We start from the raw sequence: 56,632 nt of genomic DNA, 5'->3' as shown, positions 1-56,632 counted from the left end.
ACAGCGACGCCTCGCCCGTCCGCCAGCCCATGACCAGGAAGCAGTTCCTGGCCAAGCTCGGACGGCCCGTGCAGCGCATGACCAAGGCCTAGCGCGCGAGACGCCAAGCAAGAACACCTCCGAAACCTCCGGGCGGGAACGGTTCCCGCCCGGACCTCGGAGCTCCCGCGGCCCCGGTTCCCGGACTCGTTCCGGCCGGGGCCGTTTTGTCTTTTTCCGCCGAGGCGTGCTATGCTCGGTTCGAACCTCGAAACACAGGAGACAAGCCCATGACCCTGCGCATTTCCTCGACCCTGCTGCTCGCGCTGCTGATCGCGCTGCCCCTGGGCGTCCCGGCGCACGCCCAGAATACCTCCGGGGACGCGCTCTTCCCTGACCTGCTCCTCTCCGGCAGACTCGCCCCCGGACAATTGGACTACCTCGGCGTCTCCTCCACGCCCCTGCGCCTCTCGGACATCAAGGCCGAGTTTCTCTTCGTGGAGATCTTCAGCATGTATTGCCCCTACTGCCAGCGCGACGCCCCCGGCGTGAACAAGCTCTACGAGCGCGCCCGCAAGAGCGGGCTGGCCGACCGCTTGCGCTTCGTGGGCGTGGGCACGGGCAACACGCAGTACGAGGTGGGCTTCTACGCGGAAAAGTTCGCCACGCCCTTCCCGCTGCTGCCCGACGAGGACTACGCCCTGCACGAGGCCCTGGGCAACGTGGGCACGCCCTACTTCCTGCTGCTGCGCAATGCGGGCAGGGACCGGCTGGAAGTCGTCTCCGCCCACGAAGGCTCCCCGGAGAGCCTGGAGAAGATGTTCGACGAAATGCTGCAAAAGGGAGGATTGGAATGAAGATGAAAAGGACGCTGCTCGGCGCGCTGGCCCTGGCCGCGCTGCTCTCCTGCCCTCTGGCCCCGGCTCCGGCCCTGGCGGACCACGGGCTGAAGGACAGCATCTACGATCCGGGCAGGCTCCCCCCGCGCGACAGCGTGCTCAAGGTGCGCGTGGGCGAAACGGCTCCGGATTTCTCCCTGCCCGTGGCCGGAGAGGGAGGAAAAGCGACGCGCATCCGCCTCTCGGACTACCGGGGCAGAAAAAACGTCCTGCTCAGCTTCGTGCCCGCAGCCTGGACCCCGGTCTGCTCGGACCAGTGGCCCGGCTTCAATCTGGCGCTGGAACTCTTCGGACGCTACGACACCCAGCTCCTGGGCATCAGCGTGGACAACCTGCCCAGCCAGCACGCCTGGATCGAGGCGATGGAAGGATTGAACTTTCCCGTGCTCTCGGACTTCTGGCCCCACGGGGCCGTGGCCGACAGCTACGGGCTGCTGCGCTCGGACGGCATGGCCGAGCGCGCCCTGGTGCTCATCGACAAGCAGGGCGTGATCCGCTTCATCGAAGTCCACGACATCAACACCCGGCCCGACCTGGGCACGATCGTGCGGGAGCTGGAGAAGCTGCCCAAGGACTGATCCCCCTGAAAGAGGCTCAGGACGTTTCGGACGGCGCCTGCTCTTCCGGTTCCAGCTCGGCCAGATTGGCGATGCCGACCATCTGAAAGACCGTGCGGAAATTTCTTGAAAGCCCCTGGATCCTGGCGGAAAGTCCCTTCCTGGCGCATTCCTGAAGGCACTCGGACAGGGCGGAAATGCCCGCGCCGTTGATGGAAACGCTCTTCTCGAAGCGGACGGAGATCCGCTGCGCGCCCAGGCCGCAGGCCACGGCAAAGGCCTCGCGCAGGCGCGGCACGGTCAGGTTGGAGACGTTGCCCCGGACCCGGATCACGACCTCCTCGCCCTCCTGGTCCACGCCGACCTGCTCCTCCTCGCGGCGGGAGATGGCCAGCCGCTCCTGGGCGCGCTCCAGCGCCTTTTCCAGCACCTCGCGGCGCACGGGCTTGTTGATGAAGTCCGTGGCGTCGAAGTGCAGCGCCTGAAGCGCCAGCTCGATGTCGCCGTGCCCGGTGATGACCACCACTTCCGCGTAGGGGCTGATGCGCTTGATGTTCTTGAGCACCTCGATGCCGTCCATGATCGGCATCTTGATGTCCGTGAGCACGATGTCGGGCCGCACGGACTCGAAAACATCCAGCCCCTCCTGCCCGTTCTCGGCGGTGTGGACCTCGTAGCCGTAGGCGGAGAGCAGCAGCCGAAAGATGCGCAGCGTGGGTTTTTCGTCGTCGATGACCAGAATTCGCTTGTTCATGCGCTCCCCCCTGGGGCGGCGACGGGAAATTCCAGGCGGAAGACCGTGCCCTGGCCCGGTCCGCTCTGAATGCGGATTTCCCCGCCATAGTCTTTTACGATTCCGTAGCTGATGGCCAGGCCGAGCCCCATGCCCTGGCCGGTTTCCTTGGTGGTGAAGAAGGGTTCGAAAATCTTGGCCCGGACGTTCTCCGGGATGCCGCCGCCCGTGTCGCCGACCTCGGCCCAGGCCCGGCCCTCGGTCATGCCGGTGCGGATGCTGATGCGCCTGGGGTTTTCCCCGTTTTCCGGCTCGTAGGCGTCGATGGCGTCGCGCGCGTTGGTGAAGAGGTTGAAAAAGACCTGCTGGAGCCGGTTGCTGTGGCCGAGGAACGGGGACAGCCCGTCCGTCAGCTCCAGATCGAAACGGATGTTCTCCAGCTCGAACTGCCGCCGGATCATGGAAAGCACGGCCCGCACCGGAGCGTTCAGATCGACTTTTTCCGTAATCAGGTCGGACTTGCGGCCGAAGGCGCGCAGGGTGTTGATGATCTCCGAGGCGCGGTCCACCTGGGTGCTGATCTCCGCGAGCACCTCGCGCCGCTGCCCGTCCCCGATCGCCAGCCCTTCGCCCTCCAGGGCCAGATATTCGCTGCCCATCTTGATGGCGTTCAGGGGCTGGTTCAGCTCGTGGGCCACGCCCGCGCTCATCTCGCCCAGGGTCTTCATCTTGGCGGCCTGGATCAGCTGGGCGTCCTTCTCGATCATTTCGGTGATGTCCGCGGCCGCCACGATGATGGCCGACCTGCCGCGATAGGAAATGGGGCAGGCGTGCATGTTCACGAAAAAGGGCTCGTTGTCGCGGCGGTAGTGGATCAGCTTGGGATAGTAGACGCAGCCCGTTTCGCACTCGTCGCGGAAGCGTTGCAGGCATTCGGCGTTGTGTTCCGGGCCGAGGAGCACGAAGGACCGGCCCACCAGATCGCCGCGCTCGTAGCCGTAAAGCTCCTCGGCGCGCGGGTTGGCGTCGCGGATTTCCCCGCTGGCCAGCTCGACCACGAAAATGGGATCCGGCCCGCTGTCGAACAGGGAGCGGTATTTCTCCTCGGACTCGCGCAGGCGGTGGCGGTAGAGCCGGATGCTCCAGACCATGTTCCGGAAGGAATTGCCGAGCTGCACCAGCTCGTCGCCCTCGACCTCGTGGTAGAAGGCGCAGTGGGCGCAGCGGCGCAGCGTGCCGTCGTCGCCCAGGGTGGACTGGTCCAGGTGCCAGCAGGGCAGGTCCGTGTTCTTGAAGGCCGGGCAGGAGCGGTTGTCCCAGTCCGATTCGCCGTCCACGGCCAGGGGCACGTCGAAATTCCCCTGGCTGATCTCGTCCGCCAGCCGGGTCAGCCGGGTCACGGGCTGGGCGATGTGCCGGGTCAGATAGCCGCTGAGAAAGAGCGTGATCACGATGACGCCGGAGATGAAGCCCAGGAAGGTCAGGCGCAGCTTGGCCACGAGGCTGTCGATGTGGTCCTTGTTCAGGCCCACGTGCACGGCCCCGATGCGGTAGAGGCCCTCGTTGATGGGCACGGCGATGTCGTAGATGGAGCGGTCCCCGTCCTCCATGAGCTTGGTGCTCTCCTCGGCTCCGGGGGGCAGGGGGTTGCCGCGCAGGGTTTCGGGCAGGGGCCGGGTCAGCGTGTGCGCCAGCACCTCGCCCTGCTGGTCCTCGATGAAGATGTAGGAGATCAGGTCGCGGCGCTCGTGCAGCCTGACCTCGTCGAAGATGAGGCTGAGCAGCGGCGGGATGTTGTTGTCCAGGATATGGCTGGCCCCGCGCTCGGCCACGGAATGGGCGATGGCGCTGCCGCGCATCTCCAGCTCGCCCGTCAGGGAGGAGACGAGAATCCAGCGGGCCACGAAGGCGATGGTCACGCTGATGAAGAGCACGGCCACGAGCATGGAAAAGAGCAGCTTGTTGCGAAGGCTGAGCCGGGCGAAGGCCGTTCCGATGCGCTTTTGCACGTCCATGCCTTTTCCCCTAGCGCCGCAGGAAGGACCAGTCGGTGAACAGTTCGAAGCGGCCGTTCACCAGCCGGGTGAAATAGACCTGATCCATGCCCTGGTGGTCCTGCGGCCCGAAGGTGAAGTCCAGCCCCGGAGCGAGCCGGAAGTCCCGGATGGACTCGATGGCGTCGATGAAGCCCTCGCGGGTCAGGTTCGGCCCGGCCCGGAGCAGCCCCTCCACCAGGATGCGCGCGTTGAGGTAGCCCTCCAGTCCGGCGAAGCTCGGCGGCTCGCCGGGAAACCAGCGCCGCAGAGCCTCCACGTATTCCGAATCCACGCGCGCCTCGCTGTTCGGAGCGATGTTTCCGCTCACCGGGGGCACCACCTGGGACATGATCACCCGGCGGGGGGAGTCCGGCCCGAGCCGCCGGGCCAGTTCCTCGGCGCCGACGAAGGAAACGTTGTAGAAGACCGGGTCGAAGCCCTCCTCGCCGGCGCGCAGGATGAACCGCGCGCAGGCGCCGTAGGTGCCGACCATGACCACGGCCTGGGCTCCGGAATCGCGCACGCGCTCCAGCCCCTCTTCCACGTCCTGGGTGCCGCGGATGTAGGAACCGCGGGCAACGGGCTCCAGGCCGAAGTTCTTCAGGGCCAGCTCGGCGCCCACCAGGCCGTCGAAACCGTAGGCGTCGTACTGGTAGAAGACCGCGATGCGCGTCATTCCGAGTTCGTGAACCAGATGGCGCACGGCGGCCTCGGTTTCCTCGTAGTAGGAGGCGCGGATGTTGATGACGTAGCGGTTGAAGGGTTCCCGCAGGGCGTTTGCCCCGGTGAACATGCCCAGCAGCGGGATGCCCGCTTCGCGGATCATGGGCAGAACCTTGACCGTGGTGGGCGTGCCCACGTAGCAGAACAGGGCGAAAACGTCGCCGTCCACGATGAACTTCTGGGTGTTGGCGAGGCAGCGCGGCGGGTCGTAGGCGTCGTCCTTGGCGATGACGCGGATGCGCCTTCCGTAGACGCCGCCCTGCTCGTTGACGCCGCGCAGGTAGGCCTGCGCCCCGCGCAGGGTCTGGGTGCCGAGGTATCCGGCGTGCCCCGTGAGCGCCAGGGAGGAGCCGAGCACGATCTCGGAGTCGGACACGCCCGGCGGCCGGGCCGCCGGGTTCTGGGGCGCGCCGCCCTCCCCGCAGCCGAAAAGCAGCGCGAAGCCCAGCGCGGAAACGGAAAGCAGCGCAAGGCAGACGGCGAATCGGCGGATTCGGCGAAGAAACGGCAAACAGGCCCCCTCGGAACGCGGTGAACGGACAAGTCCGGTCCACGCTACTTCGCCCGTGGGGAAAACTCAAGCCGCACGGGCGTCCAAAGTCCCTTTGCGGGCCGCATTTCCTGCCTAATCGCTGTCCAGTTTCGAAATCAGCGAATCCAGGGTGTCGGAAAGGGCCTCATATTCGGCCAGCACCGAATCCAGGTTCGAGTACCGGCGGTTCAGACTCGTTTCCAGGGTGCTCAGGCGCACCTCCTCGTTGTCGATCTGGTCTTCGAGGGAATCGATGTTCTCGTCGCAGTAGTTCATCAGGATGGTCAGCGTGCCGGAATCGGAGTCGGTCCACTTTTCCAGCGCCTCCATGAGCTCCACGACCTTGCCCTGCTTGATGCTCAGAGAGGAGTCGTGCGCGCCTTCCGCCTGGTCCAGCACGCTCACCAGCAGGCCCTGGGCGTCCGTGCCGGACGCGCCTTCGATGTTCCAGCCGTCGATGAGCGCGTCCTCGCCGTCGATGGTGGCGGAAACCAGCACCCCGCCCTCGACCACATAGGAGATGTCGTGGTCCCCGGTTTCCGTGATCCCTTCGATCATGGAAACATAGGAGACCTGCCCGTCCTCGCAGACCGCCTCGTCCGTGGAGGCGAACAGCTCGGCCACGGACCTGGGATCCGCGTCCAGGGCCTCGGCCAGTTCGTCCTCGTCCAGCAGCAGTTGGCCGAAGGTCTCCGAATCCTCGTCCGCGTCCGTGCTTATGCCTATCTGGGAGAGCACGGAATAGGTGTCGCCGTCCGTGGAGCCGGACGCCGAGCCGGAAAGGATGCTCTTCAGCTCCGCGTAGATAATGTCCAGGGCGTAGCTCTTGACGGCCGGAGCCTCTTCTTCCTCGCCGGCGTCGTTTTCCACGTAGGTGGTCACGCGGCCCGTCACGGTCTGAATGTCCAGGATGATCTGGTTGACCGACTCCACGAAGGTTTCGACCTTCTCGGTCATGGCGTCCGTGTCGTACCCCACGGTGAGCCGCGCCGCGCCGTCCGTGACGTCGGTCAGCGTCAGGTCGAGCCCCGTGATCAGATCCTCGATCTCGTTGCCGGAACGGGTGATCCATTCGTCCGCGTCCGAGGGGTAGCCGTCCACCTTGAGCCAGGCGTCGCAAGCGGCCTGGGTGTTTTCGAAGCCGTCCGCCGAGAAGCTCAGGCTGCCGGTGTCCACGATGGAAATGACGTTGTCCGCGCCCGTGTCCACGCCGCTGAAGGTCAGCAGGTACGCGCTGCCGTTGTTGAGCAGGCTGGCCTCGATCTTGCCGTCGAAGGCCGCGCTGACCAAGTCCGCCAGTTCCTCGGCCGTGGTGCCCGAAAGCACGTCCACCCCGACCTCCACCCCGGCGTAGGAGAGCGTCAGCGTGGTGTCCTCGGCGGCGACGACATCATCCGAATTCTCGAAGGCGGTGGCCGTGTTGATCCAGATGTCGTTCTCCGCGAGCTGGCCCACCTCCAGGGTGTGCGTTCCCGAAGAGGGCACGGCGCCCGTATCGGCCACGGCGGCAACCGCATCGTCCGTGCTGGCCACGCTGAATTCCAGGAACTCCGCCACGGTGTCGAAGTCGGCGAGGATCTCCTCCAGCGCGTCGAACTCGTCCGACAGCTGGTCGAGCATGTCCACGATGTATTCCTGCTCCTCCAGCTGGGTCTGGTACTCCTCGAGAAGATAGCTCTCCGCGTCGATGGTGGCGTCGATGATCTCCGAAAAGTCCGTGCCGTTGCCCAGGCCGTCGAAGGAGATGTCCCCGGAAACGGATTCGTAGGTGGTGACTTCGCTGGATGTCGTGGAAATATACGTCATCTCGCTCCCCTAGATGTAATCGAGCAAGCTCAGGCCGATGAGGTCCGAGGTCGTGGAAAGCACGGACTTGTAGACGTACTGGGCCTGGGACAATTCCACGAGCAGCGTGGTCTCGTCCGCGTCCTCCTTGCCGCTCTTGGTTTCCGTGACCAGCTCCGAAAGGATGGTCATGCTCTCCTCGGTGTAGTTCACGCGGGTTTCGCGCGCGCCCACCCCCGCCAGACCGTCCTCCAGATTAACCTGGCAATCCTTCAGGCTCGCCAGGCACTCGGCCACGCCGTCGTGGTTTCCCGTTTCCAGGTAGGCCACGAGATCGCCGAGGGTTTCGAAGAGATTGGGCTCTTCGTAGGCTTCCCCGGACGAATCGAGGCCGCCGAAAATGTCGCTGCCCACGGTGGTGATGGCCACGTCCGTGCCCTCGCTGATGTTCAGCTCGGTGTTGCGGCCCGCCCCGACGTAGGTCATGGCCGGGCGGACCATGAAGCCCGCGCCTTCGCCCTCGCCGTCCGCGGCCGTTGCCTGGCTCCCCGGGTCAAAGGACACGGTCGCGCCGCCGAGATCGAGCGCGGTGTCCCCGGCGGCCAGGGTGGCCGAGGTCCAGGTTTCCCCGCCGTCCGTGGAGTAGCGGTAGTCCAGCTCGTCCGTGCCGATCTCGCCGGACTCGTCGAACTGGACCCAGATGGTCTCGTCGGTCCCGCCCGTGATGACGGCCGCGTTGGAGGCGGTCACCGCGCCGTCCACCATGGTCAGGCCGAGGCCCAGCTCGTAGGCGTCCGAGGTGATGTCGTTGCCGGCAAAGGCGGCCTGGCTGCCGAGCTTGGCGTTGGCCACCTCCAGGAGGTTCTGCAGGGCTTCGCGCGCCTCGATGGCGAGCATGGCGAGCTGGTCCGCGGAATATGTTCCGGTGGAGCCCTGCTCGGCCAGCTCCAGGCAGGAGGTGATCGCCTCGGAAGCGGACTGGAGCGATTCGTCCGCGAGGCTGAGCAGGTCCGAGGCCGCGCCGCAGTTGTCGATCCAGCCCTGGATGGCCGAAGCCTCGCCCCGCAGCCCCAGGATGTCGCCCATGGCCGAGGGATCGTCCGAGGCCTTGGCGACCTCCAGCAGCGAGCTGTTCTTCTCGTTCATGGCCACATAGTCGGACAGGGTCGTGGTCAGGTTCCTGATGGACATGTCGTATATCTGCGAGGTGCTGATGCGCATGGCGGTCCCTCCGGGATCAACCCATATCCAGAATGATTTCGAACATGTTGTTCGCGGCCTCGATGATCCGGGCGGCGGCCTCGTACTGCTGCTGGTACTTGGTCAGGCTGATCAGCTCCTCGTCCGTGTTCACGCTGGAAACGGACTGCTTCTGCTCCTGGTAATAGGTCCATGAGGTTTCCGCGTAGGTCTGCTTCAACTCCGCCGAGGCCACTGCGGAGCCGACCCCGGAGATGAGCGCGGAGAGGTGGTCGCCCAGGGTGGACGTGTTTCCGCCCACCTCGACCTCGGCGGAGGCCAGCTCGGAAATGGCCGTGGCCGTGTCGTTGCTGCCCGAGGAGACCGTGCCGTCGGTTTCCGCCACCTGGCAGTTCACGTGGGAGGCGTCCGTCGCCACGGCGGAGTTCAGCGCGATGTCCCCGGCGTCCGAGCCGGTGAAGTAGGTGTTCAGGCCGAGGGCGGCCAGGAGGCCCGTCTCGTCCGAGGCGATCTCGAAGGAATCCGCCGTGCCGGTCTGGATGCTCACGGTGCCGTCCGATTCCACGGTGAAGGCCAGCTCCCCTCCGAAGGCGGCGTTCAGCGCCGCGACCACGTCGTCCAGGGTGTCCGCGTCCGGGTCGATGGTCACGCCTTGCCGACTGAGCACGTTGCCGTCCGCGTCGTAGCTCACCAGGGACAGCTCCCCGGACGTGATTCTCTCCGCGTATTCCAGGCCGGACCCGGAAAGGACCGCCGAGGAATCCCCGGCGGCGCAGGTGCCGCTGAGGGCGCTTTGGTGTTCCAGGCCCGCGCCCTGGGAATGCAGCTTGTTGACCTCCCAGATCAGGGCTTCGGCCAGCTCGTCCACCTCGTCCTGAAGCGAGGCCAGGGTGTCGTCGCGGGCGATGAACAGCCCGGCGAGGCTGCCGCCGGAAATGCGCCCGCTCTTGTTCTCGCCGGAGGAGTCGGTCAGGGGCGTCAGGGTCTTGTAGGAGTCGCCCCCGTCCCGGGTCAGGTAGAGGCCGGACTTGGCCGTCGCGGTGTAGCGGTCGCCCGCGGCGTGGTCGCCCGTGCCCGAAAAGACGATCTCCACGCCGTCCACCACGGCGGGGTCCGTGGCCGAGGCCGTGTAGAGCAGCACGTTGCCGTCCCCGTCCGTCTCCCAGGTGGAGCCGCCGTCGTAGGAAACCTTGAACTGGGCCGTGCCGTCCGCGCCGCCGCTGACGAACTCCATGAGGATCTCTTCCGAGGATTCGCCGGAAAAGCTCATCTCGCCGTCCCAGGTGGAGGCGTCCGTCTGCGACTCCGTGGAGGAGGAGGAAAGATAGACCAGCTCGTTGCATTCGCCGTCCTGCAGGAGCTGCGTGCCTCCCGCGGTGTAGATGGCGACCATGCCGTTGCTGCCGTCCGAAACCGTGATGTCCATCAGCCCGGCCAGATTCTCGACAGCCAGGTTGCGCGCGTAGAGCGCGTCCAGGTCCGTGGGGTCCGCGGCCACGGCCAGGTTCAGCTCGGCGATCTGCTCCAGCAGGGAGTTGGCCTCGCCGACCTGGGCCGCGATCTCGTCCTCGATGCCGCGTTGCAGCTCGTCCAGTTCCTCGGATGTGGACCGCAATTCGTAGACCAGGGTTTCGGACACGCCGAGCAGGGCCTCGCGGGCGGACTCCGAGGAAGGATCCTCGGCGAGATCGTTCCAGGCGCTCCAGAACGCGTCCAGCGAGGCGCCCAGTCCGCTGTCCTCGTCCGTGCTGAGGATGCTTTCGGCCTGGGAAAGCAGCTCGTAGATGGCCGTGTAGGCTTCGTATTCCGAGGAGGCGTCCAGGTACTGGGCCTCTATGAAGGAGTCGATCTGGGCCTGGATGGCCACGATGTCCGCGCCCGTGCCGGCGGCCAGCCCGTTGATGGTGACGGTCGAGGAGGTGGTGGTGACGAGCTGCGTGCGCGCGTAGCCTTCGGTGTCCGCGTTGGCGATGTTGTTCGAGGCGTTGCTGACGCCGACCTGCGCATTGGACAGCGACGTGACGCCGATGTTGTAGATGTTGTTGAGCATGTCCGCGACCTCCTCCTTCCCGGCTTTGTCCTGGGGCTAGCGCTTCAGTCCGATGACCGTTTCGAGCAGGGTGTTCGCCGTGGTGATGACCTTGGAGTTGGCCTGGAACACGGACTGGGCGATGATCAGCTTGGTCATCTCCGTGGCGGTGTCCACGTTGGAGCTTTCCAGGGTGCTGGAGGCGATTTCGCCGAACCCGGCGCTGCCCGCCGTGCCGATGACCGCCTGGCCCGACTCCGTGGTGGCGGACCAGAGGTTCGAGCCTTCGGAGTACAGGCCGTTCTCGTTGGTGAAGTCCGCCAGGGCGACCACGTAAAGCTCCTCGCTCTGGCCGTTGGAATACAGGCCGCTGATGACCCCGTTCTCATCGATGATCAGGTTCTGGAGCGTGCCCGCTGCGTAGCCGTCCTGGCTCACGCTGTAGGTGGCCGAGCTGGAATCGTAGCTGGTCAGGGCGCCGGATTCCCGCGAAATCTGGCTGAACTCCGGCAGGTCGGAAACGTCCGTGGCGGCCGTGATGTCGTCCAGGGAGTCGATGCCGCCGGAGGTGTCCCAGCCCGTGCCCGTGTTGGCCAGGTCGTTGGAAAGGCCCAGGTTGAGCTCTATCTCCTGGTCCTCCCCGCCCGTGAAGTTGGCCAGGGCCAGGGGGTAGCCGTTGTCCCCGAACCCCGCGAGCACCCAGTTGGACTCGTCCGTCAGGTCCGCCGCGTTGGTCAGGGTCTCGTCCAGGGTGAAGGCGGTCATGGAGGTCAGCTGCCCGCCGGTGCTGAAGGTCAGCGTTCCGGCCATGAGCAGGCCCGCGGCCTCGGTGCCGCCCACGTCCACGCCGTCCACCACGCGCTGGTCCTCGTCCGGGTCGCAGGTCAGGGTGTATTCGTAGACCAGCTCCCCGCTGTCGTTGGTTCCGGCCGCGTCCAGGGTCAGCGTCAGGGCGTGGGCCGTGCCGTTCTCGTCGTAGACGGTGATCGAGGTCTCGTAGGCGGAGAGCGACTCGGCCAGGGGCGTGTCCGCCGTGCCGTCGTAGGCGTTGAACAGCGCGGTGTAGGCGTTGGAGGCCACGCAATTGTCCTCGCTGTCCGAGTCGATGTTCATGGACGGGAAGGAGATTTCCGTGGTGGCGCTCGGCGCGGACTGGGATTCCAGGATCTGGATGTCCGTGAGCACGCCCGTGGCGTCGCCGTCGCTGTCCGCGACCCAGCCCTGGACGATGTTGCCGCTGGAGTCGCAGAGGTAGCCGTTCTCGTCGAGCTCGAAGTCTCCCGCGCGGGTGTAGTAGGTGTCCCCGGTGTCCGGATCGACCACGATGAAGAAGCCGTCGCCGTCGATGGCCATGTCCGTGACCGAGCTGGAATCCTCGTAGGAGCCCTGCTCGAAGTTCACGTCCACGCTGGAGACGGTCACGCCGTGACCGATCTGGTCCGTGGAGCCGCCCGTGGACAGGCTGGAGTAGAACACGTCCTCGAAATTCGTGGACGAGGACTTGAAGCCCGTGGTGCTGGCGTTGGCCAGGTTGTTGCTAATGACGGAAACGGCCTGACTCTGCGCGCCCAGACCGCTCACGCCAGCATACATGGAACCGGTGATGCTCATGTCGTGCTCCTCGATATTCGTCCCGGTCAGAACGAGACACTGGTGATGTCGGAAAGGGCCACCGTGCGGCCGTCGGCAAGGGTCAGCTCCACGCCGGAAGAGGTGGTTTCCACGCCGCTGACCACGCCGCTGATGGTCGTGCTCACGTCCACGCTCGCGCCGTCCTCGTCCTCGGCGGAAAAGGCCACGGTGTACTCGCCGTCGTCCGCGACGACGCCCGCTGCGTTCGTTCCGTCCCAGGCAAAGGTGTAGGAGCCGGAATCCAGCTCGCCGAGCAGGACCGAGCTGACGATGCTTCCGTCCGAGCCGTAGACGTTGGCCGTGACCGAGGAGGCGTCGTCTGCGAGGATGAAGGTCATGGTCTCGGCCTCGCCGTCCTCCAGGGTGATGCTGTCTCCCTCGGCCTCCACCGTGGCGCCGAGGTAGAACAGGGCCGTGGTCGAGGTCTGCTGGCCGACGGCTTCGAGCACGTCGTCCATGCCGGAGGAGATGCTCGTCAGCTGCTCCAGCGAGGAAAGCTGGGCGAGCTGCGCCACGTATTCGGTGTTGTCCATGGGATCGAGCGGATCCTGGTATTCGATCTCCGTAAGCAGAAGCTGGAGAAAGGCGTCCGAGTCCAGGGTCGAGCTGCTGCCGTCCGCGACCGTCGTGGTGTTCGTCGTGCTGCTGATGATGGCTTCCAGGCTCATGAGAACCGCCTCCCCGAATTGATCCGTTCGTTGAATCCGGCGTCCAGCCGCATCCGGCGGCGCAGACGCTTGAGCGCCTGGTGCTTGATGCTCCGGGCCGTGCGCGGCTCGATGCCGAGGCGCTCGCCGATTTCAGCGGCTTCCAGGCCCTCGCAGAAATAGAGATCCAGAACCTCGCGCTGGCGGTCCGTGAGCACGCCCGGCGGGATGGGCAGCGGCTCCAGCGCCGCGTCGAAATCCTCGTCCACGGCGAGCAGCTCCACGTCGAGGTCCACCGTTTCCCGGCTCTTGCGCAGATGATCGATGGCCGTGGTGCGGGCGATGAGTCCGAGCCAGGTGGGCATGGAGCTGCGCAGGGCATCGTGCCGAAGCGCATATCCGTTCCTGATGATCTTGCAGGCCGCTTCCTGAAAGACCTCGTCTATTTCGTTTTGGGAGTAGCTGCGACCGACCGATCTATAAAAAGAAGCTATGCAGCGCCTTATATGATCGGTGTACTTCTCGAAAAGCGCCGTATCTGCACTCTTCGTCTTCCAATACAATTCGTTTTTGGCGATCTGTTGCATTGCGCCCTCCTGACAGGAAGACAGAAGCAACCTTGATTCCGATGCATGTTAATGGATAGTTAAAGAAAATTTGCTTTCGTTCACTTGTATTCGCTGTTCACAAAGCTAAGACAAAGCTTTGCATGTCAACATCAAGCTGCATTCGTCGATCTTGATGAAAAAACAGCTTCAACGGCCTGATTCGGGCCATGTCTTGCTGCGGTTTTGCGCGGGGGAAAAATCTTCCCTGGCCGGGGAAGGCAGGAATTTCCCGCCGGGCAAAAAGGAGAGGCCCGGGGGAAGCCGGGCCTCTGGTGACTAAGGAGTCGCGGCGGTTGGCTTGGGGAAGCCCGCCGCGGAGCGTCCGGGAGCTAGCCGCCGATGAGCGAGAGCGCCATCTGCGGCAGGGAGTTGGCCTGGGAGAGCATGGCCACTGCCGACTGGGTGATGATCTGCTGCTTGGTGTAGTTGGTCATCTCCGTGGCCACGTCCACGTCGGAGATGCGGGACTCGGCGGCTTGCAGGTTCTCGGCCTGGATCTCCAGGTTGGTGATGGTGGCGGAGAGGCGGTTTTCCATGGCGCCCAGATTGGCGCGGATGTTGTCCTTGGAGGTGATGGCCGCGTCCAGGGCTTCCAGGGCGGCCTGGGCCTGGGCCTGGGTGGAGACGGTGTACCCGGCATTCTTGGTGCTGGAGTTGCCGATGCCCAGGGCGGAGGCGGTGCAGTTGCCGATGACCACGGCGTACTTGTCCTCGGCGGAGTCGTTGCCCGTGCCGAAATGCACGGTCAGCCCGTCTGCGGAAAGGTTGCCGTTGAGCAGGTAGATGCCGTTGAAGTCCGTGGAGTAGGCGATCCGGGTGATTTCCGAGGCCATGGCCTGGTATTCCGAATCGATGATCATGCGCTGCGACGAGGTGTACGTGCCCGTGGCGGCCTGCTCGGCGAGTTCCTTCATGCGGATGAGCTTCTCGTCGACCACCGAGAGGGAGCCGTCCGCGGTCTGGATCATGGAGATGCCGTCGTTGGCGTTGCGCACGCCCTGGCTGAGGGTGGAGATGTCCGAGCGCATCAGCTCGCGCACCGCGAGCCCCGCCGCGTCGTCCGAGGCGGAGTTGATGCGCAGGCCCGAGGAGAGCTTCTCGGTCGAGGAACTCAGCGCGCTGTAAGCATCCGTAAGATACCGCGACGCCGAGTTGGCCATGAGGTTGTTGTTGACTACCAGAGACATGTCGTCCTCCTTGATGATGTATGCATCCTTGCATTCGAGTCTTCCGCATCCGACGGAAGTCCCTTCTGCCCACGTATACGCAGCAGGAGGTCGCTGCGTTCATGGGGGATACATGTTGCACCCGAGGGCGAAACGGTTCTCCTCTCTTTGTCTCAATGATTCTTAATGTTGATTGAGACTAATTGAGGGTGTTTTTGTTTTTACAGCACTGCGAAACGTATATGTTGACTGAAAAAGGGAATGGTATGGACCGCATTCTGATCATCGACGACGACACGGAACTCTGCGGACTGCTTGAGAATTACCTCAAGTCCGAAGGCTTCAGCCTGGACATGGCCCACACTGCGGCCGCAGGACTGCGCAAACTGCGCCGCGAGGAGTACGCGCTGGCCGTGCTGGACGTGATGCTTCCGGACCAGAACGGCTTCGACGTGCTGACCAAGATCCGCACGGAGTCCTCCCTGCCCGTGATCATGCTCACCGGACGCAGCGAGGAGATCGACCGGGTCGTGGGTCTGGAAATGGGCGCGGACGACTACGTGCCCAAGCCCTTCCCCCTGCGCGAGCTGGTGGCGCGCATCCGCGCGGTCCTGCGCCGCAGCGTGCGCACGTCCGAAACGGCGGGAGGCAAATCCAGACCCGCCGAGAGGCTCAGCCTGGGCACGCTGGAGCTGGTGCCCGGAGCCCAGAGCGCCGTGCTCGACGGCTGCCCCCTGCGCCTCACCGCCGCCGAGTTCTGCATCCTGGAGCTGCTGCTCCAGAGCGCGGGCATGGTCGTGGAACGCGAGGCGCTCATGAGCCGCGCCCTGGGCCGGGGTCCGGATTTCGACGACTACGTGCTCAACGTGCACATGAGCAATCTGCGCAAGAAGCTCGGCGAGGCCGTCAGCATCAAGACCATCCGGGGCCGGGGCTACCTGCTCGCCCTGCCGGAGGAGGTGCGGTGAGGCCGGAGCCGCCCCGCCTCTTTCCCCTTGCCCGCTTTCCTGCGGTCCCGCTTGCGTGCGGCTTGCTTCTGGCCTTTCTGCTTCTGGCCTGTCTGCTTCTGGCCGCCCCGTCCGCACGGGCGGAGGATTCTTCCTGCGACGACCTGGACCTCGAAGATCTTCTTCAGGTGGAGGTCGTCTCGGCCATGCGCCGCCCGGAACCGCTGAACAGGGTGGCCGCCGCCGTGAGCGTGTTCGACGAGGAGGACATCCGCCGTTCCGGCGCGCTTTCCGTCCCGGACGTGCTCCGGCTCGTGCCGGGCCTGCACGTCTCCCACACGGACGCGGACAAATGGGCCGTGGGCGCCCGAGGCTTCAACGGGATGCTCTCGAACAACCTTCTCGTGCTCCTGGACGGCCGCCCCGTGACCTCCCCCACCTACTCCGGCGTGTTCTGGTCCAGCCTGGACATCCCCCTGGACGACATCGCCCGCATCGAGGTCGTGCGCGGGCCGGGCACCAGCCTCTGGGGCCTGGACTCCTTCAACGGCGTGGTCAGCATCGTGACCAAGCGCGCCTCGGAAACCCAGGGCGTGCACGGGGTCAGCAGCGTGGGCAGCAACGGCGACGCCGGGCAGACGCTGCGCCTGGGCGGGTCCGGGCAAGGAGGGGCGACGGACGGCAACGCCACAGCCGACGCGGCCAGCGATCTGGCCTGGCGCGTGGGAATGGGCGGGAGCTACGTGGACGGCAGCGGCTTCACCCGGCCCGGCCCCGGCCCCGGACAGGGCGGCTCCCGCCAATGGCGGCGGGCCTCGGCGTCCGCCCGCGCGGACTGGACCGGCGCGCCCACGGACGAATACTCGATCCAGGCCGCGTACACCGCCTCGGCCGTGGAGGAACACTTCGGGGCGCTGAACCAGGACGGATTCACCCAGACCAGAGAGAACGACAGCGGCTACGCCCAGTTCGTCTGGGACCGGGCCACGGGACTCAATTCGGGCTGGAAGGTCCGCAGCTCCTACACCAGCGCCCTGGAAACCCTCGGCGGCCTGGAAGCCAGGGTCCACGTTCTGGACGCGGAGGCGCAGCACCTGGCCTCCCCCCTGGGCGTCCACAGCCTGATGTGGGGGGCGGGAGTCCGGCACATCTGGGACGAGGTCGAGAGCGGCGACTTCATCAGCACGGACGAGCCGTCCCTTTCCGCCACGCAGTGGAGCGCCTTCGGCCAGGACCAGATCGGCCTGCTGGACGACCGGCTCCAGCTCGTGTTCGGACTCAAGCTGGACGGCTCCGGCGCGGGCCTGGAACTTCAGCCCACGGTGCGCATGAGCTGGCGCCTCGGCGAGGACGTACTCTGGGCCGCGCTGTCCCGGTCGGTGCGTTCCCCGGAAAACTGGCGGCGCGGCGGCAACTACGAAGTCCGCTACGACGGACGCAACATCCGCGTGCACGAATCCGAGGATCTCCGGTCCGAGGAACTCGTGACCTGGGAGGCGGGCTGGCGCAGCGGACTGGCAGCGGACCTCGACCTGGACATCTCCCTCTTCTACAACGATTATCACGATCTCGTCGGGATCGACCTCTCCAACGCCGCCACGGAAGCCACCCTGGCCAACGTGCTCGACGGCCACACCTGGGGCATGGAGGCGGCCCTGGAATGGAACGCCCTGTCCTTTCTGACCCTGCGCCCCTCCCTGGCCTGGATCGCCCAGGACTTCAACGGCGGCTGGGTCGAGCCGCGCGGGGACAACCAGGTTCTCGACGACGAATCCCTGGAGGCGCGGCTTCAGGCCCTGACCCGGCTCAGCTCCAGCCTGAACCTGGACGCCACGCTCTATTACCAGGACGACCCGCCCGGCCCCCCCTCCGAAGGCTTCAACCTGGACGCGGCCCTTTCCTGGCGCATATCCGAAAACCTGCGCCTGGCGCTGATCGGCAAGAACCTTCTGGGCGCGCAGGAGGGCTTCGGCCTGCTTGAGGAAGACTCGTCGGCCACGCTGAGGGTCACATGGGATTTCTGAGCAAGAGTCTGGTCGCCGTCCTGCTCGCGCTGCTCTGCTGCGCTCCGGCCTGGGCCGGTCCTGCCATGGCTCCCGAACAGCTTCGGGCGCTCTTTCTCCAGCGCATCGTCAAGTACGTGCATTGGCCCGAGGCGGCCCGGCCCGCTCCGGGCCGGCCCTTTGTCATCGCCGCGGCAAACCCGGCTCCCCTGCGCCCCTGGTTTCGGGACGCGGACCCCGCCCGCTTCCGGCTCGTGGCCTGGCCCGCCGAAGACTGCCAGGTGCTCTACCTGAACACCGATAACCCCCGCGAGGCCGCGGCCGTCCTGCAACAAATCGGCGGTCGGCCCGTGCTCACCGTGGGCGAAAACAGCGCCTTCGCGGACCTGGGAGGCATCATCAGCTTCATTCCGTCGGGCAGCCGCCTGCGCCTGCTGGCCAATCCCGCGGCCGCCTCGCGCGCGGGCCTCGGACTGAGCGCCCGGCTGCTGGAGCTGGCCATCGTGCGCGGGGCCGAGCACGGCGCGAACCAGCGGGCGGAGGTCGAGGCCACGGCGGACGCCGGACCGGAGGCCCGGCCATGAACCGCTTCGCGCGCATGCCCCTGGGCCGCAAGCTGGGCGCGGTCGTCCTCGGCGTGACCGGCCTGGCCCTGATCCTGGCCCTGGCCCTGAACACGCTCTTCCAGATGCACGGCTACCGCACCGACACGCTCCAGAAAACCCAGGCCCTGGCAGAGATCATGGCCGCGTCCACGGCGGCGGCCCTGGACTTCCACGACCCGCAGACCGCCTCGGAAAATCTCGCGGCCCTGCGCCTCGTGCCCCACATCACCTGGGCTGCGGTGCGCGACTCCGAAGGCGCGCTCTTCGCCTCCTACGGGACGCTCCCCCCGGAAATCCGCGCGCCCGGCAAGGCAGAGAATCCGCCCCTTTCGGACGGACACGAGCTGTCCTTTTCCGATCTCCTGGTCCGCCGCGTGATCCGCTCCGGCCGGGAAAGTTCCGGCCAGTTGACCCTCGGATGCAGCCTGGACGGCCAGTGGTCGATCCTGGCAAGGCAGCTCGCCGTTTCCGTGCCCATCCTCCTGGCCGCCCTGGGCCTGAGCACGCTGCTGATCCGCTTTTTCCAGCGGCGCATCACCACGCCCCTGCAACGGCTGCACGGAGCCATGAACGCCATCGCCGACGGCAAGGACTATTCCGAGCGGGTGCGCTACGCCGCGGACGACGAGATCGGCGCGCTGGTGGGCATGTTCAACGCCATGCTCGAAGAGGTGGAAAAGCGCGACCAGTGGCTGCGCTCGCACCGCGAGCTTCTGGAGCAGATGGTGGCCACGCGCACGCATCAGCTGGAGGCCAAGCGCGCCGAACTGGCCGTGAAGAACCGCCGCCTGGCCGAGGAGGTCCGCGTGCGGCGCGAGGCGGAGATGATCCGCGAGGAGGTCGAGCGCATCAACAGCCACGACCTGAAATCCTCGCTCAACCTCGTGATCGGCTATCCGGAGCTGATGCTGCGCCTGGGCGGGCTCACGGACGAGCACCGGGAATGCCTGCACCGCATCGAGGCGGCGGGCTACCGCATGCTGGACATGATCCGGCACCAGCTCGACCTCTTCAAGATGGAAAAGGGCATCTACCGCCTGCGGGCCGGGCGCGTGGACGCGGTGCAGCTGCTCTGCGGGCTGGAGGACGAGCTGCGCCCCCTGCTGCTCCAGCGCAAGGTGCGCCTGGGCATGCGCCTGGACGGACGCGAGGTCCAGGGCACGGAGCAATTGTTGCTGGAAGGCGAGGAAGGGCTGCTCTGCACCATGTTCCGGAACCTGCTGGTCAACGGCATCGAGGCATCCCGGCCCGGCGACGCGGTGGAGGTCCATATCCGGCGGGGAACGCGCACGCGCATCTCCATCCGCAACGCCCTTCCCGTGCCCGCGCCCGTGCGCAGCCGCTTTTTCGAAAAGTACGTCACCCACGGCAAGGAGGACGGCACCGGACTGGGCACGTACTCCGCCGCGCTCATCGCCCGGACGCACGGGGCGACCATCACCGTGCGTACCGGGGACCGGCGCGGCACCGTGATCACCGTCGCCTTCCCCGCCAACGAGTCCGCCCCTCCCCGAAACGCCCGCCCGCCCGAAACCGCGTCTGCGGACGCTTCGACGACGGACGGCGGATCGACGCGAAAAAAGGGCGGCTGACGGGGTTTCTCCCCATCGCCGCCCGCATCAAGGCCATCCTCCCCTGCTTACTGCCGGGGGGGCATGTCGCCGGGACCGCCGCGACCCGCCGGAACAAACTCGAACCGCGCCTTCAGCGCCTGCTCGTATTCCTCCACGCTGACCACGCCGTCATTGTTCTTGTCCATGGCGCGGTACCGCTTTTCCAGCATGGCCTCGCGGCGACGCTCCTCAAGATCGCGCAATTCCTTGATACTGACCTTGCCGTTCTTGTCCGTGTCGATTTCCGTGGCCTGCCGGGCCGCGTAGGCGCTGATCTCGTCCTGGCTGATCCGACCGTCGCTGTCCGCGTCGATCTTCTCCACGGCGATGCCGGGCCCGAAACCAGGACCGTGTCCGCCGGGTCCTTCCGGCCCGCCCTGCCCCGCCAAGGCCGCCGGAGCCAACAGGAACAGACCCGTCGCCAAGATCAGCGGCAGCATGGCCGCGCCGACACGTTTTCCAATTCTCATTTCGTTTTCCTCCGCGTTGGTTCTGCGCTGCGCGCAATGTGTTTCATGGAGTCGAACGCGCAAAAAAAGACGCCCCGTCGGTCGGGGCGTCTCAAGTATGCTTAATCCTGGGGCGGCGGAGGAGGAAACTTGCCTTTGAAATTCTTCGGCGGCGGCGGAAGCTTGAGCAGCTCGGCCACGTTCGCCCTGCCCTGCGCGTCCAGCCTGCCCACGAGGTCCGCCACGGTATGCTGGTGCGCGACGATCAAATCCATCTGCCGCGCGGAATACTCGTCCAGGACCGCGCGCAGGCGGTCCGGATCGAACGGCTCGGCCCGCATGGCTGCGGCCACCTGCTTCTGCGTCGTGAAGAGACGCGTCATGGCGGTCCGCACCTCGCCTTCGTGAACATCCAGAACGGAGCGGATCAAGGGCCTGCTGTCTTCGGGCAGCACGGCGGAAATCTGGTGCGGGTTGGGCAGCCCGACAAAAGGATTCGGCGGATGGAAGGGGTGCCGCAGCAGCCCGGCGATGAAGTATCCTCCCAGGAGCAGGTTCACGGCCAGGGAGCCGATCAGCAGATAGCCTGTCAGAGTGCGACGTTTTTCGGCCATGTCCATCCCGCCTCAATAGCTTTGATAGATTGAGGCGATGTAGGCTCCGGGCCAATACTCGCCGTTGGCCGCCGCGGTCGCGTCCGGATTGCCGCCGAACGCCCCCAGGGCCGCGCCGCAGAGGAAGGACGCGGCCAGCACCGTCGCGGCCATGCGTCTTGCCGGAAGGCCGGGGACGATCTCGCCGAAAAGGTCGGCGATCCGGTCGCGCCAGGGCAGCAGCCTGAAGCGCGGAGCGCTCCGGCGCGGCCGCGCCGACAGCACCGCGGTCCGCAGTTCCGGGCTCGGCTCCGTTTCCGGAGAGGCGTCCAGGAGCAGATCAAGCCTCAGGGCCTGCTCCCGGAGCTGTTGCGCGTCGGGCAGCGACTCGAGCAGCGCCAGAGCCGCGGCGCGCTCCGCTTCGGGCCAGCGGCTGGGGTTCCCGCCGTAGGCTTCCAGGATTCTGGCCAACCTGTTTCTGGTCATCGGTCCGTTCATGGCTCCCTCCATATCGTTTGGCGGCGCGTTCCCTGCGCCGCCCGCGCATCAATCCGACGCCATCGAGGAGTATTCCTCCTCAAGCAATTCCCGCAGCCTGCGCCTGCCCCGCGCGAGCAGCGATTCCAGGGCCTCCACGGACACGTTCATGATCCCGGCGGCCTCGATGTTGCCCAGCTCCTGGTAATGGCAGAGCGCAATGGCCGCCCGCTGCCGCTCCGGCAGGGAGGCCACCGCGCGGGCCACGCGGTGGGAGCGCTGCTTGCGGCGCAGGGCCGTTTCGGGCGAGTCCTCGCGGCCTTCCGGCTCGAAGCCCTCGGGCAGGGCCGTTTCCCGCCTGCGGCGCAGCCTGTCGTAGCAGAGGTTCAAGGCCACCTTGTGCAGCCAGGTGCTGAACAGGGCACGTCCCGGTTCCCAATTGTCCGCGTGCTTCCAGACCCGCAAGAAGACCTCCTGCGCCACCTCCTCGGCCTCGGCGCGCTCGCCGAGCATGCGCGCGGCAAAGGCCGTGATCCGGCCAAGGTGCCGGTCCACAAGTTCGGCGCAGGCCGCGCCGTCTCCCTGGGCCACGCGGCGGACGAACTCCAGATCGGGGTCGGTCCGCGGGGCGCGCTGCTGCAATCCGCTCGGCATTTCACTCCGGTTCCAGGCCGCCGGGGCGCGCTCCGTGCGCCCCCGCAAAACGGCAGCCCGATGATAATCCAATGCGCCCGTTCCTGCCAGCCTGCGGACTGCCTCACCGGGTCGCGTTCTCCCCTGATACGCCCCGCCGCGATGATTCCGTCGCGGAGAATTCGTCGCGCCGCTCACGACGGAATGCGGCGCAACCTTCGTTCAAGACGGCATGACAACCACGCTTGCACGCCACCCCGGCTCCCCGCCGGACGGATTTCCGGAGACAAGATGACCAAGACGCAAAAGAAAAGGCTTCGCCTCGGCGCATTCGCCGCGCTCCTGCTGGCTGCGGCCGCGGGCTTCGGCTTCGGCTTCCGGCCGGGAGCGGACGCCCCGCAATGGGAGACGATCCCGGTCAGCCGGGGAGACGTGGAAAACACCGTGACCTGTCTCGGATCGCTCCAGCCCAAGGACTACGTGGACGTGGGCGCGCAGGTCAGCGGACAGCTCAAGCAGGTTCTCGTGGACATCGGCGACCATGTGGAAAAGGGACAGCTCCTGGCCGTCATCGACGACTCGACCTACCGGGCGCAGGTGGAAGGGGACAAGGCCGAGCTGGCCAATCTCAACGCCCAGGTGGCCCAGGAGCAGGCCGAGCTGGAACTGGCCCAGCTCCAGTACAAGCGCAACGCCAAGCTGCGCGAGGCGGACGCCGTGAGCCAGAGCGACCTGGACACCTCCCGGAGCGAGCTGCGCGTGGCCGAGGCCAAGATCAACGCGCTCAAGGCCCAGATCCGCAAGGCGGAGTCGAGCCTTTCCAGCGCCCAGACCAACCTTGAATACACCCGCATCTACGCGCCCATGTCCGGCACGGTCATCGACCAGACCGCGCTGGAGGGCGAAACCCTGAACGCCAACCAGTCCGCGCCTGAAATCCTGCGCATCGCGGACGTGCAGACCATGACCGTGGAAGCCGAGGTCACCGAGGCCGACGTGGTCAAGATCAGACCCGGCATGACCGCCTGGTTCACCACCCTGGGCCTGCCCGACCGCCGCTGGCAGGGCACGGTCCGGCAGGTCAAGCCCACTCCGGAAACGGAAAACGACGTGGTCCTCTATTACGTTCTCATCGACGTGCCCAACGACGACGGGGTGCTCATGACCGAAATGACCGCCCAGGTCTTCTTCGTCATCAGCGAGGCCAGGAACGCGCTCACGGCTCCGGTTTCCGCGCTCAGGCAGCAGGACGGCAAGACCTACCTGCCGCTGCTGCGCGACGGCAAGGTGCGGCTGTCCGAGGTCCAGGTCGGCGTGGAAGGCCGCACCGAGGCGGAAATCGTCTCCGGCGCGCAGGAAGGCGACCTGATCGTCACCGGGCAGAACGCGGAAGCGGATGCCGCGCAGCCGAAGGAACAAGGCCCTCCGGGCATGATGGGACCGAAGATATGAACGGATCAGGTAAACCGCCGCTGATCGAGCTGCGCGGGGTCAGCCGGATCTACGGATTCGGAAGCCAGGTGCTGCGCGCGCTGGACAACGTTTCCCTGAGCGTGGAACGCGGCGAGTTCGTGGCCGTCATGGGCACGTCCGGGTCGGGAAAATCCACGCTGATGAACATCCTCGGCTGCCTGGACCGGCCCAGCGAGGGAACCTACCGCGTGCAGGGCCGCGACGTTGCCGCCCTGGACCCGGACGAGCTGGCCGCGCTGCGGCGCGACACCTTCGGGTTCGTGTTCCAGCGCTACAACCTGCTCGCCACGGCAACCGCGTCTGAAAACGTGGAAATCCCGGCGATCTACGCCGGTCTCGGCAAGGCTGACCGCAGCAGGCGCGCCCATGCGCTGCTGGCCTCCCTGGGCCTGGGCGATCGCGCGGACCACAGGCCGGGCGAGCTTTCCGGCGGCCAGCAGCAGCGCGTGTCCATCGCCCGCGCCCTGATGAACGACGCGGCCGTGATCCTGGCGGACGAGCCCACAGGCGCGCTGGACAGCAAGAGCGGCCAGGAAGTCCTGGCCCTGCTCAAGGAGCTGCACGCCCAGGGCCGGACCATCATCCTGATCACGCACGACGCCTCCGTGGCCGAGCATGCGGAGCGCACCGTCGCCATAAGCGACGGAAGGATTCTTTCCGACGAACGGCGGGGCGGGACAGGCGCGGATGACGCTGGCCGCCCCCCGGCCCCTCCGGGCGGGTCCGAACGCAGCGCCATGACCGCCCAGAGCATGGAAGCCGTGAAGATGGCCTGGCGCTCGCTGCGGGCGAACATCTTCCGCACGGCCCTGACCCTGCTCGGCGTGGTCATCGGCGTGGGCGCTGTGGTGGCCATGCTCGCCGTGGGCAACGGCAGCAAGGAATCGGTCATGAAGCGCATCGAGTCCATGGGCACGCGGCTGATGATCGTCATGCCTGGCGCGCCCGGAATGCGCCCCTCAGGCGAAATCGTGACCCTGACCACGGGCGACGCCGAGGCCGTCCGGGACGTGGATAACGTGGAATCCGTCACGCCGGAGCGCAGCTCGCAGCAGACCGTGCGCTACCGGAACATCGACTACCAGACCTCCCTGAACGGCGTCTGGCCTTCCTTCCTCGACATCAAGGAATGGAGCCTGGCCGAGGGAACCTTCTTCACCGGGGAAGATCTCAAGGGCTACGCCCCCGTGGTGGTTCTGGGCAACACCGTGAAGAAAAACCTCTTCCCCGGCGGGGAAAGTCCCATCGGAAAGTACGTGCTGCTCAAGAACGTGCCCTTCGAGGTCATCGGCGTGCTCGCGGAACAAGGCGCCAACGCCATGGGCTCGGACCAGGACGACGTGGTCCTGCTGCCCATCACCACCGGGTTCATGCGGCTCTTCGGCCAGCACTACGTGGGCCATCTGATGATCAAGGTCAAGGACAAGGACCGCATCGCCGAGACGCAGGAGGCCGTGCGCAGCCTGCTGCTCAAGCGGCACCGCACCGAGGACTTCCAGCTGCGCAACACGGCCTCGCTCATGGCCATGGCCGAGGCGACCCAGAACACCCTGACCATGCTGCTCGGCACGGTGGCGGCCATTTCCCTGCTCGTGGGCGGCATCGGGGTCATGAACATCATGCTCGTGAGCGTCACGGAACGCACGCGGGAAATCGGAATCCGCATGGCCACGGGCGCGCGCATGCGCGACATCATGCTCCAGTTCAACACCGAAGCGCTCGTGGTCTGCGGCGCAGGAGGAATCATCGGCGTAGGCCTCGGTTTCGCCACGGCCCTGGTCGCGAAGCTCATGGGCGCGAACGTGGCCTTCTCCACGGCCCCTGCGGTGCTGGCCTTCCTCTGTTCCGTGGGCACCGGGCTGCTCTTCGGATACCTGCCCGCGCGCAAGGCCGCCCGGCTCGACCCGGTCGCGGCGCTGTCCTCGGAGTAGGCCCATTCTCATCCCCTTGCGTTCCGCAGCGGCCCGTCGCATGGTGAAACATCGGGAATCGTCCCGGCATAGGGGATAAGGAGAACACCGCATGAGCGAAACGAACCGGCCCAAGGTGCTGCTCGTGGACGACGAGGACCGCTTCCGGTCGATCATGATCAAGATCCTGAAGCTCAAGGGCATCGAGGCGCGGGGAGCGGCCACGGCGGCCGAGGCTCTGCTGGCCGTGGCCGAGGAGACCTTCGACGCGGTGCTGCTGGACATGCGCCTCGGCGAGGATTCCGGGCTGGACGTGCTGCGCGGGCTGCGCGCCGCCGGAGTGGAAACCGAGGTCATCGTGCTCACGGGGCACGCCCTGCCGGAACTTCCCGCGGACCTCGCGGGCGAGGGCGTCAGCGATTATCTGCTCAAGCCCGTGGAGCCCGACGAAATCGCGGCGCGCATCGAGTCCGTGGTCGAACGCGCCCAGGCCCTGCGCCGCCTGCTTTAAGACTCGCCGCCGGGACGCTCCTCCGGGCACGGGCCGCGCAGGCCGGAGCAATGGTAGTCCCCGTTCAGGAAGCTCTCGGCCAGCAGGTCCACGCGGGCCTCGCTGGTCATGAGCATGTCCATCTGCCGCGTGAAGATCAGCAGCCTGCCCACCGCCTCGAGCCGATCCAGGATTTCTCCGCGCTCGCGCTTGAGCAGCCGGGCCACGACCCGGTCCCCCCGCGTTTCCGTCACGAATCCGAGAACGCCCAGGATGCGGGCTATGGCCCGGACCCGGCGCACGCGCAGCTCCTCGGCCGCGGCGCCGCCCTTGAACTCGAAGCTGACGTAGTTCTTGTTCACGTTCTGCCCGGCGTAGGCGTCCAGAATGGAGTAATGATACCCCACGCGCGAGCTGAAGTTCAGGTACTTGTCCGAGACGATGGCGTAGCTGCGGTCGCCGAAGCGCTGCCCGCCCGCTTCCGGCGGGGTCAGGAGCTGGCTGCTCATCACGGAGAGAAAGCCCGACAGACTCACGGGCCGGGGCTCTCCGCCCCGCAGGTTGCCGTCGAGCATGCCCGCGAGGAGCGCCTTGAACGGCGCGGACGTGACCTGCTCGACCGTCACGACGTCGGACACGTCCGGGTCGTCCAGGCCGCCGCCCAGGTCGATGACGTGCAGGTCCAGGGGCAGCTGCGCGGCCAGCTTCACGGACAGGCCTGAAACATCCGAAGCCTGGTCGCTGACCAGGAACATCCGCTCGTAGGAGCGTTCATGGATCAGCCGCATCACGTCGTGCAGGCTCGTGCAGCCCTGCGGCCCGAATTCCGGCGCCTTGGGGTTGGTCAGATGCAGGGGCGTGATCAGCTCGGCCAGGGCGCGCAAGGTTTCGTGCACGGGCGAACCCGTCATCAGCACGGCGCGTTCGCGGCGCAGCGCCAGCAGCTCGTCCACGCGGCCCGCGTAGACCCGGCCGGAAAACGCGTCCACCGTGACCTCCATGCCGTCCCGCAGGGTCCGGACGGCCCCCTTCATGCCGAGAACGGCGGGCAGATCGAACTCGCGGCAGAGCGAGGCCATGTGACCGGTGACGCTGCCCGCGTCCGTGACCACGGCCTGGGCGCGCTGAAAGACGAGCACGTAGCCCGGCGAGGAGCGTTCGGCCACGAGCACCCCCCCTTCCGGGAAATCGAGCAGGTCGTCGCCCTCGCGAACCCTGCGGACCACGCCGCAGCCCACGCCGGGGCAGGCCGTGCGCCCGCCGGAGAGCAGCACTTCACGTCCGGGCACGGGCGGCGAGGCCGCCATGCCCCCGCCGCCCGCGCGCAGCGGCCGCGATTGCAGGATCAGAATCCGTCCGTCCGGGTGCATGGCCCACTCGATATCCTGGGGCGCGCCGAAACGCCTTTCCAGTTCCAGTCCCAGGCGGCACAGCTCCAGCACCACGGAATTTTCCAGACAGGGGCGAAGGCGCTCCTCGCCGGAAACGGACTCCTCCTGCGGAGCGCCGTCCGGGCCGAGCACCAGCCGGGCGTGCTTGTCGCCGGCGGCGAATTCGGAAACGCGCAGGGGATCGCGCTCCACCAGCCAGGCGTCCGGCTCGACCACGCCGTCCACGGCATACGGTCCCAGCCCCCAGACCCCGTCCACCCGCAGGCGCGGGTCCAAGGGCTCGTAGGGGTGGCGCGTGTAGAGCACGCCGCTGCAAACGGAAGGGACCATGACCAGACAGGCCACGGCCATGGCCGTATCCTCGAAGGGCACGCCCTTGTGCAGGCGGTAGGTCAGGGCGTGGGGGCTGAACAGGCTGGCGGCCACGCGCAGCCAGGCCCGGCCCGCATCCTCGCGGCGCACGCCGAGCAACGTAAGATACTGTCCCGCAAAGCTCAGCTCGCTGTCCTCGCCCACGGCGCTGGACCGAAACGCCAGAAGCACCGGCCCGCCCGTTGTGGATTCCAGCTCCGCGCAGGCACGGTCCAGGGACTCGGCTATCCGGGCAGGCAGGGGCACCTGCGCAAACAGGGCCGCGATTTCGTCGGCGGCCTCGTTCACGGACTGGGGCCGGGCCGGGTCCACCGCCAGCAGGTGGCGGCGGATTTCGGCGCGCAGCTCCCCGCCTCCGGGCAGCGGCGCGGCCAGAAGCGCCCGGAACGCAGCCGTCGTCACGGCGAAGCCCGGCGGGACCGGAGTTCCCGCCCGGACCATTTCGCCCAGGTGCGCGCTCTTGCCGCCCACGAAGTCGAGCATGTCCTTGCCGGCGCGCTCGAAGGGCAGGACCAGCTCCGTGGGCTCCTCGCCGACCTTGTCCTCCAGCAGCGCCAGAATGCGCCCGCGAATGCCTTCCAGGGCGTCGAGGACCGCCCCGCCCATGCCGCCGGAGAGCACGTCGTAGCTGCGGGCCATGCGCTGGGCGTGGAACAGGGCGCGCGTCGCCCGCGAGCGCACGTAGGACATGCCGAACAGCTCGTCCCCGCGCAGCTTTTCCTCCATGTCGCCGATGATGCCGAGCAGGTTCGAGTTCGATTCGAGCAGTTCCAGAAAGCTCACGTAGCGCCTGCGAAAGCCTTCGAGGGCCTTTTCCCGCGCCTGACGCCGCCTGTTGCGGCGCCGCTCCAGAAGACCGAAAAAGTCCATGCCGCCTCCCGAAGGGATCAAGCCCTGCCGCGTCTGCCGGACGCGACCACGTAGCGGGTGGCCGGGCCGCGCCCGACCTTGCGCAAGACGCCCCTGTCCACCAGATCCTGCAAGTCGTTGATGGCCGTGCGCGAGGACACGTCCCCGCCCGCAAGCTCCTCGTAGCGGGAGCGGCTGATCTCGCCCTCGGCCAGGATTCGCGCCCAGGCGCGGAGCTGCCGGACGTTCAGCCCTGCGGGAGGAAGGTTATCGGCCTCGGCCTGACCGCCCGCAGCGGCCTGGCCCGGCGGGGACGGCGCTTGCGGAACAGGCGAAGCAGGCGCGGCAGGCGGTTCCTGGCCCGGAGCGACGCCGGTTTCGCGCCCGGCTCCGCCGACGAACGGCGCGCCCGGAGACGCTTGCGCCTGTTCCGGAGGAGAGCCGCCGCCCAGGTAGACCAGGGCGTTCTCCGCCCGACGGGACGAGGCCCCTTCCAGAAGCAGGTCCGCGGCCTGGATCACGTCGCCCTCGCACATGGTTACGGTCATGATCATGCAGTTTTGCAGCTCCCGCACGTTGCCCGGCCAGTCGTAATTCATCAGCCGTTCCATGGCCCCCCGGCTGAGGTCCACGCGGCCGCGTCCGGTCAGGGCCTGGGCATGGTCCATGAAATGACGGGCCAGCCGGGGGATGTTCTCTCGGTGGTCGCGCAGGGCCGGGGTGCGGATCATCAAGACCCGCAGACGGTAGTAGAGGTCGCTGCGAAACTTCCCGGCTTCGGACAGCTCGTTGAGATTCACGTTGGACGCGGCCACGATGCGCACATCCACATCCACCTCCTTGTCGCTGCCCAGGGGCCGGACAACGCGCATGGCCAGCGCGCGCAGGAGCGCCTGCTGCACCTTGGGCGAGGCGGACTGGATCTCGTCCAGGAACAGCGTGCCGCCGTTGGCCTCGACGAATGCGCCGTTGCGGTCGCTGCGCGCTTCGGTGAAGGCCCCCCGGACGTGGCCGAACAGGGAGTCGAGCAGCAGGTTCTCGTCCAGCTCGCCGCAGTTGATGGAGATGAACGGCCCTTCCGAACGGGCGCTGTGCTTGTGGATGGCCTCGGCCGTGAGCTGCTTGCCCGTTCCTGTTTCGCCTTCGAGAAGCACGTCGGCGGAAACGCCGGAAGCCTTGAGGATTTCCGACTTGAGCTTCTCGATGCGCGGCCCCGTGCCGAATATTTCCGGGATGACATGGTTGAGCGTGCCCGGCGGCAGGTCGTCGAGCATGTCGTCCAGGCAGGCGCGCTCCTGGAGCGAAGCCATGAGAATGGCTTCGTCCTTGGCCCGGATCTCGTCCATCTGCCGCCGGACCGTATCCACGAGGCTGTTGATGGCCTCGGCCACGGCGCTCGTCTCGCTGTCGCCCAGGCGCAGGTTCAGCGGCTCGAGCGTGCCGCTTTCGCGCAGGGCGTGGACCCGCCGGGCCAGAAGGCGCAGGGGCCGGGTCAGGGTGCGGCTGACCAGGAAGATCGCCAGCGAGAGCAGGGCCGTGGCCGCCAGGGAGATGACGAAGATGACGTCCACCTGCTTGTAGCCCGCACGCAGGGAAAGGCTCGAATAGTCCATGAAGGCCAGCCCGCCGTAGATCCCCGGAGCGGCGTCGTAGCGGTTCCGGAAGGTCACGGGCCAGTAGGCCAGGGAATGGCGCGAGGCTCCGCCGATGCCCGAGACGAAGCCTTCCGTGTCCGGCAGGACGCCGTAGTGCCCCTTCTGCACCTCGGAAAGCATGTTCCAGAACCTGCCGACCCCGGCTGCGGGCTGAAAGGCTTCCGGATGGCCGGGCCGTCCCAGTGTTCCGTCCATGCCCGCGCGCGCGAGGCTGGTCATCAGCGGAGCTTCGGGTTCGTCCGGGCTGTTGGATTGGAAAAGCATCCAGCCGCTGAGGTCGAAGAGGAAGCAGAAGCGCGCGTCGGACACGGGCGAGGTGGACCAGAGCGGAGAGCGCGCCGAGTTGGCCTTGGAGAGGATGTTGCGCAGGGAAATGGCGTCGATGGACAACATCACGTAGGCCCCGTCGTGGTCCACGGCCGGGGAGACCATGCGGATCACGCGGGAGAAGACCTTGTTGCGCGTGCTGTTGCCCAGGGGCAGGACATACTCCGCCTTTTCGATGCCCGTGAGGGAGGCGTCGCCCGGCCGCAGGGCCATGTTGGATCCGCTGTGGCGGAAGAGCATCTCGGCGGAGGGGATTTCCGGCATGCTGATGCGGAAAACGTCGTTTCCGCTGGTCACGAGAAAGATGGACTGCCCCGGAATGGGAGAAATGAGCGCGAATTCGCGAAACGGAATCCGGCCGCTGTGGTTCGATCTTTTCAGGAAATCGCGCATGCTGGCTTCGTCGAGCGGTCCGGCCGCGGCGTAGAGCAGACTTCGCCGCGTGCTTTCCAGCGCGCTCTCCAGCTCGCGGGCCATGCCGTAGGCCGTGACCGTCAAGGCCCGCTCCTGGGCCGTTTCCAGGAACATTCGCGAGAAGGAATACGTGGCCGCGCCCGTGACCATGACGATGAAAACCGCGAGGGGAATCAGCGTCAGGAGCAATTTCGAGCGCAGCGAGCTTCGCGCAGACGCCAGCCCATTGTTTCTCTTTTTCTTGAGCTTGAAATCACGGAAGAAAAGATTCATCGCGAAATTCCCTCCACTCTCCAACACGACGGTTTTTCCCGATCACGCATACGAGAAATGATATTTCGCGATAGCTGTCAATCATTATCACACCTGACTTTTTCCGACTTTTCATCGCAATCGGGAAGCCCTTCCGAAAATCGCGCACTCGGCACGCTGGTTGCTCTCTTCTCTGCGACGAACATGCACGCAAACCGGACTGCGCCCGGCGGACGGGCGGCGAAGTCCGGAAGAACGGAAACGGAAAAAGGAGGAAGACGATGAAAAAGACGATGCTCACACTGGCGACGCTCCTGGGGTTGGCCCTGCTGCCCGGGCTCGCGCTGGCCGCGGGCGGCGGAGCAAGCGAACTGGTTGTCGTGGCCGACACCCGCGTGCTTTCCGGATGGATGCTCTACTTCGCGGACCTTTACAATACCAACATCGTGCTCTTCGCGCTCTGGGCCACGGTGCTCACGGCCATGTACGGCGCCCTGCTGGGCTTTCTCATGGACTTCGTCATGAGCCGCACGGGCCTCGACCTGACCTCGCGCAAGATCGTCGAACACTAGACCGCGCCAACAAAGGAGAAGAGAGATGGAATTCCTGTACATGTACATGCCCATCGCGGGCGTGAAAGTATTCTGGCCCGGCCTGGTGCTCATCGGCTTCTCGGTGGGCGTCATCGGCGGATTCTTCGGCATGGGCGGCGCGTGGATGGTCACGCCCGGCCTGAACATCCTCGGCTTCCCCATGGCCTTCGCCATCGGCACGGACATGGCCCACATCGCGGGCAAGTCCATGATCTCCACGATTCGGCACTCCAAGTTCGGCAACGTGGACTACAAGCTCGGCATCGTCATGCTCGTGGGAACCATGGTGGGCATTGAAATAGGCGCGCAGATCGTCATGCAGCTCGAACGACTCGGCATTGTCGGGTCGGTCGTGCGCTGGGTCTACGTCGGCTTCCTGGCCCTGATCGCCTTCATGGTCTTCTACGACTACGCCAAGGCCGTTTCCAACAAGAAGAAGGGCATCGTCGGCGAGCACGGCACCGAGGGCATCACCTGGTACAAGACCCTGCACAAGATCAACATCCCGCCCATGATGCACTTCCAGCGCGCGGGCATCACCTGCTCGGCCTGGCTGCCCATCCTCGTCAGCCTGATGACCGGCATCCTGGCGGGCTTCCTGGGCATCGGCGGCGGCCTGCTGCGCATGCCCGCCCTGGTCTACCTGATCGGCGCGCCGACCCACGTCTCCGTCGGCACCGACCTCTTCGAAGTCATGATCTCCGGTCTCTACGGCGCGTTCACCTACGCCATGAAGGGCCGCATCGAAATCGTGGCCGTGTTCGTGATGCTCACCGGCGCAGCCATCGGCGCGCAGATCGGCACCGTGGCCACCAAGTACTCCAAGGGCTACGGCATCCGCATCGCCTTCGGCATCGCGGTGCTCTGCTGCATGATCTCCATCATCCTCAAGCAGTACAAGTATAACGCGGCCTCCGCCACGCTGATCCTGTCCACCATCGGCCTGATCTGCCTGTACATCTGCAAGATCATGATCCAGGGCGCGATTCAAGAGCTGCGCGAGAAGAAGCAGCGCCAGTCCTAGCCACGGCACCGAGAGAAGGAGAATAGCGAAATGAAAAAGACCATCGCCACCATCACCACCCTGCTGCTCCTGGCCGCCTTCGCCACCACGGCGCTGGCCGGGGAAGTGGCCCAGGGACGCTGCGTGAGCATCGACGCCCAGACGCTGGTGATCGAGGAATTCGACCTGGTGAAGACCCCGGAGAACAAGAACTACGGCAACCCCACCGGCATCGAGAGTTCCTTCGACCTGGCAGCCGCCAAGATCGGCATTCCGCCCGAGCCGGGCGACATCCTGCGCATCGCCTACGACGTGAAGGGCAATGCCAAGCACGCCATCAAGGTCATGAACGTCTCCAAGCAGGACTTGTCCAAGAAGTAGTCCTCGCCCCTTCCGACCCGCCCGGAGCACCTCCCGCTCCGGGCGGGCAATCAAGGGACGAAACAACGCCAGGAGAAACAAGATGATCGGACCCGATTTCAAGGCCATCGAGGAAGCCAGCATGGGCTTCAACACCCGGCAGAAGCTGGTGCTCCTGGGCATGGACGTGCTGCTCCTGGTGGAGCTGACCTTCTGCCTTTGGCTGGCCTACCTCGAGCCGGACAATCTTTCGGCCACCTTCATCAAGTGTTACGTGCCCATGTTCCTGCCCACGCTCATCGGGGGGGTGCTCCTGGCGCGGCGCTTCCGCGACCCGGCTCCGGCGCGCGGCGAAGAGAGCGGCATTCTCGACAACATCTAACGGGAGCTGAACCATGGCATACCTGATGTTCTTCATGAGCTGCGTGCTTGGACTGGCCTGCGGGGCCTTGCTCACCAGAGCGCTGCGCACCCGTCGGGAGGCCCGCAAGGCCGCCCGCGACGCCTGATCGGAAACCGGCATGAACGCCCGCCGCAAACTCAATCTTCTGGCCGTGCCGCTGATGCTGATCCTGGCCGCGGCAGTGCTCGACGCCACGGTTTCCCGGCTGCTGACCTCCAGCACGGAGTTCAGCGCGCTGCCCGGAGACGTGGTCCACGCCTCCGGAAAGCTGGAAGACCCCGTGCTCGGAGGGCAGACCGCAAGCGGTCCCACGGACGCGGCCTACGATCCGAACATCCTGATGGAGGTTTCCGGCGACACGCAGGGTCTGACCTTCCGCTTTCAGGAAGTGGTCGGCACGATCTGGAGGGCGGACATCGACGTGGAGCCGGACTGCCTGCCGGGCCAGCGCATCTTCTGGGTGCACGAACGGCTCGTGCCGCCTGGACAGAACGCCGAATCCCTCTCCCTGACCGTATTCGCCGACGAGGCGTCCTACCGGGCCAGCTTCCACTCCCTGTTCCTGCGCCTGCTGGGCATCAAGGCCTGGTGGGTCGCGGCGGGCCTCCTGCCCGTGAGCGTCGCGCTTCTGGCCCTGTCCTTCATGGTTACCGGCCGGGAGGAAGCCCGACTCCGCAGCCGGGGCATCGGCCCCATCTACAAGCTCGCCCGGCGCGGCCAGGAATGGGAAGTCGTGTTCGGGCTGGGCACGGCCCAAGGAATCCAAAAGGGCGACAAGCTCGCCCTGCTCGACGAAAACCTGGATCACATCGCATTCGTGCAGGCCCTGGAAGTGCGGGCCGAATATTCGGCCACCCTGGTGGAAGGCTCGCTGCCGATCCGGCACGACTTCCACGTCGCCCGCACCATGGACACGCAGACCGACGCCCCCCCGCGCGGGACAGCCTGATCCGCACCGGAGTCGGCCGGACCAATAGCTTCAGCCATACACACTCTAACCATGCCGCGTTTCGGGTGGTCGGCCCGAACGCGGCATGCCCGGCCGAATCGCCCGGCATTAAAAAAGGCCGCGAGCAACACCCCGCGACCTCAAGCATTTCATTGATATGAACCCGATCAGGAACCTGGACGTTCGAACACGGGCTCCCCGGCGAAAACCGTCAAATCCACCTTTGATTCCGCAATTTCCGCAGACGGCAGCGAATAGATGTCGCGATCCAGAACGCAGAGGTCCGCGCGCAGGCCCGGAGCCAGCACGCCCAGCTCGTTTCCGCAGCCGTAGGCCTGAGCGGGCGAGCGCGTGTAGCCGCGCACGGCCTCGGCCACGGAGATGCGTTCCTCGGGATGCCAGCCGCCTTCGGGCGTGCCGTCGGGCCGCTGCCGCGTGACCAGGGCGTGGATGCCCAGGAGCGGGTTCGGGTCGCTCACCGGGCAATCCGAATTGAAGAGCGTCAAGACCCCGCTGTCGAGCATGCTGCGGAAGACATAGGTATGCCGCCCTTCCGGGCCGAGACAACGGTCGATGAGATTGAAGTCGAGCACCATGTTGCTGGGCTGCATGCCCACGGCCACGTTCAGCTTGCCCAGCCGGGCCAGGTCTTCGGGCTGGATCATCTGGGCGTGGTCCACGCGGTGCATCTGCCGGGGATGCGGCAGGTGCGCGGCTTCCGGGCTGCCGCGCCAATGCTCCAGAGCCTCGAAGGCCTCGATGACGTGGCGCACCGCGCCGTCGCCCACGGCGTGCAGCATCACGGCCAGCCCGGCCGCGTCCGCCTGTTGCAGCTTGCGGGCGATCTCATCGGGCGGCATCTGCAACAGGCCGCGCCCGGCGTCCAGATAGCTTCCCGTAAGATAGGCCGTGCGCGCGCCCATGCCCCCGTCCGTGAAGAACTTGACGTGGCCGAGCCGCAGCACGGAATTGCCGAAGCCCGTGCGCAGGCCCATGCCCACGGCGGCGTCCAGCAATTCGCCCGGCAGGCTGGTCCACGTGCGCAGCTTAAGGCGGCGCTCGGCGTTGAGCTGCTCCAGCGTGCGCACGGTGCGCGGGGCCGCGGCCTCGTTGAAGAGCCGCACGTCGTGCAGGCCGGTGATGCCCAGCGCGTGCAGCCGGGCCTGGGCCGCGAGCATGGCCGTGGCCAGTTCCTGATCCGTGGGCGCGGGGACGACGTCGCGCACGAGATTGATGGCGTTTTCGCGCAGCACCCCGGTGGGCGCGCCGCGCTCGTCGCGGGCGATGACCCCGCCCGCGGGATCGGGCGTGTTCGCATCCACGCCGGCCAGCTCCAGGGCGCGGCTGCTGGCCACGGCAAGGTGCAGGTCGCAGCGCCAGATGATCACGGGCCGTCCCGGCACGGCGCGGTCCAGGTCGCCCCGGCCGGGCATGCGCCCGTCGGGCCAGTCCGTCTCGTTGAAGCCTTGGCCCAGGATCCAGGCGTCCGGAGTCCGGTCCGCCGCGGCCTCGGCCAGGGTCTGTTCCAGTCCCGCGAAGCTGCGCACCTTGGAAAGATCGCTGAACAGGCTCCAGTCGTAAAAATGGAAATGGGAATCCATGAACCCCGGCAGGCCGAGCCTGCCGCGCATGTCGTAGAGCCGGGTCTGCGGACCGGCCAGGGCGCGCACCTCGTCGTCGTCCCCCAGGGCCAGGATGCGCCCGTTGGCCACGGCCAGGGCCGTCGGCAGGGGACGCGCCTCCCCGGTCCGGGAAACGCCGTCCCGCCGTGGATAAAAATCGTCGACAGGGGAGGAATCCTGGGTACGGAAGACGCCGTTGTAGAGAATCAGGTTGGGTTGCATCACAATAGAAAGCCTTGCGGGAAGGGGTCGGATTCGTCAAGCACGAAGCGGTGCAGGCCCGTGACCTGGGCGCTGCCTTCGATTTCCGCCACCACGGCGGGCAGTCCGCAGATTTCGCTTTCCTCCACGACCATGCCCGTGAAGGTCGAGCCGAGAAAGCTGTTGTTCAGGAATTTCCGGCCCGATGCGAGCTTGCCCTGCCGATGCAGCAGCGCCACCTTGGCCGTGGTTCCGGTTCCGCAGGGCGAGCGGTCCAGGTGCGACTCGCCGTAGACCACGGCGTTGACGCCCACGGAACCATGCGGCGTTTTCCTCGAACCGTGGAATTCGACCACGTCCACGCTGTTCACCTCGCACCGCAGGGGATGGCGGACCGCAAGCTGCCGATTGGCCTCCTCGATGATGCGCATGCCCGGCTCGATCAGCGCCCGGCTGATTTCCGGACTCAATTCCAGGCCCAGGGCGCGCTCGTCGATCATCACGAAGTAGCCGCCCACGCAGACCAGGTCCACGGGCACCACTCCGGGCCGGATTCCTCCCGGCAGCACGATGCCGGAGAGGTCGAGGGGCACGTCCCGCTCCCAGACGAAGGACGGCACCGAACGGAAGGCCACGGACGCGACTCGGCCGGACCGCATCCGCGCGGCGCAGGGCATGGGCCCGGAGGGAGTGTCCACGATGATGCGGACCTCGTCCCCGGCCTGGACCCGGAGCGCACCGCACTCGATGAGCGTGGTCACGGCGCCGATGGTGGCATGGCCGCAGAGAAAGGGATAGCGCCGGGCGTCCATGTAGATGAGCCCGAAGTCCGCGCCGGGCGTGCAGGGCTCGGTCACGGCGGCGGCGAGCAGGTCGCGGTGGCCGCGCGGCTCGCGGGTCAGCAGCAGGCGCACGTCGTCGTGAGCGGCCTCGAAGGCCGCGCGCTTGTCGGCCATGGTCGCGCCGGGCAGCGGGGGCAGCCCGCCCACGATGAGCCGGGTGCCTTCCCCGGCGGTGTGGGAGTCCACGGTCAGGATGCCTCCGGGCCAGCGCCCGGAAAACACGCCCTCGATGCGGGTCAGGTCCATCGTCCCTCACATGAAACGCCGCACTGCCCCGGCCCTTGGGCCCGGTCAACGGTGCGGCGCGCCTGATCTGTGAAAATATGCGCCGGTCAGTCTTCGTTGCGGAGCAGGCCGCAATGGCGGGCGGGCACGTGCAGCACCACCTCGTCGCCGATCTTGTGCGGTCTGCGCCGGACCATGCTGATGACGTGCACGCGCACGCCTTTTTCCAGCTCCACGAAATAGCTCGTCTCGCCGCCCATGTAGCTGCGGTCGTAGATGCGTCCGGGGAAGCAGTTGATCTCGGTGGATTCCAGCTCCTCCTCGGCCAGGTCGGGCGAGGTCACGTTGATCTTCTGGGCGCGGACCACCAGCCGGACCTGCTCCCCTTCCTTCCAGACGCCCTGGTGCTCGGCGAAGAACTCCAGCCCCTCGTCGGTGCGCACCCGCACGAGGTCGCCCTTGAGCGATTCCAGCACGCGCGCGTCGTAGAAATTGGAGTGGCCCAGGAAATCGGCCACGAAATAGTTGGCGGGATAGTCGTAGACATCCTCTGGCGTGCCTTCCTGCTGCTTTCTGCCGCTCTTCATGACCACGATCTTGTTGGACATGGACAGGGCCTCGCGCTGGTCGTGGGTCACGAACAGGGTGGTCAGGTTCAGCGTGCGCTGGATGTTGTCGATCTCCATGCGCATTTCCTCGCGCAGCTTCTCGTCCAGGGCGGAAAGCGGCTCGTCCATGAGCAGCACGTCGGGCTCGATGACGATGGCGCGGGCCAGGGCGATGCGCTGCTGCTGGCCGCCGGAAAGCTGGGAGGGAAACCGCGATTCCACGCCGGGCAGGCGGACCATTTCCAGGGCATGGACGACCTTTTCGGCCATCTCCTCGCGGGGAACCCCGCGATACTTGAGCCCGAACGCCACGTTGTCGAAAATATTCTTGTGCGGAAACAGCGCGTAGTTCTGAAAGATCATGCCCAGGTTGCGCTTGTGGATCGGCGTGTCGTTGACGCGTCTGCCCTTGATGTAGATGTCGCCCTCGGTGGGCTTTTCCAGCCCGGCGATCATCCGCAGGATGGTGGTCTTGCCGCAGCCGGAAGGACCGAGCAGGGTCACCAGCTCCCCTGTTTCGATGGTCAGGTCGGTCTTCTGCACGGCAACGGTCTTGCCGAAACGCTTCATCAGTCCCGTAAGCCTGACGGCGGGTTCCGCTGTCGGGTCGGCGTGCGGCGCGGCGTTCTGTTCCAGGTGCGCGGTTTCAGGGCTGAGGTTTTCCACTTCTTCGTCCTTTGCTTGCTTGTCGCGGCGCGGTTCCGCTCTGCGCGAAACCGCGCCGCCGTTCACGTTTCAATCAGGCCCGGAGGCCGGGAGCTACGCTCCGGCCATGACCCGGTCCCACATCTCGGCCCATTCGAGCTGGTGGCCGTTCCAGTAGTCGGGCACGCCGAAGAGGTAGCCCTTGAGCTGGCCCGTGGGATCGAAGGCGGGCAGCTTGCGCACGGATTCCGGCATCTCGACCTTGGTCGGGTCCAGGGACGGCGGATACTTCTGCGCTTCGGCCACGGCCACGGCGGCCTTGGGCGCGAGCATGTAGTTCAGGAGCTTCTGGGCGGTGTCCGCGTCCGAGCCCTTGAGCACGAAGATGCACTCCTGCCAGGAATAGGTGCCTTCGGGCTGGAGGAAGCCGATGGGATGGCCCTGGTCCTGGAGATGGGCCACGCGTCCGGACCAGGCCGGAGTGGCGTAGATCTCCTCGTTGGCCAAAAGGCTCATCAGCTCCGCGCCGGAACCCCAGTACTTCTTGATCAGGTCGCGCTGCTTGCGGAGCGCGGACCAGACCTTGTCCATATTCTCGATGTCGTTGGGATTCTGTCCCGTGGCCAGGGCCGCGTACCAGATGTTCGTGCGCCAGTCGGTCCAGGAGCCGAGCTTGCCCTTGAGGCTTTCGTCGAAGAGCAGGCCCGCGCCGAGCTTCTCGGCCTTGTCCTTGGAAATCTTGTTCGTGTTGTAGGCGATGCCGGTCTGGCCCAGGTCGTAGGGCACGGCGGAAAGCCCCTTGGGGGTGATCTTGCGGTAGGGCTCGACCATGGCGGTCATGACGTTGGCCAGGTTGGGGATCTTGGACTCGTCCAGCACGGACTCGTAGCCCAGGCCCACGTAGCGGGCGTAGTCGAACACGCCGGAAAGATGCGCCAGATTGAATTCGCCGCCCGGCGGGAAGGAAGCCTTCACGCGGGTGAGATAGGAATCCATGTCGCCGAATTCGCCGTCGATGACCTCGATGCCGGTGGCCTTGCTGAACGGTTCGAAGGCGTATTTGCGGAAGGCCTCGGAAGTGGTGCCGCCCCAGCCGTCGAAGCGGATGGATTTCGCGGCCATGGCCGCGCTCACCAGCCCGAAGGGACCGCCGCAAAGGCCCAGGGCGGCGCCCGCGATGCCTGCGAAGCGGATGAAGTCGCGGCGGGAAAGCCCCCCGGCCTCATGCAGTTCCTGGACCTCGTCCACTCGCTTGTTCCATTCTCTGGTCATGGTTTCTCCTCCTCTGGGGTTGGCCCGGATCAACCGGGATTGCGTTGCGCCCGCCGGGCGGGCGTCGCCGCTTTGCCTCTCCGGGCGATGCCCGGCCGTCAACTCCCCTTGCTGAACCGACGAGCCAGATAGCCCGCCAGAAGCGGCGTGGCCACGGTGAGCAGGATCATCACCGCACCGAGGGCGTTGATTTCCGGGCTGATGGAGTTGCGAAGCATGCCGAATATCTTCACGGGGACGGTCTGGCTCCGGGCCGTGGCCCAGAACAGCGTCGCCGTGATGTCGTCAAAGGAAATGGTGAAGGAAAACAGCGAACCCGCCAGGATCGCCGGCATCAGCAGCGGGAGCGTGATTTCGCGGAAGGTCTGGAACGGCCCGGCCCCCAGGGATTTCGCCGCTTCCTCGTAGTCCGTGCGGATGCCCACCAGCCGCGCCTGCACCACGAGGAGCACGTACGGCAGGGTGATGACCACGTGGCCGATGAGCAGCAGGGCGAAGCTCTTGGGCTGCTGGAGCCAGCGCATGAACAGCAGCAGGGCCACGCCGAGGATGACCTCCGGGACCATGATCGGCGCGAGGAGCAGCGTGTTCAGGCTGTTCTTGCCCGGGAACTCGTAGCGCACGAAGGCCATGGCCGCGGGAATGGCCACGGCCGTGGTGCAGATGGCCGTGAGGCTGCCGAGGACCAGGGAATTGCGGAAGGCCTGGAGGATGTCCTCGTTCCCGGCGAGCTTGGCGTACCAGCGCAGGCTGAACCCGTCCATGGGGAAGGAGCCGAACTGCTGCGGGTTGAAGGAGAGGATCACGACCACGGCGATGGGCGCGAACATGAAGACGTACACAAGGGTCGTATAGATGCGGATCAGGGACCAGCCGGAAATCTTGAACATGAAATACCCGCCCTATTGCATGGCTTTGAAGACCTGGTTGATGCCCAGGTAGCGGTTGTAGGTCCAGACGATGGAGCCCACGAGCAGCAGCAGGATCACGCTGATGGCCGAGCCGAAGGGCCAGTCCAGGGTGCCGATGACCCGCTTGAAGATCAGGTTGGCGATCATCTCGTTGCCGGGGCCGCCGAGGATCATGGGCGGCAGGTAGGTTCCCGCCGAAAGCACGAAGACCAGCAGGCTGCCCGCGCTGACTCCCGGCAGGGAGAGCGGAAGCGTGACCTCGCGGAAAGCCTGCCACTCGGTGCAGCCCATGGAGCGCGCCGCCTCCAGCAGGCTCTGGTCGATGCCCTCGAGGCTCACGTAGATGTTCAGGATCATGAAGGGCAGCAGGTACTGGATCAGGCCCATGAGCACCGCGACCTCGTTGTAGAGCATGCCCAGCGGCTCCTGAAGAATGCCGGACGAGACGAGGAGATAGTTGATCAGGCCCGTGTCGCCGAGGATGTTGATCCAGGAGAGCGTGCGGATGATGAAGCTGATCCAGAACGGCAGCATGATCAGGAGCATCAGGAACGGCTTGAACCTCGACCGGGTGCGGTAGAAGAAATAGGCCGGGATGTAGCCCATGACCAGGCAGAGGGCCACGCACTCCAGGCTGACCCGGATCGTGCGCAGCAGGATCGACGGGTAGAAAAAGTCCTGGAAGAGCTTGCCGTAGTTGCCGAACTGGAAGGCCGCCACGTCCGCTCCGGACGGAGCCCGCAGCCAGAAGCTGTAGACGACGATGAAGCAGACCGGAACCACGAGCAGGAAGAATACCGCGCTGAGGGACGGAGCCAGAAGCGCCCAGGGCCTCCAGCCTCCTTTCAAATTTTCATTCATGGAATAAACATCTCTTCAGCCCTTGGGACGGGCTTTCTCAACTTACATATTTGTGAATGAGATGTTCTTTTCCTAGTTTAAAATCCGAATGAAGTCAAGGTACTTATCCAAATTTTGAATTCTCGTTATGATAATATGTTGTTTTCACCTCCTGCATGTTCTGATTCCTCAGTTCGAAACGCGATTTCCACGGAAATGAGATCAGTTTTCTCCAATCATCACGGTATAAACGAATGAAATTCAGGAAGGATGTCGCATAATCAGGTTTGCATGAAACGGACTAATCTGATATATTTCATTTTTATTGCCAAACCCGCTTCCGGGTGCGGCACGTCGGCTTGCATAATCTGTCATCGTGGCGACATGGACGCATTCAATGCTCAAAAGTCCAAAAAAAGCCACGAACAGCGGAAATCTCCACATTGATTCCCGCCATATTGGAATCATCAGAAGCGCTACAAGCGCATTTACTCCTTCGGAGCCGCACATGGGTTTTACATTTCGGAAAAATACCACCACCCCAGCCATCCGCAAATACATCCGGGAATCCCAAAAATCCGTATCCGAACTCGCCCGCGAGCTGAGCCTCAGCGAATCCACCGTGCGCAAATGGCGCAAACGGGCCGAGGGCTACGAGGAAACCCGGCGGGCCCTGCCCTCGCGCACGGCCTTCACGCCGGACCAGGAAAACCTCATCGTCGAAATCCGGCGCACCATGATCCTTTCCCTGGACGATCTGCTCACCGTGGTGCGCATGTTCATCCAGCCTTCCTGCTCGCGCTCCTCGCTGGACCGCCTCCTGCGGCGCAGGCAGGTTCAGCACGTGGCCGACCTCGTTCCGGACCCGGTCGAGCATCGGGAAGTGCTCCGGAAATACAAGACCTATCTCCCCGGCTTCGTGCGCGTCCATGCCCGCACCCTGCCGAAGGTGCAGTGCGAGCGGTTCAATAAGATTCTCTTCATCGCGGTGGACCGCTCCTCGGGCTGGCTGTTCATGGAGGCGCACCCGGACGGCTCGCCGGAAAGCGCGGCCCAGTTCCTGCGCAACCTTTCGGACGCGGCCCCGTTCCATCTTCGCCGCGCCCTGACCTCGGCCAGTCCGGTCTTCGTTTCCGAGGGAGGCGAAGCGCACGCCTTTGCCGAGACCTGCCGCGAGCTGGGCATCGTGCAGACGACCTATCCGCCGCGCTCCGAGGAGCCGTTCCAGCCGTCGGACGACAATCCCGGCGCGTGCGCGCCCTACCCCTCGCCCTTCGCCTCTTCCGAGGAAATCGAAAAGAAGCTTCTGGGGCACGCCTACGTCTACAACAACAACATTCCCCTGGTGACCATGGGCCGCCTGACCCCGATGGAAAAGCTGGCCCGCTTTCACGAAAGCAGGCCGGACCTCTTCAAGCGCCACCCCGCGGAGATGGCCGCCTATCCGGACCAGGAAAAATACCTCTTTTACCAGACCAAGAAGGAGCAGCCCGTCATCGCCGGGGCCGAGGGGCTCTACATGTGGGATACGCGCGGCAAGCGCTATCTGGACGGCTGTTCCGGGGCGGTGGTCAACAACATCGGCCACGGCAACCAGCGCGTGATCGCCGCGGTGGAGCGACAGGCCCGCCAGACCTTCTTCGCCTACCGGACCCAGTTCGACAGCTTTCCCTCGCAGGAGCTGGCGCGCGCCCTGGTGCACAACTCGGCCCCGCACCTGAACCGCGTCTTCTTCGTTTCCGGCGGGTCCGAGGCCGTGGAGTCGGCCATGAAGGTCTGTCGGCAGTATTTCTTCAATCTGGGCGAGGGCTCGCGCTACAAGTTCATCAGCCGCGTGCCCGCCTACCACGGAGCCACGCTCGGCGCGCTTTCCCTGACCTCCTATGCCCCGCTGGAAGTGGCCTTCAAGCCCATGGTCCAGGAGAATCCCAAGATCCCCTCGCCCACCTGCTACCGCTGCGTCTACCACAAGCGCTACCCGGACTGCGAACTGGAGTGCGCCTGGGCGCTGGAAAAGACCGTGGTCGAGCAGGGGCCGGAAAACATCGCGGCCTTCGTGGTCGAGCCTGTAGGCGGGGCCAGCACGGGCGCGCTCGTGCCGCCGGACGAATATTTCGGCATCATCCAGCACATCTGCCGCAAGTACGGCATCTTCCTGATCCTCGACGAGGTCATGACCGGGTTCGGCCGCACCGGAAAGCTCTTCGCCTACGAGCATTGGGGCATCGAGGCGGACGTGGTGGCCCTGTCCAAGGGCATCGCCTCCGGCTACTACCCGCTCGGCGCGGTGCTGACCACGGACGAGATCGTGGACGTGGTGGTGCGGCGCGGCGGTTTCGCCCACGGCCACACCTACGCGGGCAATCCCATGGCTTGCGCCGTGGGGCTGGAGGTGCTCGGCGTGCTCCTGGACGAGCGGCTGCCGGAAAACGCCGCCCGCATGGGCGAAATCCTCATGCGCGGGCTGCGCAAGCTGGAAAAGCGCCACGCCATCATCGGCGAGGTGCGCGGCCTGGGGCTGCTCACGGCCCTGGAGCTGGTGCGCGACCGCAAGACCCGCGAGCCGTTCCCCCCGGAATGGAACACGGCCATGCTGCTCACGGACAACGCCTTTGCGGACGGACTGCTGATCTACCCGCGCCGTTCCATCAACGGACTCTACGGCGACCACGTTCTCGTGGCCCCGCCGCTGATCGTGACCGAGGCGCAGGTGGACGAGCTGCTGGAAAAGCTCGACCGCGCCCTCGCGCGGACCGCAGCCCAGCTCAAGGAATTGGAGGCGTCGCTGCTGGACACCCGGAGCAGCGGAGCCACCGCGGCCACGCCCTATTACCGCTAAGCCCCCTCCGGGACGGAGAAGCAAGTGATCGACAAGACGACGACGGCGGACAAGGCGCTGGCGAACGTACGCGGCGGCGCGTCCGTAATGCTCGGCGGGTTCGGCTCGCCCGGAACGCCCTTCACCCTGATCCGGGCGCTGCTCGCGCGCGGCCTGACAGGGCTCACGCTGATCAAGAACGATGCCAACGAACAGGGAATCGGCATTTCCACGCTCATCGAAGCGGGCTGCGCGGAGCGGTTCGTGGTTTCGCACATGGGCCTGAACGGCGCGGTCATCGAGATGATGAACCGGGGCGAACTGGAGGTGGAGATGCACCCCCAGGGACTGCTGGCCGAGAAGATTCGCGCGGGCGGTGCGGGCCTGCCCGGCCTGCTCACGGACATCGGCCTGGAGACCATCCTGCGCGAGCAGAAGGAAACCATCCAGTTCCAGGGCCGGACCTGCATCGTGGAGCCGTCCCTGCGCGCGGACGCGGCCTTGATCCACGCGGCCAGGGCCGACCGCTGGGGCAATCTGGTCTTCGAAAAGACCGCCCGGAATTTCAACCCGCTCATGGCCACGGCCTCGGACCTGGTCATCGTGGAGGCGCTGGAAATCGTGGAGACCGGCGCGCTGGACCCGGACGCCGTGCACCTGCCCGGCGCGTTCGTGGACCACGTCGTGCCCGCCGACACCAGGAACGAAGCCTACGGAGTGCTCAAGCATCATGTCCTCTAAGCTCAAGATAGCCCGCCGGGCCGCGGCCGAGCTGCGAAACGGCGAGGTAGTCAACCTCGGCATCGGCCTGCCCACCCTGCTCCTGGACCACACGCCCCCGGACCTGGACATCTACGTGCACAGCGAAAACGGCGTGCTCGGCATGGGGCCGCGCTGCGGCATGGACCGCGCCCACCCCGCGCTCATCGACTCCGGCGGCGGGTACATCACCACCCGGAGCGGAGCCGCCTTCTTCGACTCGGCCCTTTCCTTCGCCCTGGTGCGCGGCGGCCGTCTCGACGTGGCCGTGCTCGGCGCGCTGGAAGTGGCGGGCAACGGCGACCTCGCCAACTGGATCATTCCGGGCAAGTTCGCGCCCGGCATCGGCGGGGGCATGGAGCTTGCCCAGAAGGCCCGGCGGGTCATCGTCACGACCACGCACACCACGCGCTCCGGCGCACCCAAGATTTTACGCGAATGCACCCTGCCCGTAACCGCGCGCGGCTGCGTCAGCCGCATCATCACGGAACTGGCCGTACTCGACCCCGGACCGGACGGCCTGCGTCTGCGCGAGCTGGCCGAAGGCGTCACGCTGGAGGAAGTGCGCGCCAAGACCGAGGCCCAGATCATCGCGCCCCAGGGGGAGATTCCGAGATTCTGAATCCATTATCCGAAGGAACCGAATTGAACGCACAGGAACAAAAAATCGTCGAAACCGTGGAATCCCTCGCCGACGACATTTTCGACTTCACGGCCCGGCTCGTGGCCGAGCCGAGCACCCTGGAAAACGAGAAAGGCGCGCTGCGGCTCATGTCCGACGAGCTGACCCGCCTGGGCCTGCCCATGCGGCTCGTGCCCATCGACTACGACGTGCTGCGCACGCATCCGGGCTTCGCGCCCGTGCCCTGGGCCGCCCAAAACCGCTGGAACGTGGTCTCGCGCATCGAGGCCGAGCCCACCGCCCCCGAAGGCATCGGCGGCCAGAGCGCCCTTTTCAACGGCCATCTCGACGTGGTCAGCCCGGAGCCTTTGGGCCTCTGGAGCCGCGACCCCTTCGAGCCGGTCGTCGAGGACGGCTGGATGTACGGGCGGGGCGCGGGCGACATGAAATCCGGCGTCGCGGCCATGACCTACGCGGCCTACGCCCTGCGCAAGGCCGGATTCGGTCTGGCCTCGCCCCTGACTCTGGAAGCGGTCATCGAGGAGGAGTGTTCCGGCAACGGCGCCCTGGCCTGCCGGGTGGCGGGAGTGGACGCCCATGCGGTGCTCATCCCCGAACCCTTCGGCCCCCGGCTCTACACCGCCCAGGTGGGCGTGCTCTGGTTCCGCATCGACGTGGGCGGCAGGCCCGTACACGTGCAGGAGGCCGGGGCCGGAGCCAACGCCCTGGAAAAATGCTTCCCGCTGATCCAGGCCCTGCGCGAGCTGGAAGAAGAAATGAACCAGGGACCGCTGCCCGCGCCCTACGACGAATTCGAGCATCCCCTGAACCTCAATGTCGGCGCGCTCCAGAGCGGGGACTGGCCTTCCACGGTGCCCGCCTCGGCCACGCTGCGCTGCCGCATGGCCTACCTGCCGGGGCAGCGCTTCCAGGACGTGCGCAAGCAGATCGAGGCGACCGTGGCCAGGGCGGCCAAGGCCGACCCCTGGCTGGCCGAAAATCCGCCCGTCGTGGAATTCTACGGGTTCCGCTCGGACGGGCACGTGCAGCGCCGGGACGCCCAGCCCCTGGAGGCCCTGGCCCAGTGCCACGAGGCCCTGACAGGGGAGCCGGTCGAAGAATATGTTTCCACCTGCACCACGGACCTGCGCGCCTTCTACGACTACGGCTCGGCGCGCGGCTGCTGCTACGGTCCCGTGGCAGAGCGCATCCACGGCGCGGACGAGCGCGTGCTGCTCTCGAGCGTGACGCACACGGCCAAGGCCTACGCCCTGTTCGCGGCGCGCTGGTGCGGCCTGGTCGAATAGACAAGCCCTGCAAGGAGATTTCGATGCAAACGAGAGAAGTGGTCATCGCCGGATACCTGCGCACCGCGCAATCCCGCGCGCGGCCCAAAGACCCCGAGCGGGACTGGTTCCACGCCCTGCGCGCCGACGACCTGCTCTGCGCCGTGATTCCGGCCCTGCTGGAACGCGCCGCATTCGATTCCGCCGACCTGGACGACTTTCTGGTGGGCTGCGCCCTGGGCGTCACCGAGAACTGGACCTTCGGCGGCCGCACGCCCGTGTTCCAGGCCAACCTCGACGCCTCGGTGCCCGCGCGGTTTCTGGACCAGCAATGCGGTTCAGGCATGGCCGCCGTGCACATGGGCTATCTGGAGATCGCCTCCGGCTACGCCGACGCGGTCCTGGCCTGCGGCATGGAGCAGATGACGCGCGTGCCCATGGGTCCGAAGCTCTTCCAGGAAGGCACCATCAGCATGAACCCCGCCCTGTTCCGCGAGGAGCGCTACGCGCACTGGGACATGGACACCACCATGGTCATGGGCCTGACCGCGGAGAAGCTCTGGAAGCAGGGTTCCATCACCAGGGAGGAGATGGACGAGTTCGGCGTGCGCTCCCACCGGCTCGCCACCCTGGCGCGCGAGGAGGGATTCTTCGACGGCGAAATTCTGCCCGTGGACGCGCCCCAGGCCGACGGCAGCGTGCTGCGCGTGGACCGCGACCAGGCCGTGCGGGAAGGCGCGGACCTCGAATCCATGGCCGGGCTGAAGCCCATCTTCGACAAGGAGAACGGCGGCATCACCGCGGGCAACGCCTCGCCCCTGAACTCCGGAGCCGCGGCCATGCTGCTGCTCTCGCGCGAGGAGGCCGAGCGCCGGGGCATCAAGCCCCTGGCCGCGATCCGCTCCATCGGCTTTGCCGGGGTGGATCCCACGATCATGGGCGCGGCTCCTGTTCCGGCGGCGCGCATGGCCCTGGAAAAAGGCGGCTACAAAGTCGAGGACATGGATTTCTGGGAGATCAACGAAGCCTTTTCCGTGGTCGTGCTGCACGCCATGCGCGAGCTGGGCCTGCCTGCCGGGCGGGTCAACGTCAAGGGCGGGGGACTGGCCCTGGGCCACGCCATGGGCGCGACGGGCGTCCGGCTCGTGGGCACCCTGGCGCGCATCCTCCAGGCGGAGAACGGCAGGCTGGGCTGCGCGGCCTCCTGCATCGGCGGGGGGCAGGGCGTGGCCGCCATCATCGAAAAGATTTAATCGAAAGCAAACGATAACAGCATCTTCTGAAGGAGATAAACCAAGGAGAAGGACATGGCCGACAACAAGAGCCTCCTGGCGCGCCGCGAAAAGGCCGTGCCACGCGGTCCCTTCAACACCGTTCCCGCCTTTGCCGCGAAAGCCGAAGGCGCGCGCATCACGGACGTGGAAGGAAACGAATACATCGATTTCGCGGGCGGCATCGGCGTGCTCAACACGGGCCACCGCCACCCCAGGGTGGTGGAGGCGATCAAACGGCAGGCGGACAGCTTTCTGCACACCTGCTTCCACGTCTTCATGTACGAATCGTACGTGGAGCTGGCGGAACGCATCAACGCCCTGGCTCCCGGCGACTTCGCCAAGAAGTCCTTTTTTCTCAATTCCGGGGCCGAGGCCGTGGAGAACGCCGTCAAGATCGCGCGCTACAAGACGAAGCGCCCGGCTGTCGTGGCCTTCCAGAACGCCTTTCACGGCCGGACCCTGCTGACCATGAGCCTGACCAGCAAATCCAAGCCCTACAAGTTCGGTTTCGGTCCGTTCGCCCCGGAAATCTACCGCGCGCCCTACGCCTATTGCTACCGCTGCCCCCTGGGGCTGGAATATCCCCGCTGTTCCGTGGCCTGCGCCGACTATCTCGAAGAGTTCTTCGTTTCCTACGTGGCCGCCGAGGAAGTCGCGGCGCTTCTCGTGGAGCCGGTGCAGGGCGAAGGCGGCTTCGTGACCCCGCCGCCGGAATACTTCCCCAAGCTGCGGGCCATCTGCGACAAGTACGGCATCCAGATGATCGTGGACGAGATCCAGACCGGGTTCGGGCGGACCGGGAAGATCTTCGCCATCGACCACTGGGACGTGGCCCCGGACATGATCACCGTGGCCAAATCCCTGGCCGGGGGAATGCCGCTTTCCGGCGTGGTCGGCCGGGCCGAGCTGCTCGACGACCCGCATGTGGGCGGCCTGGGCGGCACCTACGGCGGCAACCCGCTCTGCTGCGCCGCGGCCCTGGCCGTGCTCGACGCCCTGGAGCAGGACGGCCTGCTGCGTCGCGGCGAACAGCTCGGCAAAACCCTCCGAAGCCGCTTCCTGGAAATGCAAAGGGAATTCGAGATCATCGGCGACGTGCGCGGAAAAGGCCCCATGCTGGCCTTGGAGCTGGTGGAAGACCGGGAGAGCAAACGCCCGGCAACGGACAAGGCCAAGGCCCTGGTGGGCTATTGCCGCGAAAAGGGCCTGATCATCCTGGCCTGCGGCAATTTCGGCAACGTGATCCGCACGCTGATGCCGCTGGTGATCAGCGACGAGGAACTGGAGCGCGGGCTCTCCATCATGGAAGACGGGCTGCGCGCAATCAAAGCATAAGGAAAACAAGGAGTTTCGATGTATGGATTTTACGGGCGAGTGCTCAAGGTCGATCTGACCGAACGCTGCTTCGACGTCGTCCCCCTGGCCGAGGAAATCCTGGCCGACCACCTGGGCGGCAAGGGGCTGGGCACGCGCCTATTGCTCGACGAAAACCCGCCCGGAGCCGATCCGCTCGGCCCGGAAAACCGACTCATCTTCGCCACGGGACCGGCCTGCAACGGTCCGGCCTGGGGCGGCAGCCGCTACGGCGTCTATACGAAGTCGCCCCTGACCGGGCTCTACTGCGAGTCCTATGCGGGCGGAAAAGTGCCGGAATCCATGGATTCCGCCGGATACGACGCCATCGTCATCTCAGGCCGCGCCGATCGTCCCATGGTTCTGGGCGTGCATCCCTACGGCGTGGATTTCCACCTCGCCCGCGACCTCTGGGGCATGGAAACCTACGAGGCCGAGGACGAGGCCAGGGAGCGCTTCGCGCCCGTGGGCTTTTCCCGGCCCGGCGCCGTGGTCATCGGCCCTGCCGGGGAAAACCGGGTCCGCTTCGCCCTGATCGAAAACGACTACTGGCGCAGCGCCGGGCGCGGCGGCACGGGCGCGGTCATGGGCTCCAAGAATCTCAAGGCCGTGGTCTTCGCCGGGGACCGCAAGCGCCCCCTGGCCGATCCCAAGGGCATGGCCGCCCAGGCAAAGGGCTTTGCCGCGTCCGGGCGGGATAATCCCGGCGTCAAGGCCTACAAGCGCTTCGGCACGACCATGATGGTGGCGCTGATGAACACGGCGGGAGCCTTTCCCGCGCGCTACTGGAGCCAGGGAACGTGCGAGCACTGGGAAAAGATCGCCGGGGAAGCCTACCATGCGGAGCACGACGTCACTCCGAACGCCTGCCGCAAATGCTTCATGGCCTGCGGGCGGCTGACCACAATCAAGGGGGGACGCCGCGACGGGCTGCGCATCGAAGGCCCCGAATACGAAACCATCTACGCCTTCGGCGGCCTGTGCATGATCGAGGACATGGCCGAGATCGCGTACCTGAACGATCTTTGCGACCGCCTGGGCCTGGACACCATCACCGGAGGCAACCTCTGCGGGCTGGCCATCGAGGCCGGACTGCGCGGCCGCATCGAGCCCGTGGTGCGCTACAACGACCCGGACGGCTGCGCCGCGCTGCTGCGCTCCATCGCCGCGCGCGAAGGGCACGGCGCGGTGCTGGCCGAGGGCATCCGCCACGCGGCGCAGGAATGGGGCCTGGAAGACATCGCCGTGCACGTCAAGGGCATGGAGCCGCCGGGCTACGACCCGCGCGCGCTCAAGGGCATGGGCCTGACCTACGCCACCACGGCGCGGGGCGCCTGCCACCTGCGCACCACCTTCTACAAGCCGGAGCTGTCCGGCATGATTCCGCCGGAGCGCATCGAGGGCAAGGCGGAAATGCTCATCGACTTCGAGGACCGGCTCGCGCTCTTCGACTGCCTGGTGCTCTGCCGCTTCTACCGCGACATGTATTCCTGGGAAGAGCTGGGCAAGCTCGTGGAGCTGCTCACGGGGCTTCCGGGCGACAAGGCGCGCCTGCAAAGGATCGCGCGGCGGGTGGTCGACCTGACCCGCGCGTTCAACCTGCGCGAAGGCATGTCCCCGGACGCGGACCGCCTGCCCGGGCGGCTGACCCGCGAGGCACTGCCCGACGGCAAGCGCGTCACCGAGCAGGAGATGGCCCGCATGACCGAGGAATACTACCGCCTCCGGGGCTGGCCCGCGCAGGAACCGGGCGCCTAGTTCGCCTTGCCCCGCGAGGCCTCGGCCAGGGCGGTGCGCACCTGCTCCTCCATGGTCTGGAGGCCCTGGTTCAGGGTATGGGCCAGGCGGCGCGCCGTGTTCGGGGAGAGCACGATGCGCTGGTGCACGGTTCCGCTGTCCGGCTGGCCGCGGTGGCGGTTGCCGAGTTCCACCACCACTTCTTCCGGACTCACGAAGACGTTGAAGACATCATAATACATATACTCCAGGTCGGGATCGGCCTGGAGGCGCATCTGCCGCGACGCCGGATCGATGATTCTGTGATCGCTCATATTCCGCTCCGTTGATTGCTTTCCGCTTGCTGCGGCATCCTGCCCCAGCGCGCGCCGGGGCGCAACCGCGCGGCGCGCTATTGCCGCCCGTGGCCGCAGGTGTCCGGCTCGGCGCAGGCCCAGACCATGCGCCCCCGGCCCGGATCGTAGAACGGGACCACGTCCGTGAGCGCGCCGCAATGCACGCAGGGCTGCTCTTCGGGTTCGCCCTGGAGCACGCCGCAGCGGCGCAGCTCCTGACAAAAATCCTGCACCGCCTGAAACAGCGGGTGCGAGCCGTGGCGCTGCACGTCCTTGGAGCGCAGGCTGCCGCCCTTGTTCACGCGCAGGTTGATGCTGCGCACCTTCTCGATGGTCCCGCGCTTCTCGCCCATGACAAAGGGAACCTGTTCGGTCCAACGGCAAACGATCCGGTTCGTGCCCGGATAAAACTTCAACTGCATGTGTGGAGGTTCCTATTTCATACTTATTTGGTAGGAAAGAAAGCGAAGGGATTCACTACCCCACAAGTACAGGAACGGCAAGGGTTGCGGGAGGAGTTTCCGCGCCGGGCGTGCAACGTTTTCGCGCCGAGGCCGAGAGCGAACGACGAACGCGGACGGAGAAAGCGCCCGCACCCGGACGTCAATGCCGGGGCCGGGCGCTCGTATGATTCCGGAAAGCCGGCGGGAACCGCCCCAAGGCGGTCCCGCCGACAAGGGGGCGCTACTCGGCGCCCTCTTCCTTTTTCTTCTTCTTGGGCGCTTCGCCGTGCTCCAGAATGTTGATCTTCTTGGGAGCCGGGGCGCGGTGCACGTTCTTCATGCTCAGGCAGTGCGTCGGGCAGACCGTGACGCAATGCCCGCAGTAGATGCAGGCGTACGGGTCGCATTCCCAGGTCTCGGCGGTCTTGTCCACGGTGATGCACAGGGACGGGCACTTGCGCATGCAGGAGCCGCAGAGGATGCACTCCGAGGCATTGATGACCAGCTCGCCGCGATAATTGTCGAAGGGCTCGCGCACCACGAAGGGATACTTCCGGGTGGCGGGCTTCTTGGACAGGTTCTTCAGGACGGTCGGCGTCAGAAACAGCATCTTCGCCTCCTTACCTTTCCGTGCAGGAGATGCACGGGTCGATGGACAGCACGATGACCGGCACGTCGGCCAGCTCGCAGTTCGGCACCATCGCCAGCAGCGGCGGCACGTTGGCGAAGGTGGGCGTGCGGATGCGCAGGCGGTCCAGGTTCTTCTTGCCGCTGGCCTTGATGTAGTAGACGCACTCGCCTCGCGGCTGCTCCACGCGCATGAAGCCTTCGCCTTCGGGATTGCCCTTGACCTTGGCGGCCAGTTCGCGGTCGCCCCGGGGCACCTTGGCCATGGCCTGGCGCACGAGGTCGATGGACTGGAGCACCTCGCGGAAGCGGACCGCGCCGCGCGCCCAGCAGTCGCCGCTGGTCTCGATGACCGGCTCGAAGTCCAGGTGCCTGTAGCCGCCGTACTTGAGCATGCGCATGTCCGACTTGACGCCGGAGCCGCGCAGGGTCGGGCCGGCCGCGCCCAGCTCGTAGGCCTGCTCGTAGGTCAGCACGCCCTTGCCCACGGTGCGGGCCTTGACGGTGTAGTCATTGAGCATGGTGGACTGGATGGCCTTGACCTCTTTCTCGATGATCTTCAGCTCGCCCTCGATCCAGTCGCGCTGTTCGGCGCTGAGGTCGGCGCGCACGCCGCCGATGACGTTGACCGAGACGATGACGCGGTTGCCCGCGGTGGCCTCGTTGATGTCCATGACCCGCTCGCGGATCTTCCAGAGCTGCATGAACAGCGACTCGAAGCCGAAGGCGTCGGCAAAGAGGCCGAGCCAGAGCAGGTGGGAATGGATGCGGTGCAGCTCGGACCAGACCACGCGCAGGATCTCGGCGCGCTTCGGCACCTCGATGCCCATCATCTCCTCGATGGTCTGCGAGTAGCAGACCGCGTGGATCATGGAGCAGATGCCGCAGACGCGCTCGCAGACCTGGATCATCTGGTGGAAGTCGCGCTTGGCCACCAGCATTTCCAGTCCGCGGTGCACGTAGCCCAGGGCGGGCACGGCTTCCTTGACGATTTCATCCTCGACCACCAGCTTGAGGTGGATCGGCTCCGGCAGAACCGGATGCTGGGGGCCGAAGGGAATAACAGTACGAGCCATGTTCGTCCCCCTTTTAGTTGTTGCCCACGACCTTGACGTTGTTCACGAGGGGCACGGTGGTGATCTCCTCGTCGAGGTACAAGGTGCGGTTGAAGTCGAGCACGAGCCCGGCGAACTTCATGCCGAAGAGGTCCTGAAGTTCGTTCTCGGCCAGCAGGGCGCAGAAGTACACGCCGGAAATGCTGGGCACGGGCTGGGACAACTGGGCCGGAAGCCGGAGGTGGACCACCTCGAGCTCCTTGTCGAAGTGGTAGAGCACGTCGACCGCGTCCTCGCCCGTGAGGGCGGTGGTCATGGTCACCAGGCGGTACCCTTCGTTCTTCATGTTCATGACCTCGCTGACCAGATTGTCGCGGGTCACGGCGATTTCCTTACCTTTCACGTCATATTCCCCTTGCGGAGCCGCCTAGCCGGCCTGCTCCACCTTTTGCTGGAACTTCTTCAGGCCTTCCACGACGCCGTCGATGATGGCTTCGGGCTTGGCCGGACAGCCGGGTACGTACACGTCCACCGGGATGACCTTGTCCACGCCGCCGACCACGTTGTAGGCGTCGCGGAACACGCCGCCGGAGGTGCCGCACGCGCCGATGGCGATGACGGCCTTGGGCTCGGGCATCTGGTCGTAGATGTTCTTGAGCACCTTCTTGTTGCGATGGTTCACCGTGCCGGTGACCAGCAGCACGTCCGCGTGCTTGGGGTTGCCGACGTTGACCACGCCGAACCGCTCCACGTCGTACATGGGGGTCAGGCAGGCCAGTACCTCGATGTCGCAGCCGTTGCAGCTCCCGCAGTCGAAATGCATGATCCACGGGGACTTGGCGCGCGAATTCTTGATGAGCGATTTGAACATATCCCTACCCCGCGTACAGCCAGATGAGGTTCACGACCGACATGGCCAGGCCCACGCCCCAGACGTACTTGAGCATCCAGCGCCAGGTCATGCGGGCCATGGTGTTGTCGATGACGAGTTCGAGGAAGTACGTGCAGACGAGCAGCGCGGCCATCCAGTACCAGCTCGTGGTCCAGAACAGAGCGCAGATGCCCAGGATGAGGACCGTCTCGTACCAGTGGGCCACTTCGACCAGGGCGAGGTACGGGCCGGAGTACTCGGTGAGCACGCCCTTGACCAGCTCCTGGTGTCCGTGGTGCGAGGTCGAGAAGTCGAAGGGCGACTTGCGCAGCTTGATGGTCAGCGCGTAGGTCAGCACGATGTAGGCCAGGGGCAGCCGGGCCAGCAGCGGCTTGTCCACGGCGATGATGTCCGAGACGTTGAAGCTGCCGGTGGCGAGGTAGAAGCAGACGAAGACCAGCACGAGCAGCGGCTCGTAGGTCAGGATCTGGATCAGCTCGCGCTGCGCGCCCACCTGGCTGTACGGCGAGCGGCCCGCGAGGGCGCCCATGACCAGGAAGACCGCGCCCACGGCCTGCACGAAGAAGATCAAAAGCAGATCGGACTGCATGAAGAAGAGCACGCAGGAGGCGGCCGCGCCGATGAGATAGACCCAGGCGCAGATGATCTGCCACTTGTTCAGGGCCAGCGGCTCCTTGCCGAAGAGCTTGAGCACGTCGTAGAAGGCCTGCATGATCGGCGGGCCCTGCCGGGACTGGAGCCGCGCCGTGATGCGGCGGTCGATGCCGGCCAGCAGTCCGCCCGCGAGCGGGGCGGCGATCAGGCCGATCAGTGCGAGAATCAGGTATTTCATATTACAGCCCCCCTCCGATCATGAGCACGGTCAGCGCCGCGCCCAGAATGTTGACCCACATGGTCAGGCGTTCCTCGCCGAAGATCTCGGAGAGGTAGAGGTTGCCTGCGCCGAAGGCCACGGGCTGGTTCATGGGACCGTTGAACGATCCTTCCAGGCCCAGGTTCGCGCCGCCCATGTAGGGGGCGACCTTGCGCAGCTTGGGCGCGCGGCGTCCCGCCATGAAGGCCACGACCAGACCCGCGCCCAGGGCGATGTACAATCCGTAGACCTCGAACGCTCCCAGGGAGCCGATGCCGATGTTCACGGCAGGTCCGACGCCCGGCAGCATGGGCTGGATGAGCGTCTTGTAGATCACCGGGGTGGCGGCGGAAAGGACCACCGCGCCGACGCAGAGCAGCACCAGGGGCAGGTTGATGAGCAGGGGCAGGCTCTCGGAAGGCTTGCCCGGCTCGCGCGAGCCCATCAGTCCGCCGCCCCAGCGCGCCCAGTACACGACCGTCAGGGCCGAGCCCAGGGCGAGCATGATGATGACCCAGATGGACCCGGCGGCGGCCTCGATGGCCATCCACTTGCCCAGCAGCACGCCGAAGGGCGGCAGGAGCATGGTCAGCACGCCGGTGATGGCGATGAACGAGGTCCGGGGCATGCGCTCGTACAGGCCGCGCATGTCCTCGATGTCGCGGCTGCCGATCTCCTGCTCGATGGTGCCGACGCAGAGGAAGAGCAGGGACTTGGACACCGCGTGGAAGATGATCAGCATGACGGCGGCGGTCAGGGCCAGCGGGGTGTTCAGGCCCGCGCAGGCGATGATCAGCCCCAGGTTGGAGATGGTCGAGTAGGCCAGGATCTTCTTGCCGTTGCTCTGGCCGATGGCCAGGGCGGCGCAGGCCAGGAAGGTGAACGCGCCGCAGATGGCGATGGTCTCGGAGAGCAGCGTGCCCTGGTAGGCCGGGGACAGCCGCAGCACCACGTACACGCCCGCCTTGACCATGGTGGAGGAGTGCAGCAGCGCGGAAACCGGGGTCGGAGCGACCATGGCGCCGAGCAGCCAGCCCTGGAAGGGCACCTGCGCGGCCTTGGTGAAGCCCGCAAGACACATCATGGCGATGCCCGTGAGCACGAGCGCGCCCTGCGGCCCGGCGG

The 56,632-nt window shown here is 66.1% G+C and carries 52 protein-coding genes (2 of these 52 only partly in view); 22 read left to right on the top strand and 30 right to left on the bottom strand.

The window, feature by feature from the left end; translation table 11 throughout:
- From G452_RS0106750 to G452_RS0106735, 3 genes are all read left to right on the top strand, one after another.
- Positions 1-92 carry the 3' portion of a 4Fe-4S dicluster domain-containing protein gene (locus tag G452_RS0106750; RefSeq protein ID WP_022661506.1) on the top strand. 640 nt of this gene lie to the left of the window's left edge, so only the last 92 of its 732 coding nucleotides appear in the window; its start codon lies beyond the left edge, outside the window; the stop codon is at positions 90-92.
- 177 nt (positions 93-269) lie between these two features.
- The gene (locus G452_RS18470) at positions 270-836 is read left to right on the top strand and encodes a TlpA family protein disulfide reductase (protein WP_022661505.1); all 567 of its coding nucleotides are present in this window, start codon (positions 270-272) and stop codon (positions 834-836) included.
- A 2-nt stretch (positions 837-838) separates the two neighbouring features.
- The gene (locus G452_RS0106735; protein WP_027189079.1) at positions 839-1,456 is read left to right on the top strand and encodes a peroxiredoxin; all 618 of its coding nucleotides are present in this window, start codon (positions 839-841) and stop codon (positions 1,454-1,456) included.
- A 16-nt stretch (positions 1,457-1,472) separates the two neighbouring features.
- Here G452_RS0106735 and G452_RS0106730 read toward each other — a convergent pair whose 3' ends face one another.
- The 10 genes from G452_RS0106730 to G452_RS0106685 all read right to left on the bottom strand — a co-directional run bounded on the left by G452_RS0106730 (position 1,473) and on the right by G452_RS0106685 (position 14,547).
- Positions 1,473-2,189 (bottom strand): response regulator, encoded by a 717-nt coding sequence (locus G452_RS0106730; protein ID WP_027189078.1) that lies wholly within the window; start codon positions 2,187-2,189, stop codon positions 1,473-1,475.
- The gene (locus G452_RS0106725) at positions 2,186-4,183 is read right to left on the bottom strand and encodes an ATP-binding protein (protein ID WP_022661503.1); all 1,998 of its coding nucleotides are present in this window, start codon (positions 4,181-4,183) and stop codon (positions 2,186-2,188) included. The genes G452_RS0106730 and G452_RS0106725 overlap by 4 nt, the downstream gene beginning before the upstream one ends.
- Before the next feature lie 10 nt (positions 4,184-4,193).
- Positions 4,194-5,438: an ABC transporter substrate-binding protein gene (locus G452_RS18465; protein ID WP_022661502.1), complete on the bottom strand. Its 1,245-nt coding sequence runs from the start codon at positions 5,436-5,438 to the stop codon at positions 4,194-4,196.
- A 114-nt stretch (positions 5,439-5,552) separates the two neighbouring features.
- Positions 5,553-7,265 (bottom strand): flagellar filament capping protein FliD, encoded by a 1,713-nt coding sequence (fliD, locus tag G452_RS0106715; protein WP_022661501.1) that lies wholly within the window; start codon positions 7,263-7,265, stop codon positions 5,553-5,555.
- Positions 7,266-7,274: 9 nt separating this feature from the next.
- Complete coding sequence (locus tag G452_RS0106710; RefSeq protein WP_022661500.1) at positions 7,275-8,465, bottom strand: flagellin N-terminal helical domain-containing protein; 1,191 nt, start codon at positions 8,463-8,465, stop codon at positions 7,275-7,277.
- A gap of 16 nt (positions 8,466-8,481) precedes the next feature.
- Positions 8,482-10,494, bottom strand: a complete 2,013-nt coding sequence (flgK, locus tag G452_RS0106705; RefSeq protein ID WP_022661499.1) for a flagellar hook-associated protein FlgK — start codon at positions 10,492-10,494, stop codon at positions 8,482-8,484.
- Between the two features lie 36 nt (positions 10,495-10,530).
- Complete coding sequence (locus tag G452_RS0106700; RefSeq protein ID WP_022661498.1) at positions 10,531-12,084, bottom strand: flagellar hook protein FlgE; 1,554 nt, start codon at positions 12,082-12,084, stop codon at positions 10,531-10,533.
- Between the two features lie 26 nt (positions 12,085-12,110).
- Positions 12,111-12,773, bottom strand: a complete 663-nt coding sequence (locus G452_RS0106695; RefSeq protein ID WP_022661497.1) for a flagellar hook assembly protein FlgD — start codon at positions 12,771-12,773, stop codon at positions 12,111-12,113.
- Positions 12,770-13,339 (bottom strand): RNA polymerase sigma factor, encoded by a 570-nt coding sequence (locus G452_RS18460; RefSeq protein ID WP_022661496.1) that lies wholly within the window; start codon positions 13,337-13,339, stop codon positions 12,770-12,772. Before G452_RS18460 ends, G452_RS0106695 begins: the two co-directional genes overlap by 4 nt.
- 350 nt (positions 13,340-13,689) lie before the next feature.
- Complete coding sequence (locus tag G452_RS0106685; RefSeq protein ID WP_022661495.1) at positions 13,690-14,547, bottom strand: flagellin N-terminal helical domain-containing protein; 858 nt, start codon at positions 14,545-14,547, stop codon at positions 13,690-13,692.
- 245 nt (positions 14,548-14,792) lie between these two features.
- Here G452_RS0106685 and G452_RS0106680 point away from each other — a divergent pair, with 245 nt between their 5' ends.
- From G452_RS0106680 to G452_RS18450, 4 genes are all read left to right on the top strand, one after another.
- On the top strand, positions 14,793-15,494 hold the full coding sequence (locus G452_RS0106680) for a response regulator transcription factor (protein WP_022661494.1): 702 nt from the start codon (positions 14,793-14,795) through the stop codon (positions 15,492-15,494).
- 62 nt (positions 15,495-15,556) lie between these two features.
- The gene (locus tag G452_RS0106675; RefSeq protein ID WP_027189077.1) at positions 15,557-17,497 is read left to right on the top strand and encodes a TonB-dependent receptor plug domain-containing protein; all 1,941 of its coding nucleotides are present in this window, start codon (positions 15,557-15,559) and stop codon (positions 17,495-17,497) included.
- On the top strand, positions 17,485-18,060 hold the full coding sequence (locus G452_RS18455) for a YfiR family protein (RefSeq protein ID WP_022661492.1): 576 nt from the start codon (positions 17,485-17,487) through the stop codon (positions 18,058-18,060). The genes G452_RS0106675 and G452_RS18455 overlap by 13 nt, the downstream gene beginning before the upstream one ends.
- Complete coding sequence (locus G452_RS18450) at positions 18,057-19,673, top strand: CHASE sensor domain-containing protein (RefSeq protein WP_022661491.1); 1,617 nt, start codon at positions 18,057-18,059, stop codon at positions 19,671-19,673. Before G452_RS18455 ends, G452_RS18450 begins: the two co-directional genes overlap by 4 nt.
- A gap of 47 nt (positions 19,674-19,720) precedes the next feature.
- On the opposite strand, the gene G452_RS0106660 is transcribed toward G452_RS18450, so the two are convergent.
- The 4 genes from G452_RS0106660 to G452_RS0106645 all read right to left on the bottom strand — a co-directional run bounded on the left by G452_RS0106660 (position 19,721) and on the right by G452_RS0106645 (position 22,044).
- Entirely contained in the window at positions 19,721-20,164 is a 444-nt protein-coding gene (locus G452_RS0106660) for an EF-hand domain-containing protein (protein WP_022661490.1), read from the bottom strand.
- 101 nt (positions 20,165-20,265) lie between these two features.
- A complete protein-coding gene (locus G452_RS0106655; RefSeq protein ID WP_162141285.1) occupies positions 20,266-20,757 on the bottom strand; it encodes a periplasmic heavy metal sensor in 492 nt (163 codons plus the stop codon).
- Positions 20,758-20,769: 12 nt separating this feature from the next.
- Entirely contained in the window at positions 20,770-21,234 is a 465-nt protein-coding gene (locus tag G452_RS20500; RefSeq protein WP_022661488.1) for a hypothetical protein, read from the bottom strand.
- Positions 21,235-21,282: 48 nt separating this feature from the next.
- The gene (locus G452_RS0106645; RefSeq protein ID WP_268744040.1) at positions 21,283-22,044 is read right to left on the bottom strand and encodes an RNA polymerase sigma factor; all 762 of its coding nucleotides are present in this window, start codon (positions 22,042-22,044) and stop codon (positions 21,283-21,285) included.
- A gap of 93 nt (positions 22,045-22,137) precedes the next feature.
- On the opposite strand from G452_RS0106645, the gene macA reads away from it, so the two are divergent.
- The 3 genes from macA (at position 22,138) to G452_RS0106630 (ending at position 25,740) form a co-directional block, all read left to right on the top strand.
- Positions 22,138-23,298, top strand: a complete 1,161-nt coding sequence (gene macA / locus G452_RS18440) for a macrolide transporter subunit MacA (protein ID WP_022661486.1) — start codon at positions 22,138-22,140, stop codon at positions 23,296-23,298.
- Positions 23,295-25,250, top strand: coding sequence for a MacB family efflux pump subunit (locus G452_RS0106635; protein ID WP_022661485.1), 1,956 nt, complete (start codon positions 23,295-23,297; stop codon positions 25,248-25,250). Before macA ends, G452_RS0106635 begins: the two co-directional genes overlap by 4 nt.
- A 91-nt stretch (positions 25,251-25,341) precedes the next feature.
- Positions 25,342-25,740: a response regulator gene (locus G452_RS0106630; protein WP_022661484.1), complete on the top strand. Its 399-nt coding sequence runs from the start codon at positions 25,342-25,344 to the stop codon at positions 25,738-25,740.
- On the opposite strand, the gene G452_RS0106625 is transcribed toward G452_RS0106630, so the two are convergent.
- Entirely contained in the window at positions 25,737-28,352 is a 2,616-nt protein-coding gene (locus G452_RS0106625; RefSeq protein ID WP_022661483.1) for a PEP/pyruvate-binding domain-containing protein, read from the bottom strand. The two genes, G452_RS0106630 and G452_RS0106625, sit on opposite strands and share 4 nt — an antisense overlap.
- A gap of 17 nt (positions 28,353-28,369) precedes the next feature.
- Positions 28,370-31,000, bottom strand: a complete 2,631-nt coding sequence (locus tag G452_RS18435) for a sigma-54-dependent transcriptional regulator (protein WP_022661482.1) — start codon at positions 30,998-31,000, stop codon at positions 28,370-28,372.
- A 260-nt stretch (positions 31,001-31,260) separates the two neighbouring features.
- Between G452_RS18435 and G452_RS0106615 the strand changes: the two genes are divergently transcribed.
- The 5 genes from G452_RS0106615 to G452_RS18430 all read left to right on the top strand — a co-directional run bounded on the left by G452_RS0106615 (position 31,261) and on the right by G452_RS18430 (position 34,287).
- On the top strand, positions 31,261-31,551 hold the full coding sequence (locus G452_RS0106615; protein ID WP_022661481.1) for a DVU0150 family protein: 291 nt from the start codon (positions 31,261-31,263) through the stop codon (positions 31,549-31,551).
- 25 nt (positions 31,552-31,576) lie between these two features.
- Entirely contained in the window at positions 31,577-32,596 is a 1,020-nt protein-coding gene (locus tag G452_RS0106610) for a sulfite exporter TauE/SafE family protein (RefSeq protein ID WP_022661480.1), read from the top strand.
- A gap of 30 nt (positions 32,597-32,626) precedes the next feature.
- Complete coding sequence (locus tag G452_RS0106605) at positions 32,627-32,956, top strand: hypothetical protein (RefSeq protein ID WP_022661479.1); 330 nt, start codon at positions 32,627-32,629, stop codon at positions 32,954-32,956.
- 82 nt (positions 32,957-33,038) lie between these two features.
- The gene (locus tag G452_RS0106600) at positions 33,039-33,317 is read left to right on the top strand and encodes a hypothetical protein (protein ID WP_022661478.1); all 279 of its coding nucleotides are present in this window, start codon (positions 33,039-33,041) and stop codon (positions 33,315-33,317) included.
- Positions 33,318-33,456: 139 nt separating this feature from the next.
- Entirely contained in the window at positions 33,457-34,287 is an 831-nt protein-coding gene (locus tag G452_RS18430) for a hypothetical protein (protein ID WP_022661476.1), read from the top strand.
- A 167-nt stretch (positions 34,288-34,454) separates the two neighbouring features.
- Here the strand turns inward: G452_RS18430 and G452_RS0106585 are convergent, their stop codons facing one another.
- From G452_RS0106585 to G452_RS0106560, 6 genes are all read right to left on the bottom strand, one after another.
- On the bottom strand, positions 34,455-36,131 hold the full coding sequence (locus G452_RS0106585; RefSeq protein WP_022661475.1) for an amidohydrolase: 1,677 nt from the start codon (positions 36,129-36,131) through the stop codon (positions 34,455-34,457).
- A complete protein-coding gene (locus G452_RS0106580) occupies positions 36,131-37,198 on the bottom strand; it encodes a proline racemase family protein (protein WP_022661474.1) in 1,068 nt (355 codons plus the stop codon). Before G452_RS0106580 ends, G452_RS0106585 begins: the two co-directional genes overlap by 1 nt.
- Before the next feature lie 86 nt (positions 37,199-37,284).
- Complete coding sequence (locus G452_RS0106575; protein WP_211213486.1) at positions 37,285-38,451, bottom strand: ABC transporter ATP-binding protein; 1,167 nt, start codon at positions 38,449-38,451, stop codon at positions 37,285-37,287.
- A gap of 93 nt (positions 38,452-38,544) precedes the next feature.
- Positions 38,545-39,702, bottom strand: coding sequence for an ABC transporter substrate-binding protein (locus tag G452_RS0106570; RefSeq protein WP_022661472.1), 1,158 nt, complete (start codon positions 39,700-39,702; stop codon positions 38,545-38,547).
- 98 nt (positions 39,703-39,800) lie between these two features.
- Positions 39,801-40,592 (bottom strand): ABC transporter permease, encoded by a 792-nt coding sequence (locus G452_RS0106565; protein WP_022661471.1) that lies wholly within the window; start codon positions 40,590-40,592, stop codon positions 39,801-39,803.
- A gap of 12 nt (positions 40,593-40,604) precedes the next feature.
- Entirely contained in the window at positions 40,605-41,474 is an 870-nt protein-coding gene (locus tag G452_RS0106560; RefSeq protein WP_022661470.1) for an ABC transporter permease, read from the bottom strand.
- Positions 41,475-41,961: 487 nt separating this feature from the next.
- On the opposite strand from G452_RS0106560, the gene G452_RS21075 reads away from it, so the two are divergent.
- From G452_RS21075 to G452_RS0106525, 7 genes are read left to right on the top strand one after another with little or no spacing between them, the layout of a single operon-like run.
- Positions 41,962-44,292, top strand: a complete 2,331-nt coding sequence (locus G452_RS21075) for an aminotransferase class III-fold pyridoxal phosphate-dependent enzyme (protein WP_022661469.1) — start codon at positions 41,962-41,964, stop codon at positions 44,290-44,292.
- A 24-nt stretch (positions 44,293-44,316) separates the two neighbouring features.
- Positions 44,317-45,012: a CoA transferase subunit A gene (locus G452_RS0106550; protein WP_022661468.1), complete on the top strand. Its 696-nt coding sequence runs from the start codon at positions 44,317-44,319 to the stop codon at positions 45,010-45,012.
- On the top strand, positions 45,002-45,652 hold the full coding sequence (locus G452_RS0106545) for a 3-oxoacid CoA-transferase subunit B (RefSeq protein WP_022661467.1): 651 nt from the start codon (positions 45,002-45,004) through the stop codon (positions 45,650-45,652). Before G452_RS0106550 ends, G452_RS0106545 begins: the two co-directional genes overlap by 11 nt.
- Positions 45,653-45,675: 23 nt before the next feature.
- Positions 45,676-46,959, top strand: a complete 1,284-nt coding sequence (locus G452_RS0106540; RefSeq protein ID WP_022661466.1) for an ArgE/DapE family deacylase — start codon at positions 45,676-45,678, stop codon at positions 46,957-46,959.
- Between the two features lie 23 nt (positions 46,960-46,982).
- A complete protein-coding gene (locus G452_RS0106535; RefSeq protein WP_022661465.1) occupies positions 46,983-48,191 on the top strand; it encodes an acetyl-CoA C-acetyltransferase in 1,209 nt (402 codons plus the stop codon).
- Between the two features lie 54 nt (positions 48,192-48,245).
- The gene (gene gabT, locus G452_RS0106530; protein ID WP_022661464.1) at positions 48,246-49,547 is read left to right on the top strand and encodes a 4-aminobutyrate--2-oxoglutarate transaminase; all 1,302 of its coding nucleotides are present in this window, start codon (positions 48,246-48,248) and stop codon (positions 49,545-49,547) included.
- A gap of 18 nt (positions 49,548-49,565) precedes the next feature.
- Entirely contained in the window at positions 49,566-51,323 is a 1,758-nt protein-coding gene (locus G452_RS0106525) for an aldehyde ferredoxin oxidoreductase family protein (RefSeq protein WP_022661463.1), read from the top strand.
- Here the strand turns inward: G452_RS0106525 and G452_RS0106520 are convergent.
- From G452_RS0106520 to G452_RS0106485, 8 genes are all read right to left on the bottom strand, one after another.
- Positions 51,320-51,616 (bottom strand): DUF3467 domain-containing protein, encoded by a 297-nt coding sequence (locus G452_RS0106520; protein WP_022661462.1) that lies wholly within the window; start codon positions 51,614-51,616, stop codon positions 51,320-51,322. The two genes, G452_RS0106525 and G452_RS0106520, sit on opposite strands and share 4 nt — an antisense overlap.
- Before the next feature lie 77 nt (positions 51,617-51,693).
- Positions 51,694-52,059: a hypothetical protein gene (locus G452_RS20495; RefSeq protein WP_022661461.1), complete on the bottom strand. Its 366-nt coding sequence runs from the start codon at positions 52,057-52,059 to the stop codon at positions 51,694-51,696.
- A gap of 262 nt (positions 52,060-52,321) precedes the next feature.
- Positions 52,322-52,690, bottom strand: coding sequence for a 4Fe-4S binding protein (locus G452_RS0106510; protein ID WP_022661460.1), 369 nt, complete (start codon positions 52,688-52,690; stop codon positions 52,322-52,324).
- Between the two features lie 10 nt (positions 52,691-52,700).
- The gene (locus G452_RS0106505) at positions 52,701-53,783 is read right to left on the bottom strand and encodes a hydrogenase large subunit (RefSeq protein ID WP_022661459.1); all 1,083 of its coding nucleotides are present in this window, start codon (positions 53,781-53,783) and stop codon (positions 52,701-52,703) included.
- Positions 53,784-53,796: 13 nt separating this feature from the next.
- A complete protein-coding gene (locus tag G452_RS0106500) occupies positions 53,797-54,165 on the bottom strand; it encodes an NADH-quinone oxidoreductase subunit C (protein ID WP_022661458.1) in 369 nt (122 codons plus the stop codon).
- Positions 54,166-54,189: 24 nt separating this feature from the next.
- On the bottom strand, positions 54,190-54,633 hold the full coding sequence (locus G452_RS0106495; RefSeq protein WP_022661457.1) for an NADH-quinone oxidoreductase subunit B family protein: 444 nt from the start codon (positions 54,631-54,633) through the stop codon (positions 54,190-54,192).
- Positions 54,634-54,637: 4 nt separating this feature from the next.
- Positions 54,638-55,486 (bottom strand): respiratory chain complex I subunit 1 family protein, encoded by an 849-nt coding sequence (locus G452_RS0106490; protein WP_022661456.1) that lies wholly within the window; start codon positions 55,484-55,486, stop codon positions 54,638-54,640.
- 1 nt (position 55,487) lies between these two features.
- Positions 55,488-56,632, bottom strand: partial view of an NADH-quinone oxidoreductase subunit 5 family protein gene (locus tag G452_RS0106485; RefSeq protein WP_022661455.1) — the 3' portion only. 745 nt of this gene lie beyond the right edge of the window; 1,145 of the gene's 1,890 nt are visible here — the last part of the coding sequence; its start codon lies off the right edge, out of view; its stop codon occupies positions 55,488-55,490.

It is taken from the genome of Paucidesulfovibrio longus DSM 6739 (genome assembly GCF_000420485.1).
In the GTDB taxonomy this organism is placed as follows: domain Bacteria; phylum Desulfobacterota; class Desulfovibrionia; order Desulfovibrionales; family Desulfovibrionaceae; genus Paucidesulfovibrio; species Paucidesulfovibrio longus.
Note: the sequence above shows the minus strand (reverse complement) of the source record. Positions and strands in the feature narration are given on the sequence as shown.

Excerpts from the sequence above, each read along its gene's own strand:
- G452_RS0106735 (WP_027189079.1), top strand. The coding sequence starts at position 839 with ATGAAAAGGACGCTGCTCGGCGCGCTGGCCCTGGCCGCGCTGCTCTCC.
- G452_RS0106725 (WP_022661503.1), bottom strand. The coding sequence starts at position 4,183 with ATGGACGTGCAAAAGCGCATCGGAACGGCCTTCGCCCGGCTCAGCCTT.
- G452_RS0106495 (WP_022661457.1), bottom strand. The coding sequence starts at position 54,633 with ATGTTCAAATCGCTCATCAAGAATTCGCGCGCCAAGTCCCCGTGGATC.
- G452_RS0106580 (WP_022661474.1), bottom strand. The coding sequence starts at position 37,198 with ATGGACCTGACCCGCATCGAGGGCGTGTTTTCCGGGCGCTGGCCCGGA.
- G452_RS0106630 (WP_022661484.1), top strand. The coding sequence starts at position 25,342 with ATGAGCGAAACGAACCGGCCCAAGGTGCTGCTCGTGGACGACGAGGAC.
- G452_RS20495 (WP_022661461.1), bottom strand. The coding sequence starts at position 52,059 with ATGCAGTTGAAGTTTTATCCGGGCACGAACCGGATCGTTTGCCGTTGG.
- G452_RS0106710 (WP_022661500.1), bottom strand. The coding sequence starts at position 8,465 with ATGCGCATCAGCACCTCGCAGATATACGACATGTCCATCAGGAACCTG.
- G452_RS0106525 (WP_022661463.1), top strand. The coding sequence starts at position 49,566 with ATGTATGGATTTTACGGGCGAGTGCTCAAGGTCGATCTGACCGAACGC.
- G452_RS21075 (WP_022661469.1), top strand. The coding sequence starts at position 41,962 with ATGGGTTTTACATTTCGGAAAAATACCACCACCCCAGCCATCCGCAAA.
- G452_RS0106535 (WP_022661465.1), top strand. The coding sequence starts at position 46,983 with ATGCAAACGAGAGAAGTGGTCATCGCCGGATACCTGCGCACCGCGCAA.
- G452_RS0106510 (WP_022661460.1), bottom strand. The coding sequence starts at position 52,690 with ATGCTGTTTCTGACGCCGACCGTCCTGAAGAACCTGTCCAAGAAGCCC.
- G452_RS0106585 (WP_022661475.1), bottom strand. The coding sequence starts at position 36,131 with ATGCAACCCAACCTGATTCTCTACAACGGCGTCTTCCGTACCCAGGAT.
- G452_RS18430 (WP_022661476.1), top strand. The coding sequence starts at position 33,457 with ATGAACGCCCGCCGCAAACTCAATCTTCTGGCCGTGCCGCTGATGCTG.
- G452_RS0106615 (WP_022661481.1), top strand. The coding sequence starts at position 31,261 with ATGAAAAAGACGATGCTCACACTGGCGACGCTCCTGGGGTTGGCCCTG.
- G452_RS0106600 (WP_022661478.1), top strand. The coding sequence starts at position 33,039 with ATGATCGGACCCGATTTCAAGGCCATCGAGGAAGCCAGCATGGGCTTC.
- G452_RS0106520 (WP_022661462.1), bottom strand. The coding sequence starts at position 51,616 with ATGAGCGATCACAGAATCATCGATCCGGCGTCGCGGCAGATGCGCCTC.
- G452_RS0106560 (WP_022661470.1), bottom strand. The coding sequence starts at position 41,474 with ATGAATGAAAATTTGAAAGGAGGCTGGAGGCCCTGGGCGCTTCTGGCT.
- fliD (WP_022661501.1), bottom strand. The coding sequence starts at position 7,265 with ATGACGTATATTTCCACGACATCCAGCGAAGTCACCACCTACGAATCC.
- G452_RS0106490 (WP_022661456.1), bottom strand. The coding sequence starts at position 55,486 with ATGAAATACCTGATTCTCGCACTGATCGGCCTGATCGCCGCCCCGCTC.
- G452_RS0106730 (WP_027189078.1), bottom strand. The coding sequence starts at position 2,189 with ATGAACAAGCGAATTCTGGTCATCGACGACGAAAAACCCACGCTGCGC.
- G452_RS18470 (WP_022661505.1), top strand. The coding sequence starts at position 270 with ATGACCCTGCGCATTTCCTCGACCCTGCTGCTCGCGCTGCTGATCGCG.
- gabT (WP_022661464.1), top strand. The coding sequence starts at position 48,246 with ATGGCCGACAACAAGAGCCTCCTGGCGCGCCGCGAAAAGGCCGTGCCA.
- G452_RS0106570 (WP_022661472.1), bottom strand. The coding sequence starts at position 39,702 with ATGACCAGAGAATGGAACAAGCGAGTGGACGAGGTCCAGGAACTGCAT.
- G452_RS0106695 (WP_022661497.1), bottom strand. The coding sequence starts at position 12,773 with ATGAGCCTGGAAGCCATCATCAGCAGCACGACGAACACCACGACGGTC.
- G452_RS20500 (WP_022661488.1), bottom strand. The coding sequence starts at position 21,234 with ATGAACGGACCGATGACCAGAAACAGGTTGGCCAGAATCCTGGAAGCC.
- G452_RS0106505 (WP_022661459.1), bottom strand. The coding sequence starts at position 53,783 with ATGGCTCGTACTGTTATTCCCTTCGGCCCCCAGCATCCGGTTCTGCCG.
- G452_RS18460 (WP_022661496.1), bottom strand. The coding sequence starts at position 13,339 with ATGCAACAGATCGCCAAAAACGAATTGTATTGGAAGACGAAGAGTGCA.
- G452_RS0106700 (WP_022661498.1), bottom strand. The coding sequence starts at position 12,084 with ATGAGCATCACCGGTTCCATGTATGCTGGCGTGAGCGGTCTGGGCGCG.
- G452_RS18450 (WP_022661491.1), top strand. The coding sequence starts at position 18,057 with ATGAACCGCTTCGCGCGCATGCCCCTGGGCCGCAAGCTGGGCGCGGTC.
- G452_RS0106635 (WP_022661485.1), top strand. The coding sequence starts at position 23,295 with ATGAACGGATCAGGTAAACCGCCGCTGATCGAGCTGCGCGGGGTCAGC.
- G452_RS18435 (WP_022661482.1), bottom strand. The coding sequence starts at position 31,000 with ATGAATCTTTTCTTCCGTGATTTCAAGCTCAAGAAAAAGAGAAACAAT.
- G452_RS0106680 (WP_022661494.1), top strand. The coding sequence starts at position 14,793 with ATGGACCGCATTCTGATCATCGACGACGACACGGAACTCTGCGGACTG.
- G452_RS0106655 (WP_162141285.1), bottom strand. The coding sequence starts at position 20,757 with ATGGCCGAAAAACGTCGCACTCTGACAGGCTATCTGCTGATCGGCTCC.
- macA (WP_022661486.1), top strand. The coding sequence starts at position 22,138 with ATGACCAAGACGCAAAAGAAAAGGCTTCGCCTCGGCGCATTCGCCGCG.
- flgK (WP_022661499.1), bottom strand. The coding sequence starts at position 10,494 with ATGCTCAACAACATCTACAACATCGGCGTCACGTCGCTGTCCAATGCG.
- G452_RS0106605 (WP_022661479.1), top strand. The coding sequence starts at position 32,627 with ATGAAAAAGACCATCGCCACCATCACCACCCTGCTGCTCCTGGCCGCC.
- G452_RS0106660 (WP_022661490.1), bottom strand. The coding sequence starts at position 20,164 with ATGAGAATTGGAAAACGTGTCGGCGCGGCCATGCTGCCGCTGATCTTG.
- G452_RS18455 (WP_022661492.1), top strand. The coding sequence starts at position 17,485 with ATGGGATTTCTGAGCAAGAGTCTGGTCGCCGTCCTGCTCGCGCTGCTC.
- G452_RS0106685 (WP_022661495.1), bottom strand. The coding sequence starts at position 14,547 with ATGTCTCTGGTAGTCAACAACAACCTCATGGCCAACTCGGCGTCGCGG.
- G452_RS0106565 (WP_022661471.1), bottom strand. The coding sequence starts at position 40,592 with ATGTTCAAGATTTCCGGCTGGTCCCTGATCCGCATCTATACGACCCTT.
- G452_RS0106545 (WP_022661467.1), top strand. The coding sequence starts at position 45,002 with ATGTCCTCTAAGCTCAAGATAGCCCGCCGGGCCGCGGCCGAGCTGCGA.
- G452_RS0106610 (WP_022661480.1), top strand. The coding sequence starts at position 31,577 with ATGGAATTCCTGTACATGTACATGCCCATCGCGGGCGTGAAAGTATTC.
- G452_RS0106625 (WP_022661483.1), bottom strand. The coding sequence starts at position 28,352 with ATGGACTTTTTCGGTCTTCTGGAGCGGCGCCGCAACAGGCGGCGTCAG.